The 51,073-nt window shown below is 54.7% G+C and carries 41 protein-coding genes and 1 pseudogene (1 of these 42 only partly in view); 31 read left to right on the top strand and 11 right to left on the bottom strand.

Going from position 1 to position 51,073, the window contains the following annotated elements; translation table 11 throughout:
• Positions 1 to 401, top strand: a 401-nt coding sequence (locus tag K0B01_01555) for a nitroreductase family protein (protein ID MBW6484822.1), incomplete at its 5' end; no start/stop codon positions are given.
• 303 nt (positions 402 to 704) lie between these two features.
• Here K0B01_01555 and K0B01_01550 read toward each other — a convergent pair.
• From K0B01_01550 to K0B01_01520, 7 genes and pseudogenes are all read right to left on the bottom strand, one after another.
• Entirely contained in the window at positions 705 to 1,604 is a 900-nt protein-coding gene (locus K0B01_01550) for a hypothetical protein (protein MBW6484821.1), read from the bottom strand.
• Between the two features lie 6 nt (positions 1,605 to 1,610).
• On the bottom strand, positions 1,611 to 2,549 hold the full coding sequence (gene ftsY, locus K0B01_01545) for a signal recognition particle-docking protein FtsY (GenBank protein MBW6484820.1): 939 nt from the start codon (positions 2,547 to 2,549) through the stop codon (positions 1,611 to 1,613).
• A 26-nt stretch (positions 2,550 to 2,575) separates the two neighbouring features.
• The gene (smc, locus tag K0B01_01540; protein ID MBW6484819.1) at positions 2,576 to 6,151 is read right to left on the bottom strand and encodes a chromosome segregation protein SMC; all 3,576 of its coding nucleotides are present in this window, start codon (positions 6,149 to 6,151) and stop codon (positions 2,576 to 2,578) included.
• Positions 6,152 to 6,160: 9 nt separating this feature from the next.
• Positions 6,161 to 7,171: an AmmeMemoRadiSam system radical SAM enzyme gene (gene amrS / locus K0B01_01535; protein ID MBW6484818.1), complete on the bottom strand. Its 1,011-nt coding sequence runs from the start codon at positions 7,169 to 7,171 to the stop codon at positions 6,161 to 6,163.
• A 13-nt stretch (positions 7,172 to 7,184) separates the two neighbouring features.
• Positions 7,185 to 7,955 (bottom strand): class I SAM-dependent methyltransferase, encoded by a 771-nt coding sequence (locus K0B01_01530; GenBank protein ID MBW6484817.1) that lies wholly within the window; start codon positions 7,953 to 7,955, stop codon positions 7,185 to 7,187.
• Complete coding sequence (gene moaA / locus K0B01_01525) at positions 7,922 to 8,914, bottom strand: GTP 3',8-cyclase MoaA (protein MBW6484816.1); 993 nt, start codon at positions 8,912 to 8,914, stop codon at positions 7,922 to 7,924. Before moaA ends, K0B01_01530 begins: the two co-directional genes overlap by 34 nt.
• 328 nt (positions 8,915 to 9,242) lie before the next feature.
• Positions 9,243 to 10,769 (bottom strand): annotated as a pseudogene (locus tag K0B01_01520) (IS1380 family transposase).
• Between the two features lie 273 nt (positions 10,770 to 11,042).
• Here K0B01_01520 and K0B01_01515 point away from each other — a divergent pair.
• The 9 genes from K0B01_01515 (at position 11,043) to K0B01_01475 (ending at position 21,239) form a co-directional block, all read left to right on the top strand.
• Positions 11,043 to 11,555 (top strand): nitroreductase family protein, encoded by a 513-nt coding sequence (locus tag K0B01_01515; protein ID MBW6484815.1) that lies wholly within the window; start codon positions 11,043 to 11,045, stop codon positions 11,553 to 11,555.
• Positions 11,556 to 11,767: 212 nt separating this feature from the next.
• Positions 11,768 to 12,913 (top strand): succinate--CoA ligase subunit beta, encoded by a 1,146-nt coding sequence (locus K0B01_01510; GenBank protein MBW6484814.1) that lies wholly within the window; start codon positions 11,768 to 11,770, stop codon positions 12,911 to 12,913.
• Positions 12,914 to 12,952: 39 nt separating this feature from the next.
• Positions 12,953 to 13,828, top strand: coding sequence for a succinate--CoA ligase subunit alpha (gene sucD / locus K0B01_01505; protein ID MBW6484813.1), 876 nt, complete (start codon positions 12,953 to 12,955; stop codon positions 13,826 to 13,828).
• A 289-nt stretch (positions 13,829 to 14,117) separates the two neighbouring features.
• Positions 14,118 to 15,245: a 2-oxoacid:acceptor oxidoreductase subunit alpha gene (locus tag K0B01_01500; GenBank protein ID MBW6484812.1), complete on the top strand. Its 1,128-nt coding sequence runs from the start codon at positions 14,118 to 14,120 to the stop codon at positions 15,243 to 15,245.
• Positions 15,246 to 15,314: 69 nt separating this feature from the next.
• Positions 15,315 to 16,088, top strand: a complete 774-nt coding sequence (locus K0B01_01495) for a 2-oxoacid:ferredoxin oxidoreductase subunit beta (GenBank protein MBW6484811.1) — start codon at positions 15,315 to 15,317, stop codon at positions 16,086 to 16,088.
• 16 nt (positions 16,089 to 16,104) lie between these two features.
• The gene (locus tag K0B01_01490; GenBank protein ID MBW6484810.1) at positions 16,105 to 16,635 is read left to right on the top strand and encodes a 2-oxoacid:acceptor oxidoreductase family protein; all 531 of its coding nucleotides are present in this window, start codon (positions 16,105 to 16,107) and stop codon (positions 16,633 to 16,635) included.
• A 21-nt stretch (positions 16,636 to 16,656) separates the two neighbouring features.
• Complete coding sequence (locus K0B01_01485) at positions 16,657 to 18,276, top strand: FAD-dependent oxidoreductase (GenBank protein ID MBW6484809.1); 1,620 nt, start codon at positions 16,657 to 16,659, stop codon at positions 18,274 to 18,276.
• 74 nt (positions 18,277 to 18,350) lie between these two features.
• Positions 18,351 to 19,304, top strand: a complete 954-nt coding sequence (locus K0B01_01480; GenBank protein MBW6484808.1) for a TAXI family TRAP transporter solute-binding subunit — start codon at positions 18,351 to 18,353, stop codon at positions 19,302 to 19,304.
• Positions 19,305 to 19,382: 78 nt separating this feature from the next.
• Complete coding sequence (locus K0B01_01475) at positions 19,383 to 21,239, top strand: TRAP transporter permease (GenBank protein MBW6484807.1); 1,857 nt, start codon at positions 19,383 to 19,385, stop codon at positions 21,237 to 21,239.
• Positions 21,240 to 21,388: 149 nt separating this feature from the next.
• Here the strand turns inward: K0B01_01475 and K0B01_01470 are convergent, their stop codons facing one another.
• Positions 21,389 to 22,459 (bottom strand): Ldh family oxidoreductase, encoded by a 1,071-nt coding sequence (locus K0B01_01470; GenBank protein MBW6484806.1) that lies wholly within the window; start codon positions 22,457 to 22,459, stop codon positions 21,389 to 21,391.
• A gap of 567 nt (positions 22,460 to 23,026) precedes the next feature.
• Between K0B01_01470 and K0B01_01465 the strand changes: the two genes are divergently transcribed.
• The 20 genes from K0B01_01465 (at position 23,027) to K0B01_01370 (ending at position 47,118) form a co-directional block, all read left to right on the top strand.
• On the top strand, positions 23,027 to 24,577 hold the full coding sequence (locus K0B01_01465) for a long-chain-fatty-acid--CoA ligase (protein MBW6484805.1): 1,551 nt from the start codon (positions 23,027 to 23,029) through the stop codon (positions 24,575 to 24,577).
• 307 nt (positions 24,578 to 24,884) lie between these two features.
• Positions 24,885 to 25,904, top strand: a complete 1,020-nt coding sequence (locus tag K0B01_01460; GenBank protein MBW6484804.1) for an alcohol dehydrogenase catalytic domain-containing protein — start codon at positions 24,885 to 24,887, stop codon at positions 25,902 to 25,904.
• A 53-nt stretch (positions 25,905 to 25,957) separates the two neighbouring features.
• Positions 25,958 to 27,490 carry an altronate dehydratase family protein gene (locus tag K0B01_01455; protein ID MBW6484803.1) on the top strand — a complete coding sequence of 511 codons (1,533 nt, stop codon included), beginning with the start codon at positions 25,958 to 25,960 and terminating at the stop codon, positions 27,488 to 27,490.
• A gap of 49 nt (positions 27,491 to 27,539) precedes the next feature.
• Positions 27,540 to 28,301 carry a hypothetical protein gene (locus tag K0B01_01450; GenBank protein MBW6484802.1) on the top strand — a complete coding sequence of 254 codons (762 nt, stop codon included), beginning with the start codon at positions 27,540 to 27,542 and terminating at the stop codon, positions 28,299 to 28,301.
• 21 nt (positions 28,302 to 28,322) lie between these two features.
• Positions 28,323 to 29,225, top strand: a complete 903-nt coding sequence (gene dapA / locus K0B01_01445) for a 4-hydroxy-tetrahydrodipicolinate synthase (GenBank protein ID MBW6484801.1) — start codon at positions 28,323 to 28,325, stop codon at positions 29,223 to 29,225.
• Positions 29,226 to 29,281: 56 nt separating this feature from the next.
• Positions 29,282 to 30,244 (top strand): hydroxyacid dehydrogenase, encoded by a 963-nt coding sequence (locus K0B01_01440; GenBank protein MBW6484800.1) that lies wholly within the window; start codon positions 29,282 to 29,284, stop codon positions 30,242 to 30,244.
• Between the two features lie 67 nt (positions 30,245 to 30,311).
• Complete coding sequence (locus tag K0B01_01435) at positions 30,312 to 31,268, top strand: PAS domain S-box protein (GenBank protein MBW6484799.1); 957 nt, start codon at positions 30,312 to 30,314, stop codon at positions 31,266 to 31,268.
• Positions 31,269 to 31,617: 349 nt separating this feature from the next.
• Positions 31,618 to 33,117, top strand: a complete 1,500-nt coding sequence (locus tag K0B01_01430) for a long-chain fatty acid--CoA ligase (protein ID MBW6484798.1) — start codon at positions 31,618 to 31,620, stop codon at positions 33,115 to 33,117.
• 64 nt (positions 33,118 to 33,181) lie between these two features.
• Complete coding sequence (gene dctP / locus K0B01_01425) at positions 33,182 to 34,186, top strand: TRAP transporter substrate-binding protein DctP (protein MBW6484797.1); 1,005 nt, start codon at positions 33,182 to 33,184, stop codon at positions 34,184 to 34,186.
• Positions 34,187 to 34,208: 22 nt separating this feature from the next.
• Positions 34,209 to 34,715, top strand: coding sequence for a TRAP transporter small permease subunit (locus K0B01_01420; protein MBW6484796.1), 507 nt, complete (start codon positions 34,209 to 34,211; stop codon positions 34,713 to 34,715).
• The gene (locus tag K0B01_01415) at positions 34,715 to 36,028 is read left to right on the top strand and encodes a TRAP transporter large permease subunit (protein MBW6484795.1); all 1,314 of its coding nucleotides are present in this window, start codon (positions 34,715 to 34,717) and stop codon (positions 36,026 to 36,028) included. Before K0B01_01420 ends, K0B01_01415 begins: the two co-directional genes overlap by 1 nt.
• 66 nt (positions 36,029 to 36,094) lie before the next feature.
• Positions 36,095 to 37,930, top strand: a complete 1,836-nt coding sequence (locus K0B01_01410; GenBank protein ID MBW6484794.1) for an acyl-CoA dehydrogenase — start codon at positions 36,095 to 36,097, stop codon at positions 37,928 to 37,930.
• Between the two features lie 90 nt (positions 37,931 to 38,020).
• The gene (locus K0B01_01405) at positions 38,021 to 38,854 is read left to right on the top strand and encodes a 3-keto-5-aminohexanoate cleavage protein (protein ID MBW6484793.1); all 834 of its coding nucleotides are present in this window, start codon (positions 38,021 to 38,023) and stop codon (positions 38,852 to 38,854) included.
• Positions 38,855 to 38,867: 13 nt separating this feature from the next.
• On the top strand, positions 38,868 to 39,848 hold the full coding sequence (locus K0B01_01400) for a 3-hydroxyacyl-CoA dehydrogenase family protein (protein MBW6484792.1): 981 nt from the start codon (positions 38,868 to 38,870) through the stop codon (positions 39,846 to 39,848).
• 35 nt (positions 39,849 to 39,883) lie between these two features.
• The gene (locus K0B01_01395; GenBank protein ID MBW6484791.1) at positions 39,884 to 41,962 is read left to right on the top strand and encodes an enoyl-CoA hydratase/isomerase family protein; all 2,079 of its coding nucleotides are present in this window, start codon (positions 39,884 to 39,886) and stop codon (positions 41,960 to 41,962) included.
• 196 nt (positions 41,963 to 42,158) lie between these two features.
• Positions 42,159 to 43,085, top strand: coding sequence for a hypothetical protein (locus K0B01_01390; protein MBW6484790.1), 927 nt, complete (start codon positions 42,159 to 42,161; stop codon positions 43,083 to 43,085).
• A 97-nt stretch (positions 43,086 to 43,182) separates the two neighbouring features.
• Complete coding sequence (locus K0B01_01385; protein ID MBW6484789.1) at positions 43,183 to 44,070, top strand: 3-hydroxybutyryl-CoA dehydrogenase; 888 nt, start codon at positions 43,183 to 43,185, stop codon at positions 44,068 to 44,070.
• 17 nt (positions 44,071 to 44,087) lie between these two features.
• Positions 44,088 to 45,338, top strand: coding sequence for a thiolase family protein (locus tag K0B01_01380; protein ID MBW6484788.1), 1,251 nt, complete (start codon positions 44,088 to 44,090; stop codon positions 45,336 to 45,338).
• Entirely contained in the window at positions 45,335 to 46,522 is a 1,188-nt protein-coding gene (locus tag K0B01_01375) for a thiolase family protein (GenBank protein ID MBW6484787.1), read from the top strand. Before K0B01_01380 ends, K0B01_01375 begins: the two co-directional genes overlap by 4 nt.
• 248 nt (positions 46,523 to 46,770) lie before the next feature.
• The gene (locus K0B01_01370) at positions 46,771 to 47,118 is read left to right on the top strand and encodes a rhodanese-like domain-containing protein (GenBank protein MBW6484786.1); all 348 of its coding nucleotides are present in this window, start codon (positions 46,771 to 46,773) and stop codon (positions 47,116 to 47,118) included.
• A gap of 127 nt (positions 47,119 to 47,245) precedes the next feature.
• Here the strand turns inward: K0B01_01370 and K0B01_01365 are convergent, their stop codons facing one another.
• The 3 genes from K0B01_01365 to K0B01_01355 all read right to left on the bottom strand — a co-directional run bounded on the left by K0B01_01365 (position 47,246) and on the right by K0B01_01355 (position 49,566).
• Complete coding sequence (locus tag K0B01_01365; GenBank protein ID MBW6484785.1) at positions 47,246 to 48,121, bottom strand: epoxyqueuosine reductase; 876 nt, start codon at positions 48,119 to 48,121, stop codon at positions 47,246 to 47,248.
• Positions 48,122 to 48,209: 88 nt separating this feature from the next.
• Complete coding sequence (locus tag K0B01_01360) at positions 48,210 to 48,536, bottom strand: 4Fe-4S binding protein (GenBank protein MBW6484784.1); 327 nt, start codon at positions 48,534 to 48,536, stop codon at positions 48,210 to 48,212.
• Between the two features lie 10 nt (positions 48,537 to 48,546).
• The gene (locus K0B01_01355) at positions 48,547 to 49,566 is read right to left on the bottom strand and encodes an acetyl-CoA synthase subunit gamma (GenBank protein MBW6484783.1); all 1,020 of its coding nucleotides are present in this window, start codon (positions 49,564 to 49,566) and stop codon (positions 48,547 to 48,549) included.
• A gap of 371 nt (positions 49,567 to 49,937) precedes the next feature.
• On the opposite strand from K0B01_01355, the gene clpB reads away from it, so the two are divergent.
• Positions 49,938 to 51,073, top strand: the start of a protein-coding gene (clpB, locus tag K0B01_01350) for an ATP-dependent chaperone ClpB (protein ID MBW6484782.1). 1,450 nt of this gene lie beyond the right edge of the window; 1,136 of the gene's 2,586 nt are visible here — the first part of the coding sequence; the start codon lies at positions 49,938 to 49,940; the stop codon falls past the right edge of the window.

The raw sequence follows: 51,073 nt of genomic DNA, 5'->3' as shown, positions 1-51,073 counted from the left end.
GGGGAGTCAAGCCGTGGAAATTTTACTTCGTGCAGGATGCCGGGGTTATCGAGAAGCTGTCCCGCAGCAAGGACAGCGGTTCCGCGTTTCTGAAAGACGCTGCCCTCGCGGTGGTGGTCTGTGGCGATGAAACCGCATCCGACGTGTGGATTGAGGATTGTTCCATTGCCGCGACTATCGTGCACCTGACCGCGGCAAGCCTGAATCTGGGGAGCTGCTGGATTCAGTTGAGAAACCGGAGGCAAAGCGCCGATGTGAGCTCCGAGGATTATGTGAGAAACATCCTGGGCATCGAAAGCCCGCTCCGGGTTTTAGCCATCGTCGCCATCGGGCTTCCCGATGAGTTCAAGGACTGCCGCCCTTACGAGAGCCTTGATTACGGGAAAGCAATCGCCCTGTGACGACAAGGGATTTTATTTCATGGCTGACAATGGTTCTTGCCGTTGTGATCGGCGGAGGATCACTTTTTCTTTTTTATTGTCCTCTTCTGGTCGGCCCCGGATGTGGGTTTGGACCGCTTGCTCTTCAGTGTCCCTTGGACTCTTTGGATTGTCGTCGGCTCATTGCCCGATCAGCGCTGTAATCGACCAAGAAATATGTGTTATGGTTATTGCGCTCGGTAAAAGAGACAAAGGCGAAGTTTACAGGCAAGCTCAAAGAACCAAAAAACAATAAAAAATTGCTTATAGTGCTTGCAGATTATATTAAAAGAAGGCGTTTCTATCATGCAGTTCCTGGCGGGTGGGGATGCCGTTTCTACCGCCCATTTTTGTGCTGGCAAGGGCCGCGGCCCAGGCGCCGCAGTCAAGGCATTTTTCCGCTGACCATCCCCGGACAAGGCCGTAAATGACGCCGGCGTGGAAGACGTCGCCGCAGCCGGTGGTGTCGATTGCCCGGGACGGATAGGCGGGTTTTCTAATGACTCTGCCGTTTATAAGGGCGATATAACCGTTTGCGCCCAGCGTAACCCCTGCGAAATTAACGCCCAGACCGGCCAGGATGCGGCAGCTCTCGACCGGGTCCGGCCCCAGAGACCGAGAAAAGGTTTCCGAGGCGATAAAGCAGTCGCTGAAGCGGGCAATATCCAGCATCCCCTCGCGCAGCGTGCCGGCATCGACAACCACCGGAATCCCTGCTTCTTTGGCCTTTTTGCAGGCAAAAAGCGAGGCCTCCCGGAAAAGACCGTCCGTGTGGAAAATGCGACTCTTTCCCAGTACCGCCAAATCCAGTTCATCCGGCTGCAGCGGTTTGCCGGTTGGGCGCTGCCAGAAGATCGTGCGACGGCCGCCTTCGGCCTCGCTGACAATAAACGCAAACTGGGAGGAATGCCCTTTTCTTGCAATAATCCCGGATGTATCAATGCCTTCTGAATCAAGCGAGGCAAGGATAGCTGCGCCAAACTTGTCATCCCCGACATTGCCGGCCATATAGCAGGGCAGACCCCAGCGGCGAAGAGCTACCAGGGCTGTTGCCACGGGGCCTCCCCCCTGAACAACCATGCCGGTGAATTCGCATTTTGCGTCCGGCGGCGGATAAACATCTATTTTGCCTATGTAATCGAGGGAGCATTGCCCCAGACCAAAGACAAGAGGCGCTGTTTTCAAGAATATTTATTCCTTTTCGAAGAGGGCGTCGATGAACTCCTCGGCGCAAAAGGGTTGAAGGTCGTCAATCTGCTCGCCGACGCCGATGTAACGCAGCGGAATGCCCAGTTCCTTGGCGATGCGGATGACAACGCCGCCTTTTGCCGTTCCGTCGAGTTTTGTCAGAATCAGGCCGGTGACGCCGATTTCGTCCTTGAACATCCGGGCCTGGGCGATGGCGTTTTGGCCGGTTGTCGCATCGAGGACGAGCAGAACCTCATCGGGGGCGCCGGGGAGTTCCCGCTCCATGATCCGTTTCATCTTTTTTAGTTCTTCCATCAGGTTTATTTTGGTGTGGAGACGTCCGGCAGTATCGACAATGATCACCCCGGGATTGTCAGCCTTCGCAAGGCGCATGGCGTCGAAGACGACGGCGGCGGGGTCGGCGTTGGCAGCTTGCCGGACGATCCGGACGTCCGCCCGTTTTGCCCAGAGCTCCAACTGCTCAACGGCCGCGGCGCGAAAGGTGTCTGCCGCGACCAGCGTAACCGGGTATCCATCATCCTTGAAATTATGGGCGAGCTTGCCGGCGGTGGTCGTTTTGCCGGAGCCGTTTACCCCGACCACCATGATTGTATAGATTTGCCCATGGGGCATTTTCAGCGGGGCCTCGTTCTTCAGGAGTATCTCCCGCATGGTTTCCCGAAGCGCCCCGCGCAGGATCTCCGGGGAGGCGAGTTCCCTGCGTTTTACCTTTTCTTGCAGTGATTTAATCAGCTCGCCGGTAAAGGCCGGTCCGACATCGGCGACAATCATCCGCTCTTCCAGCTCGTCGTAAAGCGCCTGATCGATCTGCTTGCTGCCGAGGATGAGATCGTCAACGTCGGTCATCAGCAGCTTGCGGGTTTTGGCAAGTCCTGTCTTCAGCCGGTCAAAAAATCCCTTTTTCCCGTTTTTTTCTTCCATCTATTCGTCCGTCCTTTATTAATTTTTCATGTCAGGGAGACAGAAACCAGCGAGGATAGGCCTTTTTCCCTGATCGTGACGCCGTAGAGGCTGTCGGCGATTTCCATTGATTTTTTGCTATGGGTTATCATCAGTATCTGCGAATGGGCGGCGGTATCCTTCACCAGGCGGTTGAAGAGGGAGATGTTGGTGTCGTCCAGGGCCGCGTCGGCTTCGTCCAGTAAAATAAAGGGCACGGGACGGTAGAGGAGGATGGAGAAAATCAGGGCAATTGCCGACAGCGATTTTTCTCCCCCCGAAAGCAGCGTTACATTCTGCGTAAATTTCCCCGGGATGCGGATTTCAATATCAACCCCCGTCTCCAGCAGGTTGTTTTCGTCGGTCATCTTCAGCTTCGCTCGGCCGCCGGGAAAAAGGCGGGAGAATACCTCCTGGAAGCAGCCATTGATGCCGTCAAAAGTCTCGGAGAAGCGCTGCCTGGTTATCGTATTGATGCGGGAGATTGTTTGCTTCAGGGCCTCCAGGGAGGCGTTGAGATCGGCGATCTGGGCCGTCAAAAACTCAAAGCGGGTTTTTAATTCCTCGTGTTCGGAAAGCGCGAGCAGATTTACCTCGCCGAAATTATCGATCGCCCGCCTTTCCCTGGCAAGAACGGTTGCCGCGTCGGCTATTTCCTCATCATTCAGCGGCGAGAACTGGGGCAGCAGATCCACAAGAGCGACGCCGTGTTTTTCTTCCATGTTTTGCCGCAGGTTTTCCGCTTGCATCTGCGTCTCCCGGAGGGCAATGTCCAGTGCCGTTTCATCGCGGAGCTGCGTGTCAAGGTCTTTCTTGGTCTCGTGGATTTCCGTCTCCCGACTCCGGAGCAGAGCCTCCTTTTCCTGCTGCAGATCACGCTTTTGGGAAAGATTCAGGGCAATGGTCTCGTTTTCGCCATAGAGCCCCTGCAGTGTCCCTTTTTCTGTTTCTATCTGCTGTGCAAGCTCCCGCTCTTCCTGTTCGCAATTGTTGGCATCGGCCTGGCGGGAGGCAATCTCGCCGTCATTATCGACAACGGATTTTTCCAGACGGGACAGGGTCTGTTTGTCGGCGTTATATTTTCCCTCGAGGGTGGCAAGACGCACCTTTTTTTCGGTCATCGACCGTTCGCATTCTTCACGCTGATCGCGAACGGAATCGGCGCGCTTTTGTTCGGCAGCCATAGCCTCGCGGAGCTGTGTCTCTTTTTCGACAAGGGCGGTCATCTCCCCTTCATAAAGGGAAATTTTCTTCTTCGTTTCGGCTGCATCCGCGGCGATGGTTTCGCGATTGAAGACAAGCGCCTGGAGGCGTTCCTCGATATGGCCAAGCTCGCTGTCGTAGCGCTCCCGGTCCTTGCCCAGGCCGTTTATCCTAAGCTCGGTCAGGTGGGTTTCCGACCGGAGGCGCAGCAGCCCCTCATCCGTCTGAGCGATCAGGGCGGTGATCTTCTCCCTTGCTTCCTGATTTTCCTGAAGGCTTTTCTGGAGTTGCGCGACTTCGTCGCTTAGTTCCGATATTTCCCGGCGATTGCCGAGCAGACTCCGTTCCTTCCCGCTGGCGCTTCCGCCGGAAAGAATGCCGCCGGGGCTGATGACATCCCCTTCCGCGGTGACAAATGTTCCGCGGAAACCGTTTTGCCTCCATATGTTGACGCCGTCCTGCAAATTCGGGATCACGAGCGTGTCGCCCAAAAGCTCGTTGATGATTGGCCGGCAATCCTCCCGGATTGTAAGCAGATCGATCAGCGGAAAGGTTTCCTGGAGGTGGACGTAATCTGCGTGCGCTTCCCGGGGGCGGCCGAGGCGAATCTCCAGGGGGGCAAAGCTGCCCCTTCCCAGGGACGCGCCCTTCAGATATTCGATAGCCTGAATGCCTTCTTCCTGATTCTTTACCACGATGTATTGCAGTTTTTCCCCGAGGAGGGCCTCGACCGCCGCCTCATACTCCCTGGGAACGCTGATCACGTCGGCTACAAGCCCCAGGAACGAGCCCCGGAAGGAGTCCGGGCTGTCCTTTTGGGGGTCGCCGGCCAAAAGCGACTTTACCCCCTCGTTGCAGCCTTCATAGTTCTCGGCGAATTCTTTAAGCGAAGAGAGGCGCGTGGATTTGCCGCTGTAGCCTTCGCGCAGCGCCGCTATCTTCGCTTCCGCCCGGACAAGCTCCCGACGGGCGTCCTCGATCGTTGCGGTTAACTCCTCTTTCTGTTCCAAAAGTTCGGCGTGCCTTGCCTGGTCGGCAGCAAGCCCGGCTGTTATCCTTTCCCGCAGCCGCTGAAGTTCCTCGGATTTTTTTTTGTTTGCTTCGATCTCGCTGATCTCGCGTTCTTCCCTTTTTTTCAGGTCTTCGTCCATCCGGACAAGGCCCATGAGCGTATTCTTGATTCGGGCTTTCTCGGCAGCCAGATCAACGTATCGCCCCTTTCTGGTCTCGATCGCCTGGCGGCAGGTCTGATCCATCCGCCGCAGTTCCTCGAGGGCGCCGGCGGCCGCCGCGGTTTCTTTGCGGAGATTGTCAAGGATTCTTTCCGCTTCCTGGACGGAATTGCAAAGGGCGGCTATTTCGTCTCCGGACACCTCCGCTTTTCGTTTCAAAGCGGCAATCTGCTCGATGTCCTTGAGCCTTTTTGACGAAAGATCGGCTATTTTCCGGCGGGAATACTCGATTGCCTGTTCCCTGCTGCTGATGACGTTGCGGGTTGCGTAAAGTTTTTCCTGAAAGGCGAAGATAAGGGCTTCTTGTTCCATGACGTCCGTCTTCAGTTCCTCCCGCGCTGTTTCCAGCGAGAGCAACCTTGTGCGCAGTCCGGTAATTTTGTCCTGGAGGGCGATTTTCTCCTCTTCGCGGGCGATTCGCGCTTCGTCGAGCTCAAAACAGGTTTGCAGGGCGACCTTCAGCTCGGCGTCTTTCAGGGATTGTTTTAAGGCTTTATATTGTTCGGCCCTTTTGGCCTGGCGGGACAAGCCGTTTAATTGGGCCTTTACCTCGCGCAGGATATCGTTGACGCGGAGGATGTTTTCCTGGGTGGCCTCCATCTTGCGGAGGGCGAATTCCTTGCGGCTCTTGTATTTGGAGATGCCGGCCGCCTCTTCTATAAATTGCCGTCTTTCTTCAGGTTTGGCCTCGACAAGCGAGGCGACACTGTTCTGTTCGACAAGCGAGTAGGTTCTGGCGCCGATGCCTGTGCCCATGAAAAATTCCCGGACGTCGAGAAGGCGGCAGGGGACCTTGTTGATGGTGTATTCGCTTTCCGCTTCGCGGAAGATGCGGCGGGTGATCATCACTTCGCTGCTGTCGGCGTAGTTGCCGGGGAACTTGTTCTCGTCGGCGGCAAGGATCATTGAGACCTCCGCCATTCCGACCGCAGAGGCTTCCTCTGAGCCGTTAAAGATGACGTCGTCCATCTTTTTGCCGCGCAGGGTCTTGACCCGTTGCTCCCCCATGACCCAGCGGATGGCATCGGCGATATTGCTTTTGCCGCAGCCGTTGGGGCCGACGATGCCGCTGATCCCGGGCGAGAAATCAAGGACAACCTTGTCCCGGAATGATTTAAAACCAATTATTTCCAGTCTTTTCAGTTTCATGGGGCGAGTCTAAAATATTCCGTCCAACAGGGCGCCGCAAGCGGGGCAGGCGGTTCCCTGCAGGTCGTTCCTTTCAATGGAAAATCCGTAACGCGCGATTAACAGATGGCCGCACTTGGAACAGAGGGTGTTCTCCCCGCTGTCTCCGGGGAGATTGCCGCTGTAAACGTATTTGAGACCGGCAGTCTTCCCCGTTTCAACGGCGCGGTTGATCTCTGCCGCAGGCGTTGCCGGCGTGTCCGTCATCAGATATTGCGGATGAAAGCGGCTGACATGCCAGGGAGTTTCCTTGCCCAGCGAGGCGACAAAGGCGGCGATGTCCTGGAGCTCCTGAGCGCCGTCGTTGAGATTCGGGATGAGCAAAGTTGTTACCTCCAACCATACGCCGAGCTCCTTCAGCGTACGCAAGCTGTCGAGTACCGGTTGAAGCCGGCCGCCGCAGTATTTGCGGTAAAAATCGTCCCGGAAAGACTTCAAATCGACGTTTGCCGCATGCAGGCAAGGGGACAGCAGCTTCAGCATTTCGGAAGTCATGAAGCCGTTCGTGACGAAGATATTTTTGAGGCCGCTTACCGCGGCTATTTTTGCCGTGTCGAGAGCGAATTCAAAAAATACCGTCGGTTCAGTGTAAGTATATGAAATACTTTTAGAACCTGTCAGTATTGCCATTGCGACGATTTGCGCCGGGGTTCTGCTTCTGCCGACGATTTCATCTTTTTCCCTCGGCATCTGGGAAATTTCGGAGTTCTGGCAGAAGGAACAGCGGAAGTTGCAGCCCGCCGTGGCGAGCGAAAAGGTGTGGGAGCCGGGCAGGAAGTGAAAAAGTGGTTTTTTTTCAACAGGATCGACGTTTTCGGCAATTGTTTTCCCATAGACGAGGCTATAGAGGATTCCCTCCCGGTTCTCCCTGACGCCGCAGATTCCCCGGTCATCGGGGGCGATCCGGCAGCGGTGGGCGCAGAGTCCGCATCTGATGTAATTTTGCTCCTCTTTTTCGTACAAAAGCGCTTCATGAACCATGTTCTTTGTTCCCTTAAATCGTCGGCAGACCCTTGCCCCCTGATTGTCTGACTACGCCGTGCGCCGGTTCCCCTCCTTGGGCAAGAACGGCCGGTTTTCGGATGACGTCCTGAATCGTTATCAGTGAAAAGGTTACGGAAAAGCAGAGGCCGATAAAGGCGCCGAACGGGTTCTTCATGACCGGGATCTGTTCTTCCAGCGTTGCGGCGGCGTCATAGAATCCCCAGGGAAGGAAGATGACGCTGCCCCACGCTATGCGCACGCCGGGCAAATGCTGCCTGATCATTCCGGAGAGGGAAGGGATATGGAAATAGCGACATTTAGGCTCTTGCGGAACAGAAAAAACGTTGGACAAAAGCCCCTGGATGCCGAGCAGCGAATAACGGTTCATGGCGCCGATGAAAACCCGTCCCCGGCAGACGCGAATGGCCTCGGCAATGGCCAAAGCGGGATTTTTCATGTATTCGAGGGATGTAACCATTGTCACAATATCGAACTCGTTGTCGGAAAAAGGCAGCTCTTCCGGATCGCCAAGGTGGAGATCGGCGCGGTTTTCCAGCCTCTTTCTGGTCTCATCGAGGTGGGACGGGCAGGAATCTATTCCGGTTGCCAGGCATCCCTTCTGGCGAAAGAGGTGAAGGTTTGCCCCGTCGCCACAGCCGATATCGAGGAGGTGTTCCCCGGCATGGGGGGCGCTCAAATCCAGAATAAGGCTTTTTATCCTCCCGTCCAGATACTGGCGGGCCGGCGTTATCCGCCGATCGTGGACATCTCTTTCACGCATTTTTTTCTATAGTTCCCGTCGTTTGCAATTTTGTGGCGCTCAGGTTTTTTGGCGATGGCCCCTTCGATGATATCTTTCAGATCGGAATCGGAGCAGCCCGACCTTAAAGGCCCCCGCAGGTCGGTTTCGTAATCGGAAAGCAGGCAATTCCGGAGCTGTCCGTCGGAGGTCAGTCGCAGCCGGTTGCAGGAACTGCAGAAATTGTGACTGATGGCGCTGATCAGACCGATGAGTCCCTTGCTTCCGGCAAGACGATACATATCTGCCGGCCCGTCCGCTTCATCGCCCTGTCTTTTTACCTGTTCGAGCTTGCCGATGGCAGCAATTCGCTTCTTGATCAGGTCGTTGGACAGAAAGCGTCCGTCGCTTTCAATCCCTGCATCTCCGAGCGGCATCAGTTCGATGAAGCGGATTTGCAAGGGATTGTCAATGGTGAGACGGGCAAAGTCCAGTATTTCGTCGTCGTTAAATCCCTTTATGGCTACTATGTTGATTTTAATCGGTGAAAATCCCACCTGCCGGGCCTTTTCTATCCCGTCGAGCACGGTCTGCAGGTTTCCCTGCCTGGTAATTTCCCGATATTTCTCCGCGTTCAGGGAATCCAAACTGATATTGATCCGGCCTATTCCCGCATGGAATAGATCAGCCGCAAACTCTTTCAGCAGGATGCCGTTTGTTGTCATGCTGATATCGCTCAACTTGCCGATTGTCCCGAGGGATTTGACAAAATCCACTATTCCCCGGCGAACAAGCGGTTCGCCCCCTGTTAACCGGACTTTGCAGATGCCCACCTCCGAGGCAATGCGAATGATTCGGTGAAGCTCCTCATAGGTAAGGATGTCTTCGTGACGCAGGCAGGAAATCCCTTCGGTGGGCATGCAATAAATGCAGCGGAGGTTGCATCTGTCGGTGACGGAAACGCGCATGTAGTTTATATTACGATCATATTGGTCAACCATTGGCTGTTGTATCTCCTTTTACAGGAAGCACTCCAAGCTTCCATGGACTGCGTGCACCCCTAACATAGTTTTGCGGTTGTTACAAGGAGGATGCCATCCCAGAATCCACCACCAGTTTTGCAGCATGTCGGGTTCTCGATTCTTAGACGAGGATTTTTGACTTAACCAGCCCGTCTTTTCAGGCTAAAAATTGCCATTTTTGCCGAACCCCGGTAAAACTGCCCTGTCCAGGGCGCCCAAGGGGTAAAAGAGGCGCAAATCGGCATTAAGATGAGTTTTGAATCAAAATTCCTCCTGTTTTTGCAATGGCGCCCGTCTATGCAATCGGCTAACCCGAAGGAGACGGGCAAAGCGCCATAATCCTCTGCCTTGCCTTTATCAACAACTCCGAGGCGGGACTGCCTTTAACCAGACGGATGATCATCTCCCGGGATCTCTCGACAATGCGGCAGGGAACATGGATCAGTGAAAACCGAATCGCCTTCATCCTTCTGGACATCCATGACTCTCCCAATGCAAATCGTTTCATCATGTTATGCAGGTTAAGCGCCAACATCATGCTCCACCACCAGGCGCCATTCTCGCCGAAATCATCCGAAGGAAGTTTTCCTCCGGCCAAATCCTCCTTCATAACCGAGTGCGCCTCTTCCGACTTCCCGCAACGCTCCCTCTGCCAGTGAATTAACCTTTCCCCTTCCCAATCCATGTTTGTCACCAAACCAAATAACTTGTACCGCCGGGAATCTGTCAGCATGGTCTAAAAGGGAAACAACTGCCCCGAGGTCTCCATGCCCGGTAATTCCGCCGAACCCATCTTTTCCCGAATTGCCAGATACCGATAGACCGGCGCATTCTTGCTGTTGCCAATTGCGGAAGGAACAAAACACACTTCAGCCCATTGCTGATTTGTCTCTATCCGCTTCCCGTCAAACTCTTCGTATATGGGTTGCCAATCCTTATCCTCGGCTTCCAATACCGACTTCTTGAACTCCGACGTCACGTCACAGCCTATCGCAAACTCAATCCGCCCAAAACGTTCGTTCTTCTCTTCTTCGCAGTAACGAAGTAGTTCGTGCTGGTAGCCAGCCGTATCCAAACGGAGACGCACTTTTTTTACGTCTGCGGGCAATAAGGCCATTGATTCTCTCAATACACGCAACTGCTCATAGCCGGCCGGTACATTCCCATCCCTGAATTCCGTATGCAGAACCAATCGATGTTCCGCCCACCACGTATTCAAAGGCTGATAGGCCTTGAATCCCTTATAACTCTATAACGCATCCACCTTCGTCGTCTCCACCAGCGTGGTATCTTGATCCAATGTCGCGATCTCATGGGGATTGCACCGTTGCGCATAGCCGATCATCTCTGCGTTTATCTTCGCCAATCCCTGAAGGTTTCCATTCGCCGCCGGTATGAATGCCTTCTGGTCACTTGTCTTGCGCAGCTTCTCCTGATCCCCGTCATGAAAAGCTGCCAAATAACGAAAAACTGCACTCGGTGAGGCGATACACCGCTTTTGTTCCTTCCGCCACCGATGCTCTAACTCCCGCCGTTGTGCTCGCTTTAGCCCACTTTGCTCTATCCGACGCAAACCCCTGCAAAAACCGGAATCACCCTCCAACTTCACCAAATCATCGACGCAATCTCCTCCGGCAAGATTCAACAAGATCAGTGACAGAACTATCTGGCTATCCGTCCAGCCCTGGCGCTTGATGTGTAAATGCTTCTCTATGATCTCCGGAAGCCGCATCGTAGTCGCCAAATCCAAATAAACCGGCAAACCTCCCAAGGCTGTCATCCCGCTATCTTTTTTCTCTTCTTCGTACTTGAATGGAAGAACACCTTGTGCCATAATCCCTGCACCCCGTTGATGATAGTTTTTGTTTCGCAAAAACACTCTATCACCTTGATTTATCAAGATCAACGAGGTCTTTTATTCGTTTTGATGGTGAATCACGGCCTTCTTATCCAAGTTGCTATTTTTAGTCAAAACAATTATGAAACCGCTCGCGGGTCGCAGCGCCCGTTGATGCCTTATCTGTTAAGTTGATATTATCTTGATTTATTTTTGCAGATATGACCATCTTTAAGCACAAGTTGATAAACAATGGAGGAGAGAAACAGTATGTTGGAGCTGATGAGAAAAAGAAGAAGCATCCGGAAATTCAAGAAGGAGCGAATTGACCAGACAAAAATAGACGATCTGAAAGAGGCGGTATTGCGGGCGCCTTCTTCCCGGGGAGTCAAGCCGTGGAAATTTTACTTCGTGCAGGATGCCGGGGTTATCGAGAAGCTGTCCCGCAGCAAGGACAGCGGTTCCGCGTTTCTGAAAGACGCTGCCCTCGCGGTGGTGGTCTGTGGCGACGAAACCGCCTCCGACGTGTGGATCGAGGACTGTTCCATTGCCGCGACTATCGTGCACCTGACCGCGGCAAGCCTGAATCTGGGGAGCTGCTGGATCCAGATAAGAAACCGGCGGCACAACGCGGAGGTGAGCTCCGAAGATTATGTGCGTAAAGCCCTGGGCATCGAAAGCCCGTTCCGGGTTTTAGCAATCGTCGCCATCGGGCTCCCCGATGAGTTCAAGAACAGCCACCCCTACGAGAGTCTCGAACAGGATAAGGCAATCTTCCTATGAAGGATGGTTCTGCGCTATTGTCGCAGAGTCTCAGGAAGGTCTTGGATTTTGGTTGCCTGTGAGGGCGGCTGCTGAAAACCTGAGCAATGCTCCCGGCCAATCCTAACCATCGCTCCCCTGGACCCTTGTCCTGCGCCGCTTTCGAACTTTACTTCAAGGTATTGACGGCTGGAATGGAGAATTAAAGATTTTTAACTGATCTGGTTTTTACTATGAAACTGCATGAGCATGAAGCGGCGGAAATTTTTTCGACCTTCGGCATACGGACACCCGAAGGAGCGCTTTGCGCCACCACCGACGAGAGTGTCTTGGCGGCTGAAAAAATCGGCTTGCCGGTGGTTCTCAAGGCACAGGTTCTGACCGGTGGACGCGGGCTGGCCGGTGGAGTCAAAATGGCCGGGAGTTACGAAGAAGTCCGCTCTGGTGCAACGTCACTGCTGAACTCAACGCTGCGGGGAAACAGGGTAGGAAAAATTCTGGTTGTACCCAGGATAGATTATTATCAAGAGCTGTACCTGGGGATAACCATAGACGGGTTTAGCGGATGTCCCACGATAATGGCAAGTTCCCGGGGGGGAATGAATATTGAAGAGGTGGCCCGGCTGGTCCCGGGTGAAATATTGTCTCTGCAAATCGATGTCGAACGGGGTCTTTTCGCCTTTGAAGCCAGGAAACTTTTGACAGAGGCAGGATTTCCGGCGAAACAAATCCAGGACTGCGCGGATACGGTGCTACGGCTTTATCGGGTGTTTCAGCAATACGACGCCCTGGTGGCAGAAATCAATCCCCTGGTTGTCTGTAGCGATGAAAAACTGATGGCGCTGGATGCCAAGCTGGAAATAGATGACTCCTCCCTTTTCCGCACCGGCCGGCGTCTCCCCGGAGATCGTGACCGGGGTGCGAGCATACTGGAAAGACTGGGGCGAGAGACTGGCGTCACTTACGTCGAACTTGATGGGGATATCGGCATAATTTCTTCCGGCGCAGGCCTGGGAATGGCAACCATGGACATCATTGGTCAGCGCATGCAACCGGCCAACTTCCTGGAAACGGGGGGAGGAATTACCGAGGAGCTTCTTTACAACACCATGCACCTCGTCCTGAAGAAAAAGGGGCTCCGGGCGGTCTTTATCAACCTCTACGGCGGCATCAACCCGATCCACGAGGGGGCCAAAGGGATCGTCCGCTACCTCCGGGAACATGAGGTCAGAATCCCGGTGGTCGCCAAGGCTCTGGGGAACAGACAGGAAGAGACCTGGGACATTCTCTGCTCTGGGGGTGTCCATGTGGTGACTGACGTGGCAACCGAAAGCGCCGTTGAAAAGTTGATAGAACTGCTGAGACAAAGGAATTCTTGAAAGGAAAATGTATCCTGAACTGACACGGATCAAGAGACAATGAGCATTCTTCTAAATAAAAACACACGGGTGCTGGTGCAGGGGATCACCGGCAAGATCGGGACAGCGCAAACACACTGGATGCTGGCATACGGAACCAACATCGTCGCCGGGGCGACCCCCGGCAAGGGAGGCAATACTGTGGAAGGCATCCCGGTGTTTGATTCGGTGCGGGAAGCCAGAGAAAGAACCGGCGCGGAAGCATCGGTGTTTTTTGTCCCTGCCCCCTTTGTGCTGGACGCTTTTGTAGAGACCGTCGATGCCGGCATCAATCTGATCGTGGTGGTCCCGGAACACGTCCCGGTTCATGATGCCATGAGGATGAAGGCCTATGCCCGCCGACATGAAAGCCGGGGGTTGTTTGCCCTGGGCCCCACCACACCGGGAATTCTTACCGCCGGAGAGGCAAAGATGGGAATTATGCCGGCTTCCCTGTTTAATCCGGGAAGCATCGGCATAATTTCACGCAGCGGAACCCTCTCCTATGAGATGGCCGGCATTCTCTCCCATGCGGGTTTTGGACAGAGTACAGTTGTGGGGATGGGGGCCGATCCGGTCGCCCTGGCGTCATTGAGCATGATTCTGGAACAGTTCGAAAACGACCCCGCAACCAGGGGCGTCGTCGTCGTGGGTGAAGTCGGGGGCGCCCAGGAAGAGGAAGCAGCCCAGTTCATTTTGGAAAAGATGAAGAAGCCCGTTGCCGCCTACATTGCCGGACGCTTTGCCCCCGAAGGCAAGCGCATGGGCCATGCCGGCGCGATCATCAGGGGCTCCCAGGGCACATTTGCCAGCAAAATTCAGGCGTTTCAAGACGCCCATGCAACCATTCTTAAATCTCCGATCGAGGTTGTGGAATGGGCGCAAAATGTAGGATGAAGATATTTGACAAACCCGTCACTCCGGTCCCCGATGGATTGCTTGACATATCCAGCAGGCGCTGTAGATATGCCGCGGTTTTTCAGTCTTTTGCCGTTCAAGCCGTTCGCAAGATATCTCTTGACAGCAAAAGAACGTTTTCATATACCCGCCCAAAGAGGCGCTTGAGCTTTATCATAGATCAGTAAAGAATATCGCTACACGAAAATCTGGTCGGTTCGGAAATCATAGGGCAGGGGTTCCTGTCTGAAGAATGATTGATTAACTGTTCAAGAAAAGAGGTGACATCTTGGGACAGGAAGTGAAACTGATGCAGGGCAATCAGGCAATGGCAGCCGGCGCCATTTATGCGGGGGCCCGATTTTTTGCCGGTTATCCGATAACGCCCTCTTCGGAAATAGCCGAAGAATGCTCCAAGGTAATGCCCAGGATTGGCGGCATTTACATGCAGATGGAGGACGAGATTGCAAGCATCGCCGCAGTCATCGGGGCATCGCTGGCCGGGGCAAAATCCTTTACGGCCACAAGCGGACCCGGGTTTTCGCTGATGCAGGAGAATCTGGGACTGGCCGTCATGGGAGAAGTCCCCTGCGTGGTGATAAATGTTCAGCGTCGCGGCCCCAGTACAGGCCTCTCCACAAAACCGGCTCACGGCGACGTTATGCAGCTCCGGTGGGGAAGGCACGGGGACCAAAGCGTGATTGCCCTCTGTCCGGCTACTGTTGCAGAATGTTTCACGATGACGGTAGCCGCCTTTAATTTCGCCGAAAAATTCCGCGTCCCGGTGATCGTTGCCCCGGATGAGATTGTCGCCCACATGCGGGAACCCGTCTCACTCCCCGAACCAGGCGAGCTTGAGGTCGATGACCGTAAGAAACCCGCCGGCCCGCCTGAAGACTACAAACCATTTGTGGCGGATGACGATGGCGTTGCCCCGCTTGCATCCTATGGGAGCGACTATGTTTTCCATATCTCGTCTTCGATGCACGGACCGGACGGACGCAGCAACAACGATCCCGCCAATGCCGAATGGCGGATTGCGCAACTGCACCGGAAGTTGGAAATGCACCGGCACGAGATCGTCATCACAAAAAATTTCGCCACGGAAGACGCCGATGTCCTGCTGATCTCCTATGGAGCGCCCACGCGCGCCAGTCGGGCCGCGGCGCTGGAAATGCGCAAGCGCGGGATCAAAGCCGGCGTCCTGCAGTTGCTCACCCTCTGGCCATTTGCAGATGAAGAGGTGGAGGCGCTTGCGGGAAGGGCAAAAACCGTGATCGTCCCGGAAATGAACTACAGCGGCCAGATGGCCGGCGAGGTGCAACGCTTTCTGGGAAGGGGGTCCGATCTCCGCAAGGTCAACAGTTACAACGGAGAAGTAATAACTCCCCAGGATATTATGAAGGCGATCTTGTAATCAGAACAGGAGGGCATCGTGTCTCATGCGACAGGACTGGCATATCTGAAAGAGGGGGTTTTGCCCCACATGTGGTGTTCCGGCTGCGGAATTGGCGTTATGCTGGGGGCGCTGCTGCGGGCGTTCGAGGAGCTGGGCTATCGAAACGCCGACACCGTTGTCGTCACCGGGATCGGGTGTACCGGAAAGGCCGATGATTATCTGGTAACCAACGCCCTGCACACGACACATGGCCGCGCCCTTGCCTATGCCACGGGGATAAAGGCATTCAACCCGAAGCTGCATGTTGTCGTTCTGATGGGGGATGGCGACAGTGTAACGATCGGCGGCAATCACTTTATTCATGCGGCGCGAAGAAATATCGATCTGACTGCCATTGTCATCAATAACTTCAACTACGGCATGACCGGGGGACAGGTTTCCGCAACCACGCCGGGGGGCAGCTTTACCAGCACCACTGCCTGGGGAAACCCGGAAAGGGACTTCGATATATGCGCACTGGCGGAGGTTGCCGGCGCCAGTTATGTGGCGCGGGAAACGCCTTACCACGGATGGGAGATGAAGGAACTCATCAAAGAGGCCCTGAACAAGAAAGGGTTCTCCGTTGTCGAAATTTTCAGTCCCTGCCCGACCCATTTCGGCAAAAACAACGAAATGAAGGGGACCCGGGAAATGCTCGACTGGTTCAGAAGGAGGAGCATGACCGTGGAGCAGTATAGAAAATTAAGCGCGGCTGAACAGGCTTCCCATTTCCCGATTGGCAAGCTGGTTGACAGGGATGTCCCTGATTTTAATGCGCGTTATGAAGAGATCAGGAGCAGGGCCGGCAACGGCAAGGCTTAGGAGGGCGCGAAGAGAAATGACTGAAAGCAAAGAGAGATATGAGATCATTCTGGCCGGATCAGGAGGTCAGGGGCTGGTGCTTGCCGGCATCATGCTGGGCGAAGCCGCGGTTCTGGAGGGTAGGAATGTGGTGCAGACACAGTCCTACGGCATTGCCAGCCGCGGGGGACTTTCGCGGGCAGAGGTTATTATCGATCGCGAGGAGATTATCTATCAGCAGGTTCAGAAACCGGACATTATTCTGGCGCTTACGGAAGAGGCCTTTGAGAAGTACTCGGGGTTAGCGAAACAGGGCGCCCTCGTCTTTTATGACACGACGCTTGCAAAACCCCGGAAAGGGAAAAATCTTGCCGGCCATCCCTTCACCAAAATCGCCAGTGATCTCGGAAATGTGGCGTCTGTAAACATTTTGTCTCTGGGGGCGATGACCGCCTCGGTCCCGATGGTGAAGACCGAAAGCCTGATCGCTGTAATCCGCAAGCGTTTTCACGGAAAGGCCCTGGAGATGAATCTGAAGGTATTGCAGGTAGGCGCACAACTGATTTGAGGTGAAAGGAGAGCAAGCAGCGTGGGAGCCATGAAAAGCAGCAAGCCGTTCACGGCGCCGTGCCAGGAGGCATGTCCGGCAGGGATTGATGTACCCGGGTATATCAGGAATATCCGGGATGGCCATTTTGGGAAGGCCCTGGACGTGATAAGGGCCCGGATACCCTTTCCGTCTGTCTGCGGTTACGCCTGTGTTCATCCCTGCGAGACGAAGTGCTCAAGGAGCCAGTTTGACGAACCCATAGCCATCCGGATGCTGAAAAGGGTCGCAGCAGAAAAAGGGGAAAGTAAACAGCGGGGAATCACCCGGAGGTCCCCGACCGGAAAGAAGATTGCCGTCGTCGGTTCCGGCCCCTGCGGCCTGACAGCCGCCCACTATCTGAACATGCTGGGGCATCAGGCAACTGTTTATGAAAAGCTCCCGCTGCCGGGCGGAATGTTGCGCTACGGCATCCCGGACTATCGCCTTCCCGCAAAAACAGTGGAGCGGGATATAGCGTTTATCCGCAACGGCGGGGTCGAAATCATCACGAACGCGACAGTCTCTTCTGCCGAGGCATTGCAAAAGCAGGGATATGATGCGGTTTTTGTGGCGACCGGCGCATGGACGCCTTCCAAGTTGGGGATACCGGGTGAAGAGTCGCCCCGGGTTATAGACGGCCTTGCCTTTCTGATGCAGGTTAACGAGGGAAAGCGCCCGGACATTGGCCGGAAAATTATCGTCGTGGGAGGAGGCAATACGGCCATCGACGCCGGCAGGGCTGCCATCCGCCTCGGCTCTGAGGTAATCCAGCTCTATCGGCGCACTTCCTCCGAAATGCCTGCCAACGCCGAGGAGGTGTCCGAGGCGATAGAGGAGGGCGTACGGATCGACTATCTGACGGCGCCCGTGAGGATAGAGAAGAATCGGGCGACCTGCATCCGCATGAGCCTGGGAGACTGCGACGCCAGTGGCAGGCCCACACCGACGCCGATCGCAGGGAGCGAATTTCAGTTATCCTTTGACACGCTGATTGCGGCTGTCGGACAGCATGCCGATGCGACTTCGGTAAACCTGCCGGGGGAAAAAGATGGAACTGTCTGTGCGGAGCAGGCCAGCCTGTCCACCCGGAAGAGCGGAATCTTTGCCGGGGGCGATGTGGTAACAGGTCCTTCAACCATCATCGCTGCCATTGCGCAGGGGAGGCAGGCCTGCATCTCCATTGACCGTTTTCTGGGCGGCGCGGGGATCATTCCGGAGTTTCTGCCGGAGCAAACGGATGTGGAACCTCCCGAGGAGTCGCCTCGCGGCGCACAAAGACAGGCGGTCCGCAGAATTGCCCTGAATAAGCGCATCTCAACATTCGATACGGTGGAACATGCCTACACGGGGGAAAAAGCTGCGGCAGAGGCGTCGCGCTGCCTTAGCTGCGACCTTCGTAAATTTGACGTTATTATCAATGACCTGGTCTGCAAGGACTGCGGGTACTGCCAGGAGGTATGCCGTTTCGATATTTTCCAACAATCCGCTGATTTCAACCCGAGCGGCTACCTGCCGGCAGTCGCCGTGAATCGCGATCGCTGCGTCGCCTGCCTTCGCTGCCTCTATATATGCCCGGATTTCGCCATCACGATCCGGGAAAGGAACCTCGAAAAGATTTGATTGTTTAGGAGCTTGCAAAAACATTTTTACGTAGCAACAAGGAATCCAAACCCACAATTGAAAAGGAGGAAACAATGGAGATGAGATTTACGATGAGGTTTTTGGCGGTCACGGCGGCCGCCGCTCTGCTCGGGGCCGGCATTGCGTCGGCGGAACCCCTTAAGATGATGACCGGCCCGCAGGGAGGGTCATGGTATCCGTTGGGCGGCGCTATCCAGAACATTGTAGAAAAAAATGTTCCCGGCGTAAAGATGATGATACTTCCGGGCGCGGGAATTTCCAACGTCAAGGGCGTACAGACAGGCAAAGCCGATTTCGGGTTCGGCAATTCCGTATCCACCGTTGACGGCGTCCACGGACGCGCCCCGTTTGATGCAAAAACCGACAATGTTTACCAGCTTGCCACCCTCTATTTCCAGTATTTCCACATGGTCTCGCTGACAGATTCAGGGATAAAAACCCCCGGCGATCTCGGGGGCAAGTCATTGACAACCCAGCAGAAGGGCAACACCGGCGAGCAGATGACACGCCAGACGCTTCAGGTCTATGGGCTTGGCTACGAGAAGCTTGCCAAGGTAAGTTTCGGCTCCTATAACGATTCGGTTGAACAGATGAAGGATGGTCACGCCCAGGTTTACACGCTCATCACGACCGTTCCCGCCTCGTCGGTGATGGATCTGGCGAGTGCCCGCGACATTACCGTTCTCGAAATCCCGAATGAAAAACTCAAGGCGCTGCAGAAGATAAACGGCGGCTATGACAAACGCATCATCAAGGCCGGCACCTATCCCAAACAGGCCAAAGATGTTCAGACCATCGGAACATGGACGCACCTGATGGTCAGCGGCAAGGTACCGGAAGAAACTGTTTACAAAATCACCAAGGCCCTGGCCGAAAACGTAACGGCCCTGGGCTATGTGGTACAGGCGGTCAAAGGACTCACAGTGCAGGATATGGCTACTGACGTCGGAGTCCCCTATCATCCCGGCGCTCTCAAGTATTACAAGGAAGCAAAAGTGATAAAGTAGCGGGAAACGCCGGTCCGCGGATTGCCCCTCTGCGGATCGGCATTTTCGTCAGTTCATTGCAGCCTCGAGGAGAAACCTGTGTCATTTCAGAACATAATCAAAAAAATTATCCTGACGCTTGCAGTCGGCATGTCGACATATCACCTGGCGGTTGCCTATATGGGCCCGCCTGAAGCGTATTTTTTTCGCGGCGCCCATCTTCTGTTCGCGCTGGCACTGACGTTTCTCGTCAATCCTACGTTCCGACGGCAGGGTGAAGAAAAACGGGCGGGTGTTCTCGATTTCCTGCTGGTTGGCCTCTCTGTGGTGACAATAGGTTATCTGTGGTTGAATATTCCCTATCTTTACAACCGCTTTGTTTATGTCGATGATCTGAGAACCATAGACCTCGTATTCGGCTCGCTCTTTATCGTGCTGGTTTTGGAGGCCACGCGCCGGGTGATCGGCCTGGCGCTGCCGATTACCGCCCTCATTTTCATTTTCTATGCCCTGTTTATTGCCAAGGTGCGCTTCGAATCGTTGATAGAGATCAATTATCTGACCACTGAAGGGATATTCGGTATCCCGCTCAATGTCTCGGCAAGCTACGTCATCCTGTTTATCCTGTTCGGCTCCCTCGTCGAGCGTAGCGGGACTGGCAAGTTGTTCATGGATTTTGCGCTGAGCCTGACCGGACATTCAGTCGGCGGGCCGGCGAAGGTTTCGGTTATAACCAGCGGCATGTTCGGGACAATTTCCGGCAGCGCGGTGGCCAACGTAATGACGACCGGTACATTCACCATCCCGCTGATGATGCGCCTGGGCTACCGACCTGCCTTTGCCGGGGCAGTCGAGGCGGTGGCATCTACCGGCGGCCAGATTATGCCTCCGATAATGGGCGCCGCGGCCTTTGTCATGGCAGAGTTTCTGGGCATGAGCTATATCAAGGTAGCCGGGTATGCGCTGATTCCGGCTCTTCTTTACTATGCCGCCGTTTATGCGGCCGTTCATTTCGAGGCAAAACGCACGGGAATGATGGGCCTGCCCAAGGAAGAACTTCCCAATTTCTGGACAGTGATTAAAGAGAGGGGTCATTTGTTTATTCCCCTCTTTATCATTGTCGGTGTGCTAATCGCTGGTTTCAGCGCCCCCTATTCCGCACTCTGGGGGATCATCTCGGTGATTCCGGTGGCAATGATGCGCAAGAGCACCCGACGGGAAATCAACATCAAAAGACTGATCTCCGCACTGGAGTCCGGCGCCTTAAACACGCTGGCAGTGGCGATGGCCTGTGCCTGCGCAGGGATCGTTATAGGAGTAATTGCCCAAACGGGGCTGGGGCTCTCTTTTACCGGCCTGGTTCTTACCGTCGCGGAGTACAACCTTATCCCGGCTCTAATGCTCACAATGGTTGCCGGCATCATTCTCGGCATGGGATTGCCCACCACCCCGGCCTACATCATCCAGGTCGCCCTGTTGGTGCCGGCGCTCATCAAGCTGGGCATTGTCCCGATAGCGGCCCACCTGTTCGTGTTCTATTTTGCCATTCTTTCAGCTATAACGCCACCGGTAGCCCTTGCTGTTTACGCCGCGATCGGACTCTCCCGGTCTTCCATGTGGGAAACAGGATGGGCGGCCGTAAAATTGGGTGCTACGGGCTACATTGTGCCTTTCATGTTCGTTTTTTCGCCTTCCCTGCTCTTGATTGGCGCCTGGTCAGAGGTAGGTCTTGCCGTTGTCACCGCTCTTATTGGCGTTATCAGCCTCGCTGGCTCGCTGCACAGCTTTTTCCTTGATCACCTGAAGGCATGGGAGCGCATCGCTCTTATCGTTGCGGCGTTTTTACTGATAAAACCCGGTGGGCTCACAGATATAATAGGTTTCGCTTTGATGGCGTCGGTCATCATTATCCATTATCTCGGGAAAATGAGAGCGAAGAAAGCCCGAACTACGTGATTCCTTAAGCGGCGACATTGGCTTCTGAGCGGGTGGAAAGCCATACAGAAGATCACCCCGTTACAAATCCGGGCAGCTCATCGGAATGTTTAAAATCGGTGATCTGCCCGGACGTTTTTTAAAGCTATTGTCGATCCATTCCACAATTGTCATTCCACGGGGAAAGGAATTGCCAGCTCGCGGCCAAGGGCAAGGAAATCTTGCACCACCTGCTCGGGAATCGGTATCCCCTCAGCGAGGCGCTCTTTCTTCATATCGAATTCGATTTCACCGGGAATGTATATTCGTTTTACACCATCCGCCCTGGGCGAGTCCTTGATCTCTTGCAGCGACTTGTCTATGGCAGCCGTAAACTCCGGCAGATCCATGAAACTATCGACATTCACTGCCGCAAAGATGCTCCCCACATCCGTCGGATCGACCATGTTGTCCGCGAGAAACCCGGGGAAGTGGGGCCCGTAGTTCGAACCTGTCAGGATGCCGCAGAGCAAATCAACCGCGAGCATGAGGCCATAACCCTTGTAACCGCCAATAGGGGCAAGCAGCCCCCGCATGGCAACCTGCGGGTCTGTGGTAGGAACGCCGTTGTCATCGAATGCCCAGCCCGGTTCCAATGGTTTGTTCTGCTTGGCATAAAGTACGATGCGGCCGCGGGCGACCACGGTTGTCGCCAGATCCATGACCATCGGCATCTCCTTATCTGCAGGAATCGCAATCGCTATGGGGTTTGTGCCGAACAAGGCCTTGCGGCCCCCTGTGGGGGCAACCGCTGCCGGGGCGTTGGTCGAGCTGAAGCCGATCATGCCATGGGGCAGGGCCTTCATGGCCCAGTAGGCGGCCATCCCATAGTGGTTGGAGTGAGAAACGGCAGTAAAGGCAACCCCGGTCTTCCCGGCCTTTTCAATCGCCATCCGCATGGCAAGATTGGCGCCCACCTGTCCGATGCTGTTGTTGCAGTCAATAAGAGCCGTAGATGCCTTTTCCCGGACTACAACCAGCTTGCTTTTCGCGTTCACCACCCCCCTCCGGATGCGCTCTACGTAAACACAGAGCATCCGGGTAATCCCATGGGTATCGACCCCCCGGAGGTTGGCCTCAATCAGCGAGTCGGTGAGGAGCGCTGCTTCATCCCGATCTACGCCTATTGCCTCGAACACCTGCTGAGTCCAGCTCCGCAGCTTCTCCGCCGGGAACATGATTCCGCTTTCAACACTTGGCATTTCTTGATCTCCTTTTCCGGAAGTGGTTTTCGGGAAGGTTCTCCCTTTTGCAGGCTACTATATGAGTAAGTTTTTCATATGTCAAGCTGACGTAAGGCGGTAGCGCGACCCATTGTTCGCCAAAAATGGCAAAAATGGGATGATATTTTCAGATAGCATGGCCCTCCCTCCCAGAAGCTGGTCGTGTAAATAGATGTGGTACTGCTTCACCGGTTTGCGGCAATCGCAGGGCTTCTCGTATTTTTTGCCTTTTTTGGAAGTAAGCTCACGAGATGAAGCGGATGTCTCCTCTGAAAATTACGCGGTAAAAAAAGACGTATTTGAAGTTGATATTTTGGGAAAATTGTTGCACAAGAGGGAGTCTTCACGGGCGGCTCCTCCCTGTCGGACGTTTCTATTTGTTCTTGACACGCTTAAAATATATTCTCATTATGGCCGCCAACAACGGGCAAATCGCCGTGGCGCGTAAGACAGCGAACCCAGGATTCATGGATTCGAGCTCATTGCTTCAGGCAGCGCGCTTCCGGCCGCGATTGAGATTGATGGCATCAAGGAGGCATCCCTGCAATGAGAGTGATCGGTGATCTTGTTAAGTATTCCGCACAATATTATCCTGAAAGAATTGCTACAGTCTATAAAAATATCCGCCTGACATACAGAGAATTGAATGAGAGGGTGAACCGTGTTGCCAATGCCTTGCTGCAAAAAGGCATCCGCAGAGGCGATCATGTCGGGATCATTTGCCACACAAGCCACTATTTTCAGGAAATATTATATGGCATAGCAAAAGTCGGGGCTGTTGCCACAACCATAAACTGGCGTTTAACGCCACGGGAAAGTCGTTATATCATCGATGATGCCGATGTAAGGGCCCTGTTCGTTTCCGATAAATACTGGGAAACGGTGAAGACGGTCAAAAGCAGCATCACAAAGGTTGAACTATTCATTCTTATAGGTGAGTCTGTAGAGGGAACGAGCGATTATGAAGAATTTATCGGTCATTCTTCTGAAGAAGAACCTGGGGTGGACATCGCGCCGGAGGATGTCGTCTGGCAAATCTATACAAGTGGGACGACGGGAAATCCCAAAGGGGTTTTATTGACCCACCGGAATATTCTGGCCGATGCTCAGCATAACATCATAGGAAACAGGCTGAACGTGGATAACGCAATATGGCTCAATCCATTGCCCATGTTCCATGTGGCCTCAAAAAATGTTTTTATGGCCGCATACGTACACGCAACCCTCGTGTTGATGGATAATTTTGACATTAAAAGTGTCTGCGAGACGATAGAAAGAGAAAAATGCACGCATCTGCTGACGATAGCGCCAACGATGTGGAAAAGCCTCATGGACTTTGGCGATCTGGAGAAGTACGATTTAAGCACGCTGAAATACGGGAGTTACACGACGGCGCCGATGCCTTTGAGCATCATTAAAAGATTGAAGGAAAAATTCCGCGGGATCACTTTTTTTACAACTTACGGGCTCACCGAAGCCGGCTCATCTTTAACTATTTTACCTGCGGATCAGAATGTAACGGACGGCCCTGATCATTCGCGCAAAAGAATGGGATCGTTGGGAAGGCCCATGTATGGCGTTGATGTGAGAATTGTTGACGACGATGAGAATGACTGTCCCGCAGGCGTCGCCGGGGAGATTATAGGCAGAGGCGACAATATTATGAAAGGCTACTGGAAATTGCCTGAAGAAACGGCTATAGCCCTGAAAAATGGCTGGTTATATACCGGCGACATGGGATATTGGGATGAGTACGGCTATATTTACATGACGGATCGAAAGAAAGATTTGATCATCAGCGGCGGTGAAAATATTACTCCCAAGGAGGTTGAGGATGTTATCCGGGAGATAAAAGGGGTCATGGATGTGGCAGTCATTGGAGTTCCTGACGATACATGGGGAGAATCCGTCAAGGCTGTTGTAATAAAGGACCCCGGGGCTGAATTAACGGCGGAGGACATCATAAATTACTGTGCGAAAAACCTTGCCGGATACAAGAAACCAAAGTCGGTTGACTTTGTGGGTGAATTTCCGAGAAGCCCCGTGGGGAAGATTCTCAAGAAAGAAATCAGGGCAACGTATTGGAAAGGGGCTTGAAAAAATCCAACAACTGCCGACAAATCTTCGCAGATTAAAAAGAGGCAGAAAATGCCCGGAAAAAAACAGCGTGCTTTGCGTACCCCCGAATATCGCTTGACAGCTATAGACAGTTCACCTATATCCACCGCAACGGAGAGCGTTTTGATATTCCGTCAAACCAGCGCCTAACCGGCCCCGGGCTGGTTCGATCTTTCGTTCAGCCCAAAGCAAAGGGAATTACCGCCTGTACGGTGACAAAAGCCTGACGGCAGTTCATTTATCTAAAAAGGCAATGAAGGGCAGAGCGATTGAGGCGATAGCAAAAATGAAACTGGCGAGGGGTTTGTCTCTGCAGCAGTTCCCCAAGCCTGTTCCGGTGGACAATGAAGTGCTTATCCGGGTAAGGCTCTCAGGAATATGCGGGTCAGACCTGAAACTCTACAACCTCGAAACCATGCCCGCACGAAAAATAACATTGCCTGTTATACTGGGACACGAGTTCTGTGGCATCGTTGAAGCCCTGGGCCCCAAAGCGACAAGACTGCAGGTTGGCGATCGCGTGGCAGGAGATCCGCACATCCCCTGCATGGAATGCTATACCTGCCAAACGGGCAATGCCCATATTTGCCCCAATCAAAAAAATGTGGGCAGAACCGTCAATGGGAGTTTTGCCGAATATTTAACTGTCCCGGAGATAAGCGTCAGAAAGGTCCCTGAATCACTCTCTGATTATGAAGTCGCACTATTGGAACCGCTGGGGGTAGCCGTGCATGCGGTTCGTAAAAACGACATCGCCGGCGACAACGTTTTGGTCCTGGGATGCGGCCCCATCGGCTTGATGACGATTGCCGCAGCCAAAGCTTTTGGGGCGGCCCGTGTGTTTGCTACAGGCCGATCCCCCGGGAAGCTGCAAAAAGGGCTTTTGCTGGGAGCCGAGCAGATATTTAACGCAGACGATGCAGATGTCCCCGGAAAAATTCTTTCCCAGGCCGGCGCCTGCGGCATTGGAACCGTAATAGACATGACGGGAAGCGAAGAGGCAATCCAGCAGGGACTCCAAGTGCTGCGCCCCGGAGGCACGATGGTGCTTGCGGGCATTCTCGGAAAAAACATCGCTCTGAACGCCCTTTCCTACAATGTCTATAAGGAGATAAACATTACCGGAGTTTTTGGAAGAAAATTTTGGGAAAGCTGGATATTGAGCGAGCTGCTCCTTGAACAGGGAAAAATCGGAATCGAAGCGATCATGGGGTCAACCTTTAAGGCCGCTGATTATGAAAAGGCCTTCGCAGAGTCATTTTCCGGAAAATCGGGAAGAACATTCATCTCCTTTGGCAACGGATAAATCAGCTCAACGCAGGAACCGAAAATAAGCTGCAGGAAACTCGCGAGGGGAAAATGACGGCTGGAAAAAAAAGACAGACGATACGACTTCACGACGCGGACAATGTCATCGTGGCCTTGGGAGAGCTTGTCCCGGGAACCTCAATACCGGAAGAAAACATCACCTGCCGGGAGTTGGTTCCGGCCGGGCACAAAGTTGCAACGGCCACAATCCATCCGGGCCAGCCCATTCTCAAATATAACCAGATCATCGGATTTGCCAAGAAAACCATCGAACCAGGACAACATATCCACCTTCACAACCTGACATACAAAGAATTTGAGCGTGATCATAAGATGGGAGCCGATGCCCGGACGCCCGCTTTTCTCCCCGAAGAAAGGAGAGCAACGTTCCAGGGCATTATCCGTAAAGACGGGCAGATAGCGACGCGCAACTATATCGGCGTGGTAGCCACGGTCAACTGTTCCGCAACGGTGGTTCGCCGGATTGCCCAGTCGTTTTCAGATGATATGCTGGCGGATTTCCCCAATGTTGACGGGATTGTCCCCCTCTGCCATGAAACAGGGTGCGGCCACGCTACCAGCGGCGAGGCTTTCGAGATGCTGCAGCGGACATTGACCGGATATATCCGTCATCCAAATTTTGCCGGGGTGCTGGTAGTAGGCCTGGGATGTGAAAAAAACTCCCTGGAATCCCTCTTCAAAAACAGTCTTCCTGAAACCGGCGCCCTGCTTAATGCACTATCGATCCAGGATTGCGGCGGGACGACGGCAACCATCCGCGCAGGGGCGGCACGGGTCAGGGAGATGCTTCCCGAGGCCAATAAAGCGAAACGCAGCCCCGTTTCAGCCAGCCATATTGTCCTGGGACTGGAATGCGGAGGCTCCGATGCCTATTCCGGCATTACGGCAAACCCGGCCCTGGGGGAAGCGGCAAACATTCTTGTGCAAAACGGAGGAACTGCCGTTCTCAGCGAGACCCCCGAAATTTATGGAGCGGAGCATCTGCTGATCAGGCGCGCCGTGAACAAGAAGATCGGAGAAAAACTGCTTGCCCGGATCGACTGGTGGAAGGATTACCTGAATCGCAACAGGTGCGACATGGATAACAATCCCTCGCCGGGAAACAAGGCCGGGGGCCTGACCACCATATTGGAAAAATCTTTGGGGGCTGTAGCGAAGGGGGGGACAACCCCTCTTATGGAAGTGTATGATTTTGCCTGTCCCATCAGAGAAAAAGGGCTGGTCTTTATGGACACGCCCGGCTATGATCCCGTGTCGGTTGCCGGGATGGTGGCCGGAGGGGCCAATGTCATCGCTTTTACCACCGGCAGGGGTTCGGTCTTCGGCTGCAAACCCTCTCCCGTTATCAAACTGGCGACGAACACGGAGCTTTACCGGCGGATGCAGGATGACATGGATATAAACTGTGGCGCAATTGCCGATGGGGAGTCAACGGTGGCGCGGATGGGGGAGCAGATTTTCCGGTCAATCCTGGAGACAGCGTCCGGCATCAAGACAAAAAGCGAGCTCCTGGATGTGGGGGATAACGAGCTCGTTCTCTGGAACGTAGGCGCGGTATTGTGATCAATGGCAGAAAGATGTCTGACCAAAATAATCTTCAGGAGGGACAATAATGAATCTGAAAGAACGTTTGCAGGCGGGGGAATCCATACTGGGGACGATGGTTACCGTCTTCGAGAATCCCGAAATCGTCAAGATCCTCAAGGTGTGCGGCTTTGACTTCTTCATCGTGGATGCCGAACACGGGAGCTTCGATTACAGCGATGTCGCAAGGATGTTTGCCCTGGCCAGGGAGGCCGGCATACCCCCGATGATCCGGATCCCCGAGGTACGGCGCGAGCTTGTTTTGAAATACATGGAGATGGGGGCAAAGGGTATCCTCCTGCCCAACACGGAAACCGTCGAGCAGGCACAGGCGCTCGTCGCTTACTCCAAATACTACCCGCTGGGGGATCGGGGGGTGTCGCTCCTTAGGGCGCACACGGGTTTCGAGAAGATCGAAAGCGCCACCGGGTACATGGAAAAAGTGAACGCAGAGACCCTTCTGATGCTCCAGATCGAATCCCCGAAGGCAGTGGAGCGGATCGACGACCTGCTGGCGGTGGACGGGATCGACGCGGCTTTCGTGGGGCCGAACGACCTCTCGCAGAGCATGGGAATCATGGGGCAGACCGATCACCCCCGGTTTATCGAGGCTGTCGAGCGGGTGATCGCGGCGGCAAAAAAACACGGCAAGTTCTCCGGTATCCACATGATGGCAGTCGAAGCCCTGGAGCCGTGGATGAAAAAGGGAATGACCCTCAATTTCTGGGGCAACGAGGTCGTGATGCTGATGAACGCAGCCAAGGCGGGCCTCGCCAGACTGAAAAAATAACTGTTTGCGGTAAAGGAGGAGATGATGGTCCATTTTGTACCCAGAGGGATAATACCGGCAATGGTTACGCCCATTGATGAGGGGGGGCGTATCAATGAGGGCGCCCTTCGCCAGCTTGTCAATCACCTGATAGAGGGAGGCGTGCACGGCCTGTTCCCCATCGGCAGCCAGGGTGAATTCTTCGCCCTTGCCCTTGAACAGAAAAGGGAAGTGCTCCGGGCAGTCGTAGATGAAACCAGGGGCCGAGTTCCCGTCTATGCGGGAACAGGGGCAGTAACGACCCGCGAGGCAATTGAAACGACGATCATGGCACGGGATCTCGGCGTCAGCGCCGTTTCCATTCTTACCCCCTATTTCGTGACTCCCAGCCAGAAAGAACTGATCGAACACTACCAGGCCGTGGCCAAAGCTGTCCCGGAGCTGCCGATTCTGCTGTATTCCAATCCTGACAGAACGCAGGTTCCCTTCACGACCGAGACGGTTCTGGAGCTGGCGGCCGTGGACAACATAGTGGGGATCAAGGATTCCAGCGGCGATATGTCCCTGACCGGCGAATACATTCGCCTCACCAGGGGAATGGATTTCCATGTGCTGGCAGGACGGGACACGCTCATCTACGCCACCCTCTGCTACGGGGGAACGGGCTCAATCTGCGCCACGGCAAACGTCGATCCGCGGGTTCCCGTGGAAATCTACGAAGCCTTCATTGCCGGCGACCATGCCCGGGCGCTCGACGCCCAGTACCGCTTGGCGCCATTGCGAAGGGCCTTCGGTCTGGGCACATTCCCCGGCGTAATAAAGGAGGCGCTCACCATGATCGGGATTGACGCGGGGCCGGCCATTCGTCCCGTCGGCCCCCTGTCTTCGGAAAACCGCGCGAAACTGCGTTCCATTCTGGTGGAAATGAATATGATCGGGCATTAGGAAGACGTCCTTCCGTTTTACGAAAATGCCGCCTAATCTGATTGGCGAGGTGGATAATGAAAAAAAAGATCCTGATAGTGCAGGCTATTCATGAACAGGGCGTCCAGGTCTTCGACGACAGGTTTGATGTCCATGTGGCTTCCGATCCGTCCGTGGCGACTGTAATAAAAGAAATAGCGGGTGTGGAGGGGGTGATCGTCCGCATGGCCCCCTTTACACGCGAGATCATCGAGGCGGCCGACTCCCTCAAGGTAATCGGCCGTCACGGGGTGGGCTTGGACAACATCGATATCCCGGCGGCAACTGCCCGGGGAATAGTTGTGGCCAACACGCCCAACGCCAATTCCACTTCGGTTGCCGAACATACTGTAACCGCCATCGGTGCTCTGGCCAAAAGGGTGGTGGTTTACGATCGGGCAACCCGTGAGGGAAACTGGGAAGTACGTAATTCCTACAAGGCCGTTGACCTTGACGGCAAGACTCTTGGAGTGGTCGGCATCGGGAGGATTGGCTCCCTGGTTGCCCACCGTGCAGCTGCGGCTTACAACATGAGAGTCGTGGCCTACGATCCCTATATCCTGCCGGAAAGGGCAGCCGAACTCGGGATATCCATGTGCGCCACAGTTGAAGAGGTTTTCCGGCAGGGAGATGTGGTCACTCTGCACACACCTCTTACCGACGAAACACGGGGGATGGTCAATGTGGCGCGGCTTGCACTTATGAAAGACACAGCCTTTCTCATCAACTTTTCCCGGGGAGAGGTTGTAGATGAAAAAGCCCTGTATGCAGCGCTCAAAACCGGCAAAATAGCAGGCGCGGCCCTGGATGTGTTTGATCCGGAGCCCCCCTTGGGAAACAACCCCTTGTTCACGCTGGAAAACGTGCTCCTGTCACCCCACAGTGCGGCGCTGACAGAAGAATGCGTCATACGCATGGCAACGGGCGCCGCAGAGGCAGTTGTGGACGTTCTGTCAGGCAGGCGGCCCCAGTTCGCTGTCAACCCCGATGTCAATAAGTAATACAGCGACATTGATTGAATCTGCCGGGCAATATGCGAAGAGTAATTATAAACCAGGAGCTATTGTGATGGAACCCGCACAGGATAGCGCCGGGATGCCGGCCAAGGCGATATCTTCACTGCGTCTGCGGATAGTCGAGCTCGAGAGAGCGTTGAGCGCGGAAAGATTGCACGCCGAAGAGGATTTGCGGTGCAGCGATGATAAATATCGCATTATTCTCGATAATATGGAAGAGGCGTATTTTGAGCTTGACCTCTCCGGGAATATTACATTCTTCAACAATTCGACATTGACGATGCTTGGCTATGACCGGAGCGAACTACTGGGGATGAATTACCGCAGATATGTGTCCCCTGATACGGACATAGAACTGTACGATATTTTCAATGGAATTTATAAAACAGGGAAACCTGCGGAAATATTCGGTTATCCTGTTCTTAGGAAGGATGGAGCTGTCCGGTTCCGGGAGATGTCGGCATCTCTGCGCAGGGATAACGCCGATCGCCCCATCGGTTTCAGGTGCCTCGCCCGCGATGTAACAAAGCGAAAGCTGGCGGAGGACGCGGTGAAGCAGCGGGATGGGGAGCTCGAAATAAAATCCCGTTCCCTTGCGGAGTCCAACACGGCGCTGAAGGTTTTATTGAAGCAGCGGGAAGAGGATCGGGTGGAGCTGGAAAGGAATGTGTTGTCCAATGTCAGGGAGATAGTCGTTCCTTATATCGAAGAGCTGAAGAAAAGCCCTCTGAATCCGGGGCAGGCGGCAATGGTCGAGACGCTGGAAGCGAATCTGCTGAATATCATTTCCCCTTTTTTACGCAACCTGACGCTTACACAATTCAATCTTACCGCGCGGGAGTTCCGGGTGGCGAATCTCGTCAAGGAGGGTCGAACCACAAAAGAAATATCCGACATGTTGAATATCTCGCCGGGGGCGGTCAATTTTCATCGCAATGGCATCAGAAAAAAGCTGAACCTGAACGCAAAAAAAATCAATCTCCGGTCGTATCTGCTTTCCTTGGCTTAATAAACGCGGCAACCGACCACCCCATTTCGGGCGTCAGCAACAAGATTGAACGAAAGGAACGCCGCAATTGCGCGTAAGTTGATGTAAGGCGCAATTCCCTGTCTTTCTTGCTTTTTTTAATATAAGTTTTTACCTGATATATTACTGATAATTATTTAATATTGTATTATTCAAGGCAGCCTGTATCATCAAACACTCATCGTAATCCTGGCTTCGGAAAAGTTGTTTGCAGTGCAATCAGTTACTTGAACTATTCGATCGTCTCGGCATTCAGGCCCTGAACACCGGCATGGCGCTTTTCCGATATTTCATCAATAGTAAAAGAACGGGATTGAAAGGGGAGCTATTCATGAATATTGCCCAATTTTTAATTGACAGCGCCGCCCGCAGGCCGGAGCATCCGGCGGTGATCTCCGGCGGTCGGAAGTTGACTTACGCAGAATTAAACCAGCGCACGGATTCCCTGGCCTGGGGGCTCAGGGAAAGAGGGGTGGCCCCCGGCGACATCGTAGTCTTGATGATGCCCAATTCCCTCGACTGGATTATCGTCTATTATGCCCTTGCCAAGCTGGGCGCCATTGTTTTACCCGTCAATTTTCTTTACCGCACCGAAGAGCTGGCGCATATATTCCGGGATTCAGGCGCCCGGGCCTTTATTGGCAGCTCTGGCTACCTGAATTACGCCTCTCCCCTGCTCAAGGAATCAAAAAATTTTCAGCTTGCCCTGGTTTCCGGAGAAGACGCGCCCGAGGGTTTCGAACCGCTGGAAGGTTTGTTTCGGGAACGCGGCGTTTTCGCCGCCCACGAGGTTCAGGAGGATGACACCCTTGCGATCATCTACACAAGCGGCACTACCGGTTTGGCCAAAGGGGCCATGCTGACCCACTACAGCCTGGGAAGCAACGCCCGGACCATTGCCGACATGCGTTTTACCCAGCCCCATGACATTTGTCTGGGGGTATTGCCCCTCTTTCATATCTACGGCCAGACCAGCACCTTGAATGCGAGCATCTATCTTGGCCTTACCATAAGACTTTGGGAACATTTCGATGAGAAAGAGGTTTTCTCGGCGATTGAGCAGGAAGAAAGCAGCATTCTGATTGCCGTGCCCACCATTTTTAATCGGCTGGCCGAGGCAGGCGGACAGAGGCCTCCTGTCCGTTCGTCCCTGCGTTTTTGCGTTTCGGGAGGCGCCTCCCTGCCGGTGGAGATATTGCGGCGGTTCGAAAAATTATTCAACGCGACTATTTACGAGGGATACGGTCTTACCGAATGTTCCCCTGTCTGTGTGGAAAATCCCTATGGAAGGGCCACCAAGCCCGGTTCCATCGGAGTGCCTATTCCCGGTTTTCAGGCCAGGATAGTGGACGAGCAGGATCGGGACGTGCTGCGGGGGGAGGTGGGCGAGTTGATTGTTCAGGGGCCGGGGGTGATGAAGGGATACCTTAACCAGCCGGCAGCGACAAAAGAGACCCTGCGCGGGGGCTGGCTGCATACGGGAGATTTGGCGCGTCAGGACAAGGATCGGTATATCTATATCGTGGACCGTAAAAAAGAGATGATTATCCGCGGCGGCTATAACGTCTATCCCCGGGAGATCGAGGAGGTCCTCTACGGCCATCCGGCAATACTGGAGTGTGCCGTTATAGGTTTTCCTCATCAGGATCTGGGGGAAGAGGTGGCCGCAGTCATTGTCCTTCGTCGGGGTGCTTCCGCTACGCCGGAGGAGATCAAGCAATACGTGAAGGAAAGGGTGGCGCCTTACAAATACCCGCGTGTGTTAAGGCTGGTTGCGGAACTGCCCAAGACCAACACCGGGAAAATACTGAAGAGATCGATAGAGTTATGATTTATATGGCTGATATGGCAACAGCGGCTAAGGTGTTCATAATAAAAAAGGAGGAAAACAGCAGATGAAGAAGCGAATGATAATGGCAATGATGACGGCGATGGTTTTTTTCTTTGCGGCCGAAGCAATGGCTGTAACTACCCTGAGGTTTCAGTGCGCCTACCCGGAAAAAGCCAATGTGGGAAAGACGACCCTTTTTTTCGCCAGTGAAGTGGCGCGGTTGACGAACAACCAGGTGAATGTCAAGGTTTTCTGGCCGGGCCAGTTGATAAAAACTAATGAGGTTTTTGACTCTGTCCGTCAAGGGATGCTTGACGGTTATACAGGGTCATTGCAGTACTTCGCCGGCAAGGTCCCGGAGGTCAACGCCCAGTGGCTTCCCTTCAACTGGGCCAATACCGCCGAGGCGAAAGATGTTCTGGTCAACAAAGGCTATATGAAGGTCATGGAAGAGGCCCTGGCCAAGCACGACGTAACCTATCTGTCCGCCCTTTCCGTGGCGAGCATGGGTCTGCTGACAAAATTCCCGGTTGAGAAGATCGAGGATTTGAAGGGGAAGAAGATCCGCGCCGTCGGCATGGAGGCCAAGATTATGGAGGCGCTGGGGGCATCCGCGCTGGCTATCGCCGGAGCGGAGCAGTACACGGCCCTGCAGCGGGGAACGGCAGATGGGACGGACTATCCCTGGTACACGATGGAACAATACAAATTCTATGAGGTTCTGAACCACATCGTTACCCCCGCCTTTCACACCCCCGGCGTAGTAGAGATGATTATCAACAGCAAGGTATTTAATTCCTTGTCTGCCGAGCAGCAAAAGGCGGTCAGGCAGGCGGCCCTGAATGCCATGGACAAGTCTTTTGCGGATGCGGACAAACTGGACAAGGACGCCCTTGCCAACGCCGGAAAACTGGGGGTCAAAATTTCGGCAATTCCGGAGGCCAATCTTGTTAAGTTCCGGGAGGCGTGCAAACCCCTCTGGGAAGATGAGGCAAAAAAATCCCCTTACTCGGCCAGGCTTGTTAACATCCTTAGAGACCACCTCAAGAGCAAGGGAATGGACAAATAGCGACAGACGGGGAGCCGCAGCGATGCAAAAGTTTATTCAGTTTATCAACCGGTTGAGCACGGGCTTGGGCCTTCTGATCGCTCCGCTGACGGGCATAATTGCCCTGCTCGTTTTATACGAGGTTTTCTGCAGGTATTTTATCAATGCGGCGACGAGTTGGACGGCAGAGATGGAGGGCTATCTCCAGAGCGCCCTGGTTATGTTGGGGGGCGCTTATGTGCTCAATAAGGAAGGGCATGTGCGGGTGGATGTCATTAGCCGGCGCTTCAACAGACGCAAACAGGCGGGGATTGATATTCTGACGGTTGCAGCCGTTTTTTTGGCCACGGGTCCCATGATCTGGTTTGGTGGAGGACTGGCATGGGAGGCCCTGATAACTGGGCAGGCATCAGCAAGCGCTGCCGAGATCGTCCTGTGGCCCTCCCTGGCAGCCGTGCCTATCGGCGCAGGCGTACTTCTCCTGCAAGCACTTGCAAACGGGGCAGCGAGTTTCCTTTACCTCCGAAAAACTAAAAAAGCTGGTAATTAATGATGGATACCTGGCTCCTTACCATTATCGTTTTCAGTCTGTTGGTTGGTTTTTTGCTCACGGGAATTCCCATTGCCTTTGTGCTTCTGGCCATGGGCGCAATTGGAACTTTTTATGTCTGGGGAAGCAAGGGGCTGCTGATGATTTCCCAGACAGCCTACGGCGAGGCTACGGATTATATCCTTCTGGCCATCCCCCTTTTTGTGCTGATGGCCAACGTGCTCAAATTCTCCGGCATGGCGGATGAGCTCTATGAGATTGCCTACCGTTGGATGGGCCGGCTCCGGGGAGGGCTGGCCATGGGTACGGTGGCAATCTGTGCGATCTTTGCAGCCATGTCGGGGATCAGCTCGGCCGCAACCGTTTCGATGGGGCTCATCGCCCTTCCTTCGATGCTCTCCCGGGGATACGACAAAAGCCTTGCCCTGGGCAGCATCAATGCGGGGGGCGCCCTGGGGATTCTCATTCCCCCTTCGATCATTATGGTGCTTTACGGCAGCATGACCGATGTCTCCGTAGGGCAGCTTTTTGCCGGGGGCATCATTCCGGGGATCCTGCTGACGGTGATTTTTATCGTCTATATCGCCATCCGCTGCGCCATGAACAAGGGGCTTGGCCCCCCGGGAGAAGAGCATTTTACACTGAGACAGAAGATTGCCACGATCAAAGGGGTGCTAGCTCCTCTCCTGCTTGTGGTTCTGGTGCTGGGCGTCATGTATCTGGGAATAGCCACGCCCACGGAGGCCGCAGGCATCGGGGCGGCAGGGGCATTCTTTGCGGCCGCCATCCATCGGCGGCTTTCCTGGGCGAATGTAAAAAAATCACTAATCGATACGATGAGCCTGACGGTCATGATCTTCTGGCTCATCATCGGCGCCAATACCTTTACCCATTTCCTGGCCTATGCGGGGATTCAGGATATGATCCAGAAGGCTATACTTTCGTTGGAAATTAACCGCTGGTTCATCATGATCATCATCCAGGGCATCTACTTTATACTTGGCTGTTTTCTCGATCCTGCCGGGATTCTTCTGCTGACGACCCCCATTTTTGTCCCGGTTGTCGCCAACCTCGGCTTCGATCCCCTGTGGTTCGGGATTGTATTCACGATAAATATGGAAATGGCCTATATCACACCGCCCTTCGGCTTTAACCTCTTCATCCTCAAAGGGGTTGCGCCGCCGGAAATAACCATGACTGACATCTACGAATCGGTATGGCCTTTTGCCGTCTGCCAGGCGCTTGCCCTGGCGACAGTTATGGCGTGGCCGGAGCTCGTCCTTTACCTGCCATCATTGATGGTTAGAACCTGACCGAATCGTCACGATCCCTGGGGCATGCTTTTAGATAAATTAAAAATACATTGAAGATGGAGAGATATGGAATTCAGGTATAATGTAAGGGATTTGCAGTTTATACTCAAGGAGTGGCTTCCGATGGAAGAGGTCTTTTCCTGTGACCGTTTCCGGGGAAAATACGCACTCGAGGATGTCGACATGTACCTCAGCGAGGGGTATAAAATAGCCAGGGAGATTTTGAATCCGCTCAATGCCGAGGGGGATAGGATCGGGGCGGTGTTTAACGGCGGGACAGTTGTCTCTCCCCCGGGCTATCGCGAGGCCTACAAATTTTTGCAGGCAAACGGCTGGGGATCTAGCAGCGAGTGCGCTGATCTGGAAAGCACCATGCCGCTTACGCTCTACAAAGCTATTTTTGAAATGAACTCCGCCGCGTGCCCGGCACTGATGTCCTACATCAAGCTGACAAGTGGCGCGGCCAATCTGCTTATAAAATTTGCCGGGGAAAGGGAGCGGGCGCTGTTTCTGCCGAAAATGCTCAGCGGCGACTGGCAGGGGACGATGTGCATCACCGAGCCGAATGCCGGCTCGGATGTGGGCGATGCGATAACCAGGGCGATTCCTACCGAGGATCCGAGGATTTACAAAATTCAGGGGACGAAGATGTTTATCACCGGCGGCGACGCCGGCATCTGCGAAAACACCATCCACATGGTTCTGGCCCGGCCCGAAGGAGGGGCGCCGGGATCGGCGGGGTTGGGGTTGTACATTGTTCCTAAATTCCGCGTGAACGAAGACGGTTCCCTGGGGGAATTCAACGATGTCGTGACCGCCGGGATCGAACACAAGATGGGGTTGCGCGCCCACGCGACGGCGCTGCTCAATTTCGGCGAGAATGACGAATGCTGCGGGATCATGGTTGGTCCCCCTCCCGACGCCAGGGGCCGCTCCCAAGGGCTGGCGATGATGTTCAACATGATGAACGAGTCCCGGATCGGCACGGGGCATAACTCCAACAGTCAGGCTGCCGCCGCTTATGCCTTTGCCTCGCGTTATGCGACGGAGAGGATCCAGGGACGGCCTTTCGGCGAGGCAAAGGGGGGACGTGTTCCGATCATCAGGCATGAGGATGTCCGCCGGATGCTGCTTGATATGAAGGCCGTAACCGAGGGAGTCCGGGCAATGATCTTCAGGGGATTCTACTGTCTCGATATTGCCGAACACTCGCCTGATCGAGAAAAGGCCCGCCACTACGCGGATATGGCGGCAATCCTGACACCGTTGATCAAGGGCTACGGAAGCGAGGCCACCCTCGGGATCATCGCGACGGCGATGCAGGTTTTGGGCGGGGTTGGTTATACCCGTGAATATCCGATCGAGCAGTACCTGCGGGACTCCAAAATCCTGACGATCTGGGAGGGAACCACCTTCATCCACGGTAATGACCTGGTCGGCAGGAAGATGACGATGAACGGTGGCTCTTCCTTTTCCGGCTGGATGCGTGGCATCAGGGAATTTGCAGCTTCTCATGCGGGCGCTGCCTCCTTCGCCGCAGAGACAGGAATGCTTCTTAGGGGATGCGATTGTCTTGAGGGAATAAAAGGCAGCTACGATCTCTGGTATGGGGATCTGGATAACAAGAGACAATTTATTCCGCTCAACGCGGTGCGGGCGCTTATGGTCTGTGCGCAGGTGCAGATAGCGGAGTGCCTGCTTGAGCAGGCTTTCATTGCCGCCCGCAGGCTGGAAGAATTGCCGGAGAGCCATTTCGACCGTTCTTTTTATGAAGGGAAAATCGCCAGCGCCAGGCACTATGTGCGCAATATTCTGCCGGCGATCTTTGTCCGATATGAAAACATCAAGAGCGAGGACAGGACATGCTTGGATTGCAGCGAGGAGATGCTGGTTGTAGTATAAACATTTATTTAAATGGTATATTGGGCTGCTGGCAACGGGGCGGTAAAACAAAGATGCAACAATCTCACAATCATTATCAAGAGGTAATTCATGAACGACGATAAAATCATTATTTCGGTTGCGCCCACGGGCAGTTGGGCGACCAAGAGTCATAACCCCGGCCTTCCCGTAACCCCCGAGGAAATTGCCGGGGCGGCGCTTTCGTGTTGGCGGGAAGGAGCGGCGGTTGTCCATGTTCATGTCCGCGACGATGAAGGAAGGATGACCTGCGACCGGTCGCGTTTCCAAAAGGTAAAGGAACTTATCCGTTCTCAGGGGTGCGATATCATAATAAATTTTACGGCGAGTGGCGGCGCTGGCCGGGTCGGGGAGGAGGAGCGCTTCAACAGCCTTTCCGCCGCGCCGGAACTGGCTTCGCTGGACGCCGGTTCCATGAACTTCAATGATCGCGTCTTTCTCAATCCGCCGGATTTTCTGGAGGAACTTGCCCGGAGGATGCTGGCGGCCGCTGTCAAGCCGGAGATTGAAGTCTTCGATAGCGGGATGATAGAGAATGCCATGACGCTGGTGAAGAAGGGGTTGATCTCAACGCCTTTGTGGTGGCAGTTTGTTTTTGGGGTAAAAGGGGGAGCGCCGGCGACGGCCCGATCGCTTGTTCATCTGGTGGAAAGCCTGCCTCCTGAATCACTCTGGTCGGTTTGCGCCATCGGGCGGCACCAGTTGCCGATGAACATGCTGGCCCTTGCAATGGGAGGGCATGTCCGTACGGGACTTGAGGACAACCTTTATTACAGACAGGGAGAACTTGCCAAAGACAATGCCCAGTTGGTTGCCCGACTGACCCGCATATCCAGGGAATGCGGCCGGGAACCGGCAACCCCGGATGAGGCGCGTCAATTGCTCGGGTTGAAAAGGTTGTCATGAGGGGAGAGTGGAGATGAACGGGATCAAGAATGTGGCTGTAATCGGGGCGGGAACGATGGGTCACTCGCTGGCCCAGGTATTCGCCGGCGGGGGGTTGAATGTCCGGTTGGTCGATCAAGACGAAAAAATCCTGGAAAACGCCAGAAATTTGATCGATTCCAACATCCGGACGCTTATGGAAACCGGATTCTGGGAGGGCGGAGAGCCGGCCGCCGTTTTAGAAAGGATTGAGTGTACGACTGATTTTGATATTGCGGCCAGTGCGGCCGATCTCGTGATCGAGGCGGTTTCCGAGGACCGTGCCGTCAAAAAGGCGGTTTTCGACAGGCTTGATGCAGTCTGCCCGCCACATGCCATCTTTGCCAGCAACACGTCCTATATGGACATCTTCAGTTTTGTCAATACGAAAAGACCGGACAAGGTTCTCATCGCCCACTGGTTTGCTCCGCCCCATATCGTGCCGCTGGTGGAAATTGTCCGGGGGGAGTCCACCTCCGACGAGACGGTCCATGCGGTCAAGTCGCTCCTGGTGAAGCTGGGTAAAACACCCGTGGTGATTTCCCGATTTCTGCCGGGATTCATCGTCAACCGGCTCCAGAGCGCCCTTCGCAATGAGGTGCTGTACCTGCTGGACAACGGATACGCGACAGCCGCAGAGATAGATCAGGCGACCAAGGCCGGTTTTGCCCTTCGCATGCCGATTGTCGGGCTGGTTAAGAAAATGGACTTTACCGGGCTGGACCTTACCCAGAAGGCCATTGCAAACGCCGATTACAGATCGCCGGCGCAGCAGACAGCCTACCGGTCAGTTGATCGTCTGGTTGCCGAAGGAAAGCTTGGCGTTAAGACGGGCGCCGGATTTTACGATTACGGCGGCCGTTCTCCCGGTGAGATTATGAAGGAAAGGGACGTAAAGCTTTTGAAACTTCTGCAATTTATGAAGGATATCGGGGAGCTTGCCCCTGCCGAAGCGGGTGAAAAACCGATTCGCTAAGGAAGGATGCGAAGATTCACTTTGATGAGGAGAGTATGAGCGTAGAATACGAAAAAAGAGGAGACATTGCGGTTGTCACCATGAATAATCCGCCTGTCAACGGCCTTGGGCTCTCGACTCGCAGTGGTATTTTGGAGGGTGTGAAAAGGGCGCTTGCCGATGAGGCCGTCCGGGCGATTGTCATCACCGGTGCGGGGAAAGCCTTTTCCGGCGGGGCGGATATAAGGGAATTCAACAAACCGGAGAGCTACGCCGAGCCGAACCTGCTTCAGGTGATCGAGGAAATTGAAAAGGCCGGCAAGCCCGTTGTGGCGGCGGTTCATTCGGTAGCAATGGGCGGTGGTCTTGAACTGGCGCTGGGGTGCCATTACCGTGTTGCCGCGCCAGGCGCCCGGATTGCCTTTCCCGAGGTGAAGCTGGGCCTTCTTCCCGGGGCGGGGGGAACCCAGCGGATGCCCCGGGCGGTGGGTGTTGAAACAGCTCTGATGATGATTGTCACAGGCGACCCCGCTTCTTCTGAAAAACTTTCCCGGACCAAACTGTTTGACCGGATGGTAGCGGGGGACGTTCTGACCGGGGCGGTGGAATTTGCCCGTTCGATTGCCGCTATCCGTCCGTTGCCGAAATTATCAGAGAAAAAGGTAGAATTTCCGGGATTTAACGAATTTATCGAGAGGGCGCGCCAGGGCGTCGGGAAAAAAGCTGGACGCTTTCCCGCGCCTCTGCTATGCGTCGAATGTGTGGCCGCGTCGGTGACCTCTTCGTTTGCGGAGGGGATGAAGCTGGAGCACAACACGTTTATGGAGCTTGTCGAAACGACGGAGAGCAAGGCTCTGCGACACTATTTCTTCGCCGAGCGACTGGCCGCGAAGATCCCCGATATGCCGGAAGACATCCCCAAAAGGGTTATCAGGAAAGCGGCGGTCATAGGGGCCGGGACGATGGGGAGCGGAATCGCGATGAATTTTGCCAACGCGGGGATTCCTGTTGTTATCCTTGAGGCCAACGAAGAATTTCTGAACCGTGGGCTGGGAATCATCGGCGGAAATTATGAAAATTCACTGAAAAAGGGAAAGCTGACCCCCGAGACGTTTCAGCAGCGAATGAATATGTTGAAGGGCGCCCTTTCCTACGACGATGTCCGGGATGCAGACATCGTCATCGAGGCGGTGTTCGAGGATCTCGCGGTCAAGGAGGGGGTGTTCCGGAAACTTGACGAGGTAATGAAGACGGGCGCCATTCTCGCGTCCAATACCTCCACGCTCGATATCAACCGGATCGCCGCGTTCACAAAGCGGCCCGCCGACGTTCTCGGCACCCATTTCTTCAGCCCGGCAAATATCATGAAACTGCTGGAAATTGTGCGGGGCGCCAAAACTTCCCCGGAGGTTCTTGCCTCGACGATGGCGCTTGCGAAGAAAATAAGGAAAATCGGGGTGGTATCAGGTGTATGCGACGGTTTCATCGGGAACCGAATGATCGAGCAGTACGGGAGACAGGCGGGGTTTCTTCTGGAGGAAGGCGGCCTTCCCGCACAGATCGACCGTGCGATGGAGGCGTTCGGGTTTGCGATGGGGCCATTCAGGATGAGCGATCTGGCCGGAAATGATGTCGCCTGGTACATCCGCAAGCGCCGCTACGTGGAGCGACCGGAGATGATCTACTCGAAGGCGGCCGATATTCTGTGTGAAAACGGCCGTTTTGGACAGAAGACCGGTGCCGGCTGGTACGATTACCATCCCGGCGATCATACGCCTAATCCGTCGGAGTGGGTGAGAGACATGGTCATCGCTCATTCCCGGGAGCTTGGCGTGGAGCGGCGTTCGGTCTCTGACGCGGAGATTGTCGAGAGACTCGTTTATGCGCTGGTCAACGAGGCTGCGTACATACTCGAAGAGGGAATAGCCCAGCGGGCTTCGGATATCGACGTTGTCTATCTGATGGGGTATGGATTCCCGCTGCACCGGGGCGGGCCTATGTTCTATGCCGACACGGTGGGACTTTCGAATGTGGTCAAGGCAATGGAAAAATACGCCGCCGGCCGCTACGGCGAGCTGTGGAAGCCTGCTCCGCTTCTGCAGAAACTTGCCGCCGCGGGCAAGACGTTTACCTGAAAAGACCGATTCAGTGAAATGGTCCTGAGGACGCTCGTGCAGGAGGAAGCGCGAGAAATACTGGGGATTGTGCCAGCGTTGCCGTAATATTCCGGGAGCAGCCCCGGGAATTTCCCGGCAAAACGTATCGGTTTTTTTCCTGTCGACATTTATATGAAGCCGGATCCGGAATTTCCATTAACAAAAGGAGTTAACCATGAAGAATCCATCTGCCGGAGATCGCGTTTTTCAGCGAGTCGCTGTTATAGGAACGGGGACGCTTGGCGTTCAGATCGCGCTCATGGCTGCTTACTGCGGGGAAAAGGTTAAAGTGTTTGATCCGGATAAAGGTGCCTTTACCAGGGGAATGGATTTGATCCGGCAGAGGATCGCCAATTCGGCCAGAAAGACCCTTCCTCCTTTTGAGAACATGGCTGCCCAGGCCCGGAAGGTCCAGCGCTGTGCCAGTCTTGAGGAGGCTGTTTGCGATGCGGAGCTGATCATCGAGGCAGTCCCGGAAAAACTGGGCTTGAAGAGGAAAATTTTTGAACAAATAGACGGTCTGGCGCCCCCTGATTCCATCATCGCGACAAACAGCTCCTCCATCCCTGTTTCCCGAATCGAGAGTGCCACGAAAAGACCGGAGAGATGCATAAACATCCATTTTTATTCCCCCGACCTGGGGAAAAATATTGCGGATCTCATGGGCGGCACTTCCACCAGCCCGGAAACGATGGCGGCGGCAAGACGATGGCTTCTGGCCATTGGCTGTGTTCCCCTGACCGTGAAGAAAGAATTGCCGGGTTTTTGTTTCAACAGGATATGGCGGGCAATCAAAAGAGAATCCCTCCATTCATGGGCGGGCGGGTATGTTGATTTCAGAGATATTGACAGAGCCTATATGATCTGGAATGGCGTTTCACAAGGGCCGTTTGCCCTGATGGACCAGGTGGGGCTGGATGTTGTTTACGGCATCGAAATGGTTTACTATAACGAGTCCGGGGATCCGCAAGACCATCCCCCCGATGCCCTGAAGGAAATGATTGATCGTAATGAGCTGGGGGTAAAGACGGGAAGGGGTTTTTATACCTATCCCGATCCCGAGTATAAGGAGCGGGATTTTCTGCAAGCCGTCAGAAAGTAGAAAAAAGGCAAAGCTCCGCATATCAAAGAGAATAAAAAAATTCAACGGGCGTTCGTTTGAGCGCAGATTCATACAAGAGCTGTTGGGGGGGATTACGGTGGAGATAAAAAAAATCATGGTTGTCGGGTCGGGATTCATGGGGGCGGGGATCGCCCAGGTTGCCCTGCAGGCGGGATTCGATGTTGTTATGAATGATACGACCCCGGAACTTGCCGAGCGGGGAGTGGCGAAGATTACAGAAAATTTTGATCGACTTGTTTCCAAAGGAAAGCTTGATGAAGACAGAAAAAAGAATCTGCTGGCGAGGGTGGCGAGAAGTTTCAGCCTGGAGGATGCCGCCGGGGCTGATCTGGCGATCGAGGCGGCCTTCGAGAATTTTGACGTCAAAAAAGGAATTTTTGAAAAGCTCGATGCTGTTTGCCGGCCCGAGGTAATTTTCGCGACCAACACCTCCTCTATATCAATTACCAAACTGGCAGCAGTGGTAAAACGCCCCGACCGGTTTATCGGCATGCATTTTTTCAGTCCCGTGCCGGTTATGGAGCTTGTGGAAATCATCAGCGGGCTGAAGACATCTGCTGAAACCGCGGAGACGATCATGGGGATCGCCAAGCGGATGGGCAAACAGGGTGTCCGGGTAAAGGACGTTCCCGGATTTCTGGTCAACCGGATCAACAGCGCCCTGCGCAATGAGGCCTATAACTGCATGACGGAAGGGGTTGCCAGTATCGAGGATATCGACCGGGCCCTGAAGCTCGCCCTCCGGCATCCAATGGGGCCCTTCGAACTGGCCGATTTTGTCGGTCTTGATGTCGGTTTGGCGGTTGCCAGGACGTTGCACGATGGTTACAAGGATGTCAAGTGGAGGCCAAACCTGACCCTGGAAAAACTCGTTCGGAGCGGCGATCTGGGAAGAAAAACCGGCAAGGGCTGGTACGATTACACATCAGGTGAGAAAAAACCGCGAAAGGATGTGGATTTTTAAGGATTGAGGGTTGGTAAATGAATGAGGTTGTCATCGTTGATATGGCCAGGAGCGCCATCGGCAGACACGGCGGGACGATAAAAGATGTCCCGTTTATGGACCTGCTGGGGCAGACGGCAAGGGCAATAGTGGAGCGAAATGCCGCAAGGATAAAACCGGAGGCCTATGATTATGTAATCATGGGGCATGTAAAGCAAAGCACGATTGCCGCGAATACGGCGCGCAATCTGGTCTTTGCAATCGGACTTCCCGAGGAAACCCCGGCCTTTACCGACACCATGGCCTGTGCCTCGGGGATGCTTTCCATCATGGAGGGGTACGAGTTCATAAAAAATGGTTTTGCCGATGTTATCCTGGCCGGAGGCGTGGAATGGATGAGCGGGGGGGAGTTTTTTCTCTCCGACACGGCCAATCAGGCCTTTGGCAACGGAGATGTAAAACTGCTTGATTCCATTGCGACCGGCGGTCCGGGGGCGGCCCCTGTCGAACGTTACGGTCATATCCCGATGGGCATAACGGCGGAGAATCTTGTGGAACTCCACAATATATCCCGTGAAGAGCAGGATAATTTCTCCTTGCGCAGCCAGAGACTGGCGGTTGCGGCGATAGACCGGGGGGACTTCAGAGCCGAAATCGTCCCGGTAAGGTATAAAAAGTCGGACGGAAGCGATGGCGTCTTTGCTGCTGACGAATTCCCGCGCCGGGAAACGACCTTGGAAGGTTTGGCAAAGCTCAAGCCTGTTTTCAAAAAAGACGGTACGGTGACGGCGGGAAGCTCCTCGGGAAGAAACGACGGGGCGGCGGTTGCCATTATAATGTCAGCTAAAAAGGCCAGGGAACTCGGCGTGACGCCAAGGGCGCGGGTAATCGCCTGCGGGGTTGCCGGGGTTGATCCGCGCCTTATGGGCAGGGGCCCCGTGCCGGCGACGGCGATTGCCCTGAAGAAGGCGGGGCTTAAATTTGCCGATCTGGATATAGTGGAGCTCAACGAGGCGTTTGCCGGTCAGAGCCTCGCCGTAATGCGGGAATGGAAAAATATGTACGGGGTAAATGATGAGTGGTTTGATGAAAAGGTGAACCTCTGGGGCGGCGCGATCGCCCTGGGTCATCCGCTGGGCGCCAGCGGCTGCATAATCACCACAAAATTACTTTACGGTCTTGAAAGAACCGGGGGCCGTTACGGGCTCGCCACCCTCTGCTGCGCGGGAGGGATCGGCGGAGCGCTGATTATCGAGCGTCAAAAAAGGCGGGAAGGAGAGGTCTCTTGAAAGAGGTATTTTTTGTAAGTGCGCAAAGAAGCCCGATCGGAAAATATCTTGGTTCCCTGAAGACTGTCCGGGTTCAGGATTTGGCGGCGCTGACGATGAAGGCCGTGGTGGACGAGGCGAGGTTGGATTTTGGCGCCTTGGACATGTGCATTTACAGCCAGTCCCTGCAGAGCAGCCTGCCGGCGAATGTTGGCCGGCACGCCTGGACGCTGGCCGGTCTGAGTGAAGAGCCGGCGGGCTACACCCTGAACACCCTTTGCGCGGGCGCCCTGCAGACAATGATCAGCGGGTTCAACAAGCTTGTCGGGGATGAATACAGCGGGGTGCTCGTGGGTGGCGTTGATAGTTACAGCATGGCGCAGCATTACATTTTTCACCCCCGCTACCGGATAGGGCCGGGGGAGCTTTGTTTTCACAATCCGAAAACAGAAGTTGAGACGAACGCCCAGCCTCGGGAAAGATATGGGGAACTGACGGCGGCGGCCCTTGCCGACGGAATTGCCAGGCGCTGGGGATTGGACAGAAAAAATCTGGATATGCATGTTTTGCAGGATCGCCAGAAGCGCCTCGCGGCGCTTGCCGCCGGAGAAATTTCCCCAGAGATAGCGTCGGCGACGGTAAAGCATAAGGGCAAAGAGGATTCTGTAACCGCTGATGATCCTCCGGAGAGTGCCACCCTTGAGGAGTTGTCAGGGCTGCCGCCCGTAAGAGAGAGCGGCTCTGCGACGAGGGCGAGTCTGGCGCCTTGGGCTGATGCAGCGGCGTCGCTGGTCATGCTGTCGGCGGACAGGGCAGAGAAACTGGGATGCAAGCCCTTGGCGAGAATGGCCGGGTTCGGGATCGCGGCGGGCAGTCCCCTCCTGCTGGAGAAGACGACTGTTCGTTCGATAAACAAGGCGCTTGCCATGTGCAATATATGCATGGAAGATATTGATTTCTTTGATATTCATTCTCCGTCTGCCGCATACGCCCTTGCCGTGGAAAATACGCTGGGCGAAGCGGTTTCGGGCAGGATCAACGTGGACGGAAGCAGCCTTTCCTTTGGTTGTCCCGGGGCGGCGACCGGGGGTGTTATGGCCGTTCGCCTGATCAGCAGATTAAGGGGGCAAAGGGGTCGGCGGGGGCTGATAAATGTCGGCGCCCTGGGCGGTCAGTCGCTTTCCGTCGTTATTGAAAGCGTATAAAAACCGTCTTTTGAGCCAATTGCAAAACTATTTGTCATTCCCGAAAGCGGAGCTTAATGTACACAATGCTTCTATCGGGAATACGGTTTTTCAAGCAGTTAGAACCAGATTATGAAAATTAAACTTCGTTTTCCCGCTTAAAATCATTGCGGGAATGACAGAATGTGAGAGTTTTGCAATTGCCTCAGATGATTAAAAATTTACAGGCAGGTCCGGGGTATCCCGGCAGAAAGTTATCGGGAGGAAAGATGAAAAAGTTTTTTTTCTTTTTGGGAGCGGTGGTAATGGTTTGGGGGATGGCATTGCCATCTTTCGGCGCTGACGGCGTAAAACCGCTGATCATCGATGTTCGAACCGAAGCCGAATGGAACGAAGGCCATCTCGAGGGCGCCATCCTGATTCCTTACGAATCGATCGGGGAGAAGGTGGGGGCCGTTGCCAAAGACAAGTCCAGTCGCATTTACGTCTATTGTCGAAGCGGCAGAAGATCTCAAATAGCGAAGGAAACCCTCGAAAAAATCCACTACAAGGATGTCGTGAATCTCGGAGCGCTTAAAGACGCGGCCAGGACAATGAAGCGCAAGATTGTAAAGTAAAGCCGGCAGAGGATTCGGAGCGGACCGAGGCCCGGACCGGCAAACACGCCGTCATTGGACCGGGATCGAGAAACGGGAAGGTCAGAAAGACACGACCTTGCCCGGCAGCACAATAGAACCGTCCCCTTTATTTTGCGGGGAGGGGGATCTTCGCCTCGCAGGGAACGCCAACCTGGCAGAGACCGCAGCCCGACGTTTCAAAACCAAACCGTTCCTGAATCGATTTTGACGATACATCGTGAACATAGGCAGCACATTTTTCCTTGTCGTGCCCCTCCCGCGTGATGGCATGCGCCGGGCAGCGCTCGATGCATTTACCACAGCTCCCATCGCTGTAGAAGAGGCAGTAGGCATGGTGGTCGGTGTAGGGCCGCGCCGACGGGGGGACGGCAATCCGGGCGACGACGGAGCCGCAGCGCATCGCCTTGCCCCGGGGGGTGATCAGGCCGTCCGAGAGCCCGAAGGTGCCCAGGCCCGCGACGAAGGCCGCATGCCGCTCCGACCAGGAAGAGGCGAAACCGTACCGGGCCGAATCTTCCCGCTTCCAGGCGGGCGCGTTCACAGGCGCCACAGCCTCGCAGCCGGCCTCCTGAAGCCTCCCTGCCAGATGGTCGCGCAGCTTGACGTTGAAATCTTCCCCATACTTGCGGGACCTTGCCCAGCGCTCCGCCGAAACGGCCTTTTCCCGGCTGTTATCGCGCCGGGTCTTTTCCGTCTGCGGCAGGATCCAACTGATCACAGTCAATTCAGCGGCGGCAACCTGCCGCCCGGGAAACGTCGCGTCAAAAATCTCCTGCGGCGTCCAGTAGAAAGAACCTATATCATCTTTGAACTGTTGATAAAGCGGATCGTCGCCGCGGGAAAAACCGACAAGCGGCGCCGCCCACGCCGGCTCAAGGACGTCTTCGAAATGAAGGCTGTTCTCGGCGGAGGCCATGTAGTCGAGGATGCGCTCCCTGATCCACGCCGCCGGATTTTTCGCGCTGCCGCCCGTTTCCACCATCTTCCACCTCCTTGCTGTGCGCTGGGAAAAATCGTTTACATTAAAATGACCGCCCGTGGCAACCGAACTTCCTTTTTGGGAAAGGCCCTCAACAGCAAGCCGCTCCCTTTTTTCCGGAAGAGGCGGCTTCCGAGTTGGCGGTGCAGCAACACGCCGAACCGGTGCGACCCAGCATATCGTTGATCACGGCCGCCGCGCAGCCGACGCCGGCCTGCACAAAAATCGCTTCGGCAGGGCAATTCCGGCTGCAGGCGCCGCACTCCATGCACGCATCCCGGTTCCGGATTTCGACATGGCGGCCGTTCATTGCAAACACCGCGTGCGGGCATACCTCCAGGCATGTTCCGCAGCCGGTACATTTTCCCTGATCCAGTTTCAAGGTAACCACATTCCGCAGATAAATCAGTTGTCCCATCGTAAAACTCCTATGCAGTCAAAATTGACGCAATCCACAGGATCAGACCGGTTAGTCCCATCCCGATCTCCACCGGAAGCGCCCACCGCATCTCCCGGTTCACCCCGGACGGGGAGGTAAACGTGGATGCCCCGGTAAAATTCATCGCCAGATAGGCCGTGACTGCCGGGATGAGCAGCAGCCACGCCAGAATGCCCAGCCGCCCCGCCCACAGCGAGGGATCGTATCCGTGGCCAAAAAGCATCATAAGCGCCACGACCGCTCCCAGCGCCAATCCCTTCGTCGAAAATGCCCGTCCGGGGAGATACGGCAATAGCAGGGGATGGATTACCGCCCCCGCCATAATCGCACTCAGAAACGCCAGAACTGCAAAGGCGCCTTCAGCGAGGGCTTTTTCCCAGAAACCGGCGGGGCCGCCGATGCCGCCGAAAAGGAAAAGGAGGGGCGCAATGATCAAGGCCGGTTTTAGGGCTTCGACCAGCTCGACCGGTATCAGGACAGTCCTTTCCCGAAGCGGGAAGGTCTTGAGACGCATTTTGCTGGTGGCCTTGAACCCGGCATCCATATATTCAGGCAGGTCCTCGGCCCTGATCGGGCCGAAGCGAACGCCAAATCCGGAGAGTTTTTTGACCGTATGGGCGGCCACCCCCGACGCTCCCAATTGCGGGAGAATCAGCGACCGGTGGCTGACGACCTCCTTCAGTCCGCTCGCTTCAATCCGGCCGACCAGCTCCTCCGTACCGAAGGTTCCCTTGCCGGCAGCGCACCAGACGTTGATTCCCTTCGTATCGAGCACAAGCAGCCAGAGGTCACGGCCGGGCAAAGCACACCTCAGTGCGTCAAAACTCAGCTTGTAATTGGCGCTCACCAGGACCGGCGACTCCCGATCCGGATTTCCCAGCGCGTAAAGACCCGGATCAACGGTGTAATCCATCCGGCCGATCCCCCAGCGGGCCTTGATCGCCCCCCAATAATCCCGCCCCTGCAATTGTGCCGATACCCTGGGCAGCAAGCCTACTGGCGTTGCCAAGGTCCCGGTCACAAAATCCTGGTCAAGACGCGGAAGGAGCGGCGACTTCTCGCCGACTTCACCCGCACAGCAGGCGGACACGGAAAATGACGGCAAAAAGACGGTCTTTTCGCTTTGGCAGCAAGAAGGCTGATTTGTTTGATTCATTACACTTCCTCTCGTCCCGGCAACCGACAATCAATAAAAACAACGACAGCAGGGCAGTCTGATTTTCAGTAAATGAACATGGCGGCTTTATACAGGGATGGCTTCCGGTCGTCAACCTTTTCCGTCTTTAACAGTTATCTGCCGGCCATTCTTGACATCCTTTTTGTCCATGTTTAACTTACCGCCACAGTTGTAATTGTTATAAAATAAGGAGGAAATTCTCTATGAGATTCGATAAATTTACATTGAAGGTGCAGGAGGCGCTTCAGGAGGCGCAGGGGATCGCGGCGCAGCATGGCCACCAGGCGGTCGATGTCGAGCATCTGCTCTTTGCCTTTTTGAAGCAGCCCGAGGGAATCGTTCCCGATATCCTCCGCAAGCTGGGGGCAAACCTCCGGGACATCGAGGAAGAGCTTCAAAAAGCGCTTGATAAAATCGCCAAAGTGGAGGGCGCCACGACCGGACAAGTTTACCTCTCGCCGCGGCTGAACCGCCTTCTGGATGCCGCCCTGGGCGAGGCAGCACGGCTGAAAGACGAGTACGTCAGCGCCGAGCACATTCTGGTCGCCATGGCCGACGAAAAGGGAGCGCCGCTGGCGAAAATATTTGCGGCAAACGGCATCACGAAGGATGCGATTTTCCAGGTGCTTGTATCTATCCGGGGAAATCAGCGGATCACCGACCCCAACCCGGAGGAAAAATACCAGGCGCTGAAAAAATATTCCCGTGATTTCAACGAACTGGCCAGCAGCGGCGCCTTCGACCCGGTTATCGGCCGGGATGAGGAGATAAGGAGAATCATGCAGGTGCTCTCCCGTCGGACAAAGAACAACCCGGTGCTCATCGGCGAGCCGGGCGTCGGCAAAACGGCGATCGTCGAGGGGCTGGCGCAGCGGATCGTCAACGGCGACGTTCCGGAAAGTCTCAAGGACAAACGGGTGATCGGACTCGATATCGGCTCTTTGATCGCCGGGGCAAAGTACCGCGGGGAGTTCGAAGAGCGCCTCAAGGCCGTTTTGAAAGAGGTTTCCACCGCGCAGGGGGAGATTATCCTCTTTATCGACGAAATCCACACCGTCGTCGGCGCCGGGGCTTCGGAAGGGGCCATGGACGCCTCGAACATGCTGAAACCAGCTCTGGCGCGGGGAGAATTGCGCTGCGTCGGAGCGACAACCCTGAACGAATACCGCAAGTACATTGAGAAGGACCCGGCCCTGGAGAGGCGTTTCCAGCCGATCATCGTCAGGGAACCGTCGGTTGAAGACACGATCGCGATTCTCCGGGGGCTGAAGGAGCGCTACGAGGTGCACCACGGGGTGAGGATCAAGGACGCGGCGATTATCGCCGCGGCAACCCTGTC

The organism is Syntrophobacterales bacterium (assembly GCA_019429105.1).
Classification (GTDB): domain Bacteria; phylum Desulfobacterota; class Syntrophia; order Syntrophales; family UBA5619; genus DYTH01.
This window is presented reverse-complemented; position numbering and strand designations above follow the sequence as displayed.

What these genes read in the sequence shown, in the direction of transcription:
- amrS (MBW6484818.1), bottom strand. Translation starts at nt 7,171, where the DNA reads ATGGTTCATGAAGCGCTTTTGTACGAAAAAGAGGAGCAAAATTACATC.
- ftsY (MBW6484820.1), bottom strand. Translation starts at nt 2,549, where the DNA reads ATGGAAGAAAAAAACGGGAAAAAGGGATTTTTTGACCGGCTGAAGACA.
- K0B01_01515 (MBW6484815.1), top strand. Translation starts at nt 11,043, where the DNA reads ATGTTGGAGCTGATGAGAAAAAGAAGAAGCATCCGGAAATTCAAGAAG.
- K0B01_01510 (MBW6484814.1), top strand. Translation starts at nt 11,768, where the DNA reads ATGAAACTGCATGAGCATGAAGCGGCGGAAATTTTTTCGACCTTCGGC.
- K0B01_01390 (MBW6484790.1), top strand. Translation starts at nt 42,159, where the DNA reads ATGAAGAATCCATCTGCCGGAGATCGCGTTTTTCAGCGAGTCGCTGTT.
- K0B01_01380 (MBW6484788.1), top strand. Translation starts at nt 44,088, where the DNA reads ATGAATGAGGTTGTCATCGTTGATATGGCCAGGAGCGCCATCGGCAGA.
- K0B01_01410 (MBW6484794.1), top strand. Translation starts at nt 36,095, where the DNA reads ATGGAATTCAGGTATAATGTAAGGGATTTGCAGTTTATACTCAAGGAG.
- K0B01_01530 (MBW6484817.1), bottom strand. Translation starts at nt 7,955, where the DNA reads ATGCGTGAAAGAGATGTCCACGATCGGCGGATAACGCCGGCCCGCCAG.
- K0B01_01405 (MBW6484793.1), top strand. Translation starts at nt 38,021, where the DNA reads ATGAACGACGATAAAATCATTATTTCGGTTGCGCCCACGGGCAGTTGG.
- smc (MBW6484819.1), bottom strand. Translation starts at nt 6,151, where the DNA reads ATGAAACTGAAAAGACTGGAAATAATTGGTTTTAAATCATTCCGGGAC.
- dctP (MBW6484797.1), top strand. Translation starts at nt 33,182, where the DNA reads ATGAAGAAGCGAATGATAATGGCAATGATGACGGCGATGGTTTTTTTC.
- K0B01_01370 (MBW6484786.1), top strand. Translation starts at nt 46,771, where the DNA reads ATGAAAAAGTTTTTTTTCTTTTTGGGAGCGGTGGTAATGGTTTGGGGG.
- K0B01_01465 (MBW6484805.1), top strand. Translation starts at nt 23,027, where the DNA reads ATGAGAGTGATCGGTGATCTTGTTAAGTATTCCGCACAATATTATCCT.
- K0B01_01435 (MBW6484799.1), top strand. Translation starts at nt 30,312, where the DNA reads ATGGAACCCGCACAGGATAGCGCCGGGATGCCGGCCAAGGCGATATCT.
- sucD (MBW6484813.1), top strand. Translation starts at nt 12,953, where the DNA reads ATGAGCATTCTTCTAAATAAAAACACACGGGTGCTGGTGCAGGGGATC.
- K0B01_01400 (MBW6484792.1), top strand. Translation starts at nt 38,868, where the DNA reads ATGAACGGGATCAAGAATGTGGCTGTAATCGGGGCGGGAACGATGGGT.
- K0B01_01490 (MBW6484810.1), top strand. Translation starts at nt 16,105, where the DNA reads ATGACTGAAAGCAAAGAGAGATATGAGATCATTCTGGCCGGATCAGGA.
- K0B01_01495 (MBW6484811.1), top strand. Translation starts at nt 15,315, where the DNA reads ATGTGGTGTTCCGGCTGCGGAATTGGCGTTATGCTGGGGGCGCTGCTG.
- K0B01_01470 (MBW6484806.1), bottom strand. Translation starts at nt 22,459, where the DNA reads ATGCCAAGTGTTGAAAGCGGAATCATGTTCCCGGCGGAGAAGCTGCGG.
- K0B01_01420 (MBW6484796.1), top strand. Translation starts at nt 34,209, where the DNA reads ATGCAAAAGTTTATTCAGTTTATCAACCGGTTGAGCACGGGCTTGGGC.
- K0B01_01480 (MBW6484808.1), top strand. Translation starts at nt 18,351, where the DNA reads ATGGAGATGAGATTTACGATGAGGTTTTTGGCGGTCACGGCGGCCGCC.
- K0B01_01440 (MBW6484800.1), top strand. Translation starts at nt 29,282, where the DNA reads ATGAAAAAAAAGATCCTGATAGTGCAGGCTATTCATGAACAGGGCGTC.
- K0B01_01395 (MBW6484791.1), top strand. Translation starts at nt 39,884, where the DNA reads ATGAGCGTAGAATACGAAAAAAGAGGAGACATTGCGGTTGTCACCATG.
- K0B01_01360 (MBW6484784.1), bottom strand. Translation starts at nt 48,536, where the DNA reads ATGGGACAACTGATTTATCTGCGGAATGTGGTTACCTTGAAACTGGAT.
- K0B01_01415 (MBW6484795.1), top strand. Translation starts at nt 34,715, where the DNA reads ATGATGGATACCTGGCTCCTTACCATTATCGTTTTCAGTCTGTTGGTT.
- K0B01_01460 (MBW6484804.1), top strand. Translation starts at nt 24,885, where the DNA reads ATGAAACTGGCGAGGGGTTTGTCTCTGCAGCAGTTCCCCAAGCCTGTT.
- K0B01_01450 (MBW6484802.1), top strand. Translation starts at nt 27,540, where the DNA reads ATGAATCTGAAAGAACGTTTGCAGGCGGGGGAATCCATACTGGGGACG.
- K0B01_01430 (MBW6484798.1), top strand. Translation starts at nt 31,618, where the DNA reads ATGAATATTGCCCAATTTTTAATTGACAGCGCCGCCCGCAGGCCGGAG.
- dapA (MBW6484801.1), top strand. Translation starts at nt 28,323, where the DNA reads ATGATGGTCCATTTTGTACCCAGAGGGATAATACCGGCAATGGTTACG.
- moaA (MBW6484816.1), bottom strand. Translation starts at nt 8,914, where the DNA reads ATGGTTGACCAATATGATCGTAATATAAACTACATGCGCGTTTCCGTC.
- K0B01_01365 (MBW6484785.1), bottom strand. Translation starts at nt 48,121, where the DNA reads ATGGTGGAAACGGGCGGCAGCGCGAAAAATCCGGCGGCGTGGATCAGG.
- K0B01_01455 (MBW6484803.1), top strand. Translation starts at nt 25,958, where the DNA reads ATGACGGCTGGAAAAAAAAGACAGACGATACGACTTCACGACGCGGAC.